Origin of the sequence: Exiguobacterium alkaliphilum (assembly GCF_018138125.1) — a bacterium.
Classification (GTDB): Bacteria; Bacillota; Bacilli; order Exiguobacteriales; family Exiguobacteriaceae; genus Exiguobacterium; species Exiguobacterium alkaliphilum.
Window position 1 is genome coordinate 7,501 of sequence record NZ_CP073101.1, and the last position, 56,358, is coordinate 63,858.

The following is a 56,358-nucleotide window of genomic DNA, read 5'->3' on the forward strand; positions in this document are numbered from 1 at the left end:
GCGGGACAATCCCGGCGACTTTTTCCTCGTAGTCATAATACTGTGAAAAGACTTCTTTCTCATCTTCCGCCTGCTTTTTCTTTTGTGAACGAAGCAACGCTTCTTTCCGGACCCGGGCCCGGAGCGATTGACGAAGTGACGCCGTCTCGCCCCACTCTTCTCCAATAATTGCTTGGGCGAACGGCAGTGCCTCGTCGAGCGGCGTGTCCCCGGCGAGCTGTTGTGCGTCTTTCAACGAATAGGCGGACGGGTTGCGATACCAGTCGGCGAGCGGTTGCAACCCCTTCTCGCGGCCTTGCTCGGCTTTCGTCCGTCGCTTCGGTCGGTACGGCAAATAGATGTCGTCGACTTGTTGCAACGTCGTCGCGGCTTCGAGCGCGCGTGCGAGTTCCGGCGTCGCTTTCTCGAGCTCTTCTAATTTCGCGAGCACGTCGGACTTTCGTTTCTGCAAGCTCTCTTCATATTGAAGGGCGTCAAGAATCGATTTGATTTCGACTTCATCGAGGTTCCCCGTCATCTCCTTACGGTAACGGGCCATGAACGGGATCGTCGCGCCGTCAGCGGCGAGTTGTCTCACCGTCTCGACTTGACTTTCTTTTACTTGTAGCGTTTTCGCGACTTTCGTGATCATCTGAACCACTTCCTTTTCTAGTCTCTAGTTGAAGTGTAGCAAAGAGCAGACAACAAAAAAACGATGACTCCTCAGTCATCGCTAGAAAATACTTCATTGAGCGGCACTTTGATGGCCTCACGTAACTTCTCGAGGGCACGACGCTGCAAGCGTGATACATGCATCTGCGAGATGCCGAGCAATTCGCCCGTCTCTTTTTGGCTCATGTTTTTATAGTAGGCACATTCTAAAATGGCCTGTTCTCGTTCGTTCAATACACTGAACGCCTTTTCGAGAATGAGTCGCTGATCGACCGACTCGTAACCCCGTTCTTGACTACCGACGAGATCGAGTAGCGTGACGGTGCTACCTTCGTTATCCGCTTCAATCGAGCTATCGACCGAGAGCGCTTGATAACTCTTACCCATCTCGAGCGTCTCAAGAATCTCTTCATCAGAGACCCCAAGATGATCGGCAATCTCGTCGATTCGCGGTGAGCGTTGAAGCTCCGTCGTCAACTCTTCGACCGTCTTCTTAATCTTTGGCCCGAGTTCCTTGATGCGACGGGGCACGTGGACGCTCCATGTTTTGTCACGAATGAATCGCTTGATTTCCCCGATGATCGTCGGGACGGCAAACGATTCAAAACTACGTCCGAATTCTGGGTCGAAACGACGGAGCGCTGCGAGCAGTCCAATCATCCCGACTTGGACGAGATCATCATGGATGGCCCGACCACGGGAGAACTTACGAGCGAGCGCCTCGACGAGGTCCGAGTAGCGATTGATCAGGAGCATCTGGACTTCCTCGTTTTGGTCGTCCTGCTGATAGCGTTCAATCCACTCTAATACTTCATCATCACTGTGATGGCGTTGTTGAGATTTTGCTGGCACTCTGATCCACCTCGTCCCTGTTAAGGAGTTTCGTCATCGTCACTTTGACACCACTGTCTTTGTTGATCGAGACGTCATCCATTAACGCTTCAATGAGGAACAGACCGAGTCCTCCTTCGTGAAGCGATTCGATTTCAGTCGTCTCTTCGACTGGAGCCGCTTGGCGTTTCACATCATCGGCAAACGTCTTGCCCGAATCCTCAATCGTCATCTCTAAACGATCCGTGTATACGCCACACGTGAGTTTCACTTCACCTTCTTGGTCATCATATGCATGTTGAACAGCGTTACCACAAGCTTCCGAGACTGCGATTTTAATGTCTTCGATCTCATCGTATGTGTAGCCCATACGATTCGCGATTCCTGACACGACTAAACGGACCACACCGACATACTCTGGTTTGGCCGGGAACGTCATCACCGTCTGTTCGATGTTACTCATTGCGTGCCACCTCTTACATTCGTGTTAATCGAGAGCAATTTGTGAAGGCCAGTCAATTCAAAGAGACGATTGACACGATCGGTTACCCCGACGAGCGACAACCCTTTCTCGTTGCGTGTTGCTATTTTAAGGGCACCGACGAAAACGCCGAGACCTGTTGAGTCCATATAATCCACTTCATCCAAATGAACGACGACGTTTTGCTCCGTGATTGCCGGATGCAAGACTTCTTTCAGTTTGGGAGCGGTATATGTATCCACTTCTCCGGATACGTAAAGGTGTAATTGATCTCCAATGACTTGCTCGCGAATCGCTAAATCCATCGTTATTCCCTCCTAAAGTTGCGCACAGAAAAATCGAGTACGATTAAATATAATTCCCTTGTTTCATAATCTTAAACCTAAATTTTTATTAATTTTTGAAAAAAAACCGATACCCATGTACCGGTTCTGTTCATATGTAAGCTAGAGCGGGATTAATCCCATACTAATCTCTAGCGCTCTGTCCACTTTGTGCATCGTCTCATCGTCAAGATGTGTCACCTTGTCCGTCAGACGACGTTTATCAATCGTTCGAATCTGTTCAAGCAAAATCACCGAGTCTCGTTCGAGCCCGTGTTTGACTTGATATACTTCCACATGAGTCGGCAGTTTTGCTTTTTGGATCTGAGCCGTAATCGCAGCGACAATGACGGTCGGGCTAAAGCGATTGCCGATATCGTTTTGAATGACGAGGACCGGGCGAACTCCACCTTGCTCTGAACCGACTACGGGCGACAGATTCGCATAAAACACGTCACCACGCTTTACGATCACTCCGCTCACACCCCGCTTACTTGACGTAAGAGAGCATGTTCGGCTTCCGTCTCAATCATCAGCATCTCTTCTGCCATATTCAAATTAAACGCGGCCATCTCTTGATAGCCTTTCGCCAATTCTTCACGCAGTGTTTGTTGTCGATCAGCAATTTCTTTGGACAAGTACGTCACTACATCGTTCAATGACAATGATTCACGATCTTTCATCGAAATCGGACCCCCATGCTGCGAGAACCGATCTGGAACGGACGCCAATGCACCCGCTGTTCGCTGTTTCAACATCTTACACCTCCAGAATCGTTTCAATGGACTGGCGGAATGTTTTTCCCGCGTTCTTTATCAATATAACACGCGAGTTTGGGAAAATATAGAGGATTCGAGAAAGAATTCAGATAATTTCACACGTTTTCTGATTCACACATAGTGTCTCGGCAGTCGTCCGGTCAACTGACAGACGACCTCATAGTTAATCGTCTCCAAATGCGCCGCCAATTCGTTAATCGGCACCGGACCGCCGACGAGCGTCACGTCGGTACCGACCGGGAATGCTCGCGGCAGTTTAATCATGAAACGGTCCATGCATACCCGCCCGACAATCGGACACCGGTTGCCATTGACGTCGACTGCGAAGCCGCCCGCCTTTCGAATCCAACCGTCCGCATAACCGACCGGCACCGTACCGATCCACTCATCTTCTGTCGTCGTGTATGTCGCCCCATAACTGATCGTCTGCCCGGCCTCGAGCCGTTTCACTTGCATGAGCTTACTCTTCAGCGTGAACGCCGGCCGCAAAAAGGAGTAGAATGACGCCATCTCGCTTGACGGGTAGAGTCCGTAGATGGCGATGCCAACACGGACAAGGTTATACGGCACGTCTTCACCAGCCATCCGAATCGCCCCGGCCGAGTTCGACGTATGGATGTACTTGAAGCGTGAACCGAGTCCGTCCATTAAACGATCGAAACGGACTTGTTGCTCGTGATAAAGCGCGCTATCCGGTTCATCGGCCGTCGCAAAATGTGTATAGATGCCTTCGATGACGAAACGGTCATCGGCCACCTCAAGGAGCGCGTCAAGTTCTTCTCGCGTCCGAAGACCGAGCCGGCCCATGCCGGTGTCCACTTTCACATGGACGGTGAGCGGTCGTTCACCAAGATGCGCTTTCGCTTCCTCGAACCATTCCGCCGAGAACACCGAGAGGATGACGTCATGTTTCGCCGCGACGCCCGCATATTCCGGGAACTGGGCTTCCATGACGAGGATCGGTGCGTCGATACCGGCCTCACGAAGTTCGATCGCTTCTTCAAGCAAAGCCACCCCGAGCATCGTCGCCCCGTTCTCGAGCGCGATTGTCGCGACCTCGACGGCACCGTGCCCGTACGCGTTCGCTTTGACGACAGCCATCAATTGTTGTGGGATGCGACGCTTAATCTCTTTCACGTTATGCGCAATCGCTGCCCGGTCAATTTCAATTTTACTTGGACGATACATCGGAATCCTCCTCTTCAATGATGACTTGGGCCACGGCGTATTGTTCACTATGGCTAATGCTGACATGAATCCGTCCCGGCGACGGTGCCGTCATGACTGGCCGTCCCGTCTCGTCGGGCAACACTTCAATCTGTTGCCATGACAATCCGCGGGCGATACCCGTTCCGACCGCTTTGGCATATGCCTCTTTCGCGGCGAAGCGACCGGCGACGAACTCGATGCGGCGTTGTTCCGGATAGTTCGACGCGAGTCCACGTTCCGCCTCGGTCAAGAGCCGTTCCATGAACCGCGGCTTCTGTATCGAGCGAGCAATGCGCTCGAGTTCGACGAGGTCGATGCCGATTCCTACAATCACAGGATACTCGCTCCTTTCCTTTTCCACTCGTTTCCTTATACAATTAAGGAAAGAGGTGATGCTATGTTTAGTCGTACTGAGAATGTTCAAACGTTCATCCGAGCATACCCGCTCGTAACGCTGTTCATTGTAATCCAACTAGTCGTGTTTGTCATCGATTCTTTGATGCCGGGACTTCAGATCGTCGCACGGGGCGGATCGTTCCACCTCGCGCTCGCAGATGGGCAGTGGTACCGTCTCCTGACGGCAAACTTTATCCATCTAGGACTTGGCCACTTGCTGTTCAACTCGTTCGCGCTCATCATCTTCGGCCCAGCGATGGAACGCATGGTCGGGCATGTGCGGTTCGCGCTGTTTTATCTCGTCGCTGGCGCGCTCGCCAACCTACTCACGTACTTTACCGTGAGCCAACTGTTCTATCTTCAGGCCGGTGCCTCGGGCGCGATCTTAGCGATCCTCGGTTTCTACGTATTCATCGGACGTTTCCGTCGGACGCTCATCTACAGCCAAGACGCGCGACTCGTCTACATCTTCGTCGCCATCAGTGCCGTCTTCACGTTAATCGGTTCGAACGTCTCGCTCTGGGGGCACGTGTACGGATTCCTCGCCGGATTCCTGCTCGCCTATCCGTTGTCGCGCTATACGGTGCCGTATTCACGGCCGCTCCGTTACGGGAAGTACAAGCCGCGCAAGTACGTACCGCCCATCATTCATACGGGTGAAGGGAAATGGATCTTTTACGTGATTATCGGACTCGCCGTCTTCGGCCTGTTCGCACGATTCTTATGACAAAAGGAGCTTCGCCAGTCGTCGGCGAAGCTCCTTTTCGTTAGGCGAGCAATGTGATCATCAGTGCTTTTTGGGCATGGAGCCGGTTCTCGGCTTGGTCGAAGACGAGCGACTGCGGGCCGTCCATCACGTCCGCCGTCACTTCTTCACCGCGATGAGCCGGCAGACAGTGTAGGAAAATCGCTTCGTCCCGTGCCGACGCCATCAACGTTTCGTCCACTTGGAACGAGGCGAAATGGGCGAGGCGCGTTTCCGCCTCCGCTTCTTGCCCCATGCTGGCGAACACGTCCGTATAGACGACATGTGCACCCACCGTCGCTTCGGCCGGGTCGTCGTAGCGTGTGACGCTGCCGCCGGTCGTCTCGGCTAGCGCGACGGCCTGATTGTAAATCGTCTCGTCGACCGTATAACCGTCCGGCGAGGCGACGCGGATATGCATTCCGCTCAAGGCACCGCCAAGCATGAGCGAGTGGGCCATGTTGTTCCCGTCACCGATGTACGTCAACACTTTCCCTTGGCGCGTCCCGAACGTCTCCTCAATCGTCAAGAGGTCGGCGAGCACTTGGCACGGATGATGCGTGTCCGTCAACCCGTTGATGATTGGAATCGAGCCCGCCGTCGCGAGCGTCTCGACCGTTTCATGGGCGTACGTCCGAATCATGAGTGCGTCGACATAGCGGCTCATCACTCGAATCGTATCCGTGATCGGTTCACCGCGTCCGATTTGAAGGTCGCTCCCGCTCAAGAAGAGCGGGTAGCCGCCAAGCTCGACGACCCCGACCTCGAACGAGATGCGCGTGCGCGTGGACGCCTTCTCAAACAATAAGGCGACCTTCTTGCCGGCAAGCGCCGTCCCATACGCGTCCGGATGTCGTTTCACGTCGATCGCCAAGCGAATGAGTTCATCTAAATCCGTTGGTGTCAATTCCTCGAGCGTCAACATGTGTTTGAACGTCTTTGTCGTCATAACGGTAATTCCTCCTTTGTGTGCGCCTGTAACGGACGGACCGGCACTGGTGTCGTGTCGACCGTCGCTTGATAGTAACGGGCGAGGTGTTGCTCCGAGATGACGTGGACGCCGTTTCGGACGGCCGCCTCCCGTATCACTTGTTCAGCCGGTACGTGCGAGAAGAGGACGGCGACGTGTTGGAAGTCAATCGTCGCGTCGAGCGGTACCTCGCCGAACGTCTCCCACCCTTCCCCATACACGATTTGTGGTCGCGCCATGACCCGGGTCGTCGTCGCATCGTAACAGAACCGTTCGGCAACGACGGGGATTGGACTGAATTGAAGCGTCTCCCCTGTCGAGCGCATGATCGGTCCTGTGAGCGGGTCGACACCTGGCAGCTTCAAACTTGAGAAAATCGGCGTCTTCACCGCATAACCGGTCAGTTGTTTCCGTTCGACCGGTAAGACGCCTTTAAGCGAATGGCCGAGCGCGGCGCGTGTCGCCCATTCGATGAGCGGTTCACCAGTCACTTTGCTGACAATCGGGACGGTCCGTGACGCCCGCGGGTTGATTTCAAGCACGTAAATCGTGTCGTCTTTTAAGACGAACTGGATGTTGAGCGCCCCGCGATATGTGAGTGCCTGACCGATTCGTTTCGTGATCGTGTCAATCTGTCGTTGGTGTGCCTCGGACGTCTCGACCGGCGGCATGACCATCGTCGAGTCCCCGGAATGAACCCCAGCCGCCTCGATTTGTTCCAAGATGGCCGGCACGTAGACGGTCTGCCCGTCCGTCACGCAGTCAACCTCAAGTTCGCGCCCGGCGACGTAGAGGTCGATGAGGAGCGGATAAGCGAGGTCTGGACTGATTCGGGCAAGGTCCGCCTCGGATTGCAAGATGTGCATCCCTTTCCCACCGATGACGTAAGACGGCCGGACGACGCACGGGAAGCCAATCCGGTCGACCGCTTCATAGAGAGCAGCGGTAGTCCCGACTTCTTCTCCCGGGATGTGGGCGACGTCAATCTCGTCAAGAAACGCATAAAAGCGGTCCCGGTCTTCCATTTGGTCGATGACGGCAGCCGAGGCGCCGAGCAAGCGATATCCAGCCGCCTCCAGACCGTGCGCGAGCGCGATGCCCGTCTGACCGCCGAACTGGATTAAGACGTCACGACACCCTTCTGCCTCGAGGACGTGTGTGACGTCTTCTAGCGTGAGCGGCTCGACATACAACCGGTCAGCGACCGTGAAGTCGGTCGAGACCGTCTCCGGGTTGTTGTTGATCATGATGGCCTCGATACCTTGCTGTTGAAGTGCCCAGACGGCATGGACCGAACTGTAGTCGAACTCGATGCCTTGGCCGATGCGTATCGGACCGGCCCCGATGACGGCGACTTTCCGCGTCTGACTCGCCTTCACTTCCGTCTTTCCGTGCCACGTCCCGTAGAAGTAAGGGGTCGTACTCTCGAACTCGGCCGCGCACGTGTCGACCATGTGATAGACCGGTTGGATGCCGAACGTCGCACGCAGCTCCTTGACGTCTTCCATCGTGACGCCTGAGATGGCGGCGATTTGTGCATCGGTGAACCCGAGCCGCTTTGCCTGTGACATGTTCGACTCCGTCAAAAAATCGGTGGATTTTGTCATCGCGACGAGCGTCTCGAGCATCGCCATGAAGTGCGGCGCGATGCCCGTCTTGTCCTCGAGTTCACTGCGCGAGGCGAGACCGCGGTCGATGAGCGCGAGACAGGCGTGCAGGCGACGGTCGGTCGGGGCGAGTACTTCCTGCCACAGTTCATTCGCATCGGCTCGCTTCATCCATGTCGGATAGAGCGGGGCCTGCTCGATCCCGGCACCACGCCACGCTTTTTGAAGCGCCTCTTCAAGTGTTTTCCCCATCGCCATGCTCTCACCCGTCGCTTTCATCTGGGGACCGAGGGCGCGGTCTGCCCCTTTGAACAAGTCGAATGGGAAGCACGGCACTTTCGCCGTCACATAGTCAAGCGTCGGCTCGAAACTAGCCATCGTGCCGTTCGTCACCGGGTTCACGCAATCATCCAACCCTTCGCCGAGCGCGAGACGCGTCGCGATCTTCGCAATCGGATAGCCGGTCGCTTTCGAGGCGAGGGCCGAACTCCGCGACACGCGCGGGTTGACCTCGATGACGTAGTAAGTCGGTTCAGTCGGATGAACGGCAAACTGGATGTTGCAGCCACCGACGACGCCGAGACTCGAGACGATCCGAAGCGCTGCACTCCGTAACGTCTGGTGCATCGTATCCGATAACGTCTGTGCCGGAGCAAAGACGACCGAGTCGCCCGTATGCACCCCGACCGGGTCGATGTTTTCCATGTTGCAGACGATGATGCACGTCCCTTTCTCGTCACGCATCACTTCGTACTCGAACTCTTTGAAGCCGGCGATACTCTTTTCGACGAGACATTGCGAGATCGGGCTCGCCTCAAGTCCGCGCCGCGCCATCTCATAGGCGTCCGAGACGGTCGTCGCGATGCCACCTCCCGTCCCCCCAAGGGTGAACGCCGGACGGACGATGAGCGGGACTCCAGATGTTTGGATGAACGCATCGAGCTCGTCGAGCGTCTCGATCGTCGTACTCACCGGGAGCGGTTCCCCGAGTTCATGCATCTTCTGCTTGAAGCGTTCCCGGTCTTCGCCGTCACGGATCGTCTCGAGCGACGTCCCGAGCAGGGCGATGCCGTGCTTTTCGAGCACCCCGGCCTCATCGAGCGCGAGCGCCAAATTGAGCGCAGTCTGTCCGCCGACGGTCGCGAGTAGATGTGTCGGCTGTTCGGCTTCGATAATCATCTCGGCCTTTTCGAGCGTCATCGCCTCGATATACGTCTTGTCGGCCATACCCGGGTCGGTCATGATCGTCGCCGGGTTCGAGTTGAACAAGACGACCTCGCATCCCGCTTCCCGAAGCGCCTGACACGCTTGCGTACCTGAATAATCGAACTCGGCCGCTTGCCCGATGATAATCGGACCGGAGCCGATGACGAGCACTTTCTTATGCATATACGTTCACCCCTTGTTGAATCATTTCATCGAATTGATCGAATAACGCCTGCGCCTCTTTCGGTCCCGGGCTTGCTTCTGGATGGAACTGCGCCGTCAAGATCGGTGCCGTCGGATGTGTCGTCCCCTCTACGGACAAGTCGTTCACGTTCTCGAACAACAGCTCGAGCGGTGTCCGTTCGAGACTGTCGCGCGTGACGACGTACCCATGGTTTTGTGACGTCATCCACACCTCGCCCGTTTGGACGTTTCGTACCGGATGGTTTGAACCCCGGTGCCCGTATGTCTGCTTCTCAATCGATGCCCCGAACGAGAGTGCGATGAGTTGATGTCCCATACAAATCCCAAGCGTCGGATAGCGAAGCGCCACCTCGCGGATTGTCTCAATCCGGTCCATCAAATCACGCGGGTCGCCCGGTCCGTTCGAGACGAGCACCCCGTCCGGTTTCAAACGATGAATCGCTTCCGCCGGCGTATCGTATGGTACGGTCGTGACGCCATAGCCGCGTGCGAGCATCGCCTCGACCATCGACGACTTCACCCCGAAGTCGAGACAGACGATGTGTCCTTTTTGATTCGTTCCGAGTTGGACCGGCTTCGCGGTCGTGACCGTCTCTGTGATTTGTAAGAAGTCGCCTTCGACGTGCCCGCCCGAATTCGTTGCCAGGAGCCCCCACTGATCCCCTTCCTCGCGGAGCGTATGGACGAGCGTGCGCGTATCAATTCCAGACAAGACGGGAATTCCCGCTTGTTCCAACCAGTCTTTTAATTCGTTTGACTGTCCGTTTCCTGCGAGCGTCTGGACGATGACGCCAGCGACTTGGATGTCCGCACTTTCAGACGCATCGGCCTCGAGACCATATTGTCCGATGAGCGGATACGTGAAGACGATGACTTGTCCGGCGTACGACGGGTCCGTCAACACTTCTTGATACCCGGTCATCCCGGTGAAAAAGACGACTTCCCCTTTACCGAGCCGGGCGCTCGTCTCCCATGTCCCGTGAAACGTCATCCCGTTTTGTAACGTCAATGTCCCGTTCATTGCACCAGCTCCTTTGTGACGACCTGTTCGATGATGGCGAGCGCCTCATCGATTTCTTGTTGACTGACGAGAAGTGACGGCAAGAACCGAATCACATCCGGTCCGGCTGCGACGACGAGGAGCCCTGCATCCCGTAGTCGATTGATCAAATCGGCCACTGGTTTTGTTGCGACGAGTCCGAGCATGAGCCCGAGTCCGCGCACGTCAATGAACGTGTCCCCATCGACGAAACGCTCAAGAGCCGACTTGAAGTATGCGCCCATCGCTTGGACGTGAGCCAGCGCCGCATCCTCGAATAACACATCGAGCGTCGCCTCGGCCGCGGCCATGGCGAGCGGATTGCCGCCAAACGTCGACCCGTGGCTACCGGCTTCAAATACGGCTTCTGCCCCAGGTGCCGTTACGAGCGCACCGACAGGGAAACCGCTCCCGAGCCCTTTCGCGAGCGTCACGACGTCCGGCTTGAGCGGAGTCTGTTCGAACGCGTATCGGGTGCCGGTTCGGGCGATCCCGGTCTGCACCTCATCGATCACCACTTTGACCCCGTGTTCATTTGCTTTCGCTTGCAATGCCGCGAACCATGCGACGTCACCGACGACGACGCCACCTTCCCCTTGGACGACTTCGAGCCAGACGGCCGCCGTCTCGTCATCGATGAAGTCGAGTGCCGCGCTGTCATTAAACGGTGCATGGACGAAGTCCGGCACCATCGGCCCGAAACCGGCCTTCACTTTGTCTTGCCCGGTCGCCCCGAGCATCGCGAACGTCCGGCCGTGAAACGATTTCGTGAACGAGACGATTTTCTTCTTGCCCGTCCATTTCCGAATCAGCTTGAACGCCGCCTCGTTCGCCTCTGTCCCGCTGTTACAGAAGAAGGCGCGCGTCAAATGTGTACCGGCGACGAGTTTCTCCGCCACACGTTCCTGCCCGCTAATCGCATATAGATTGGACGTATGCCAAACGTTGCCAAGTTGTGCCTCGATCTTTTCAAGGACGGCAGGATGGCGATGTCCGGTGTTACAGACGGCGATGCCCATGACGAAATCGAGGTACCGTTTCCCCGTCGTGTCCGTCACGTACGATCCGTTTGCCTGTTTAATCTCAATGGCTCGTTGCCCATATGTGGGAAGTAGTGCGCTCATCATGTCCCTCCTTTAGTTGTGTCCCGGTTGCTGTCGGGTCGTTCCCGTCTCGAATGATGGCAAGCGCCACCCCCCCGTCTAGCGCGGAGCGGAGCGCCTCTGTCTTTGGAATCATGCCCCCGTATATCGCTCCCGACTCAATCGCCTGTTGCATCGCATCGACGGTCAGCGTCTGTTGAACCGTACCGTTGATTCGAATACCCGGCACGTCGGTGATCATCTCGAAGTGATCGGCTTGAAGCGCACAGGCGACGGCGACAGCACAATCGTCCCCGTTACAGTTCAGGGCGCCGTTTGTTCCGAACAGAATCGACGTCACGACCGGCACGTAGTGGTTTTGAACGAGTAGCTCAATCAACGACACATCAACGGTCTCGACTTCACCGACGGCCCCGAGTTCTTTGATTTCACGCCCAGTGAGCATCCGTCCGTCGACACCCGATAATCCGACCGCATTCATATCAGACCGACCGAGCGCCGTCACGATTTCCGTTTGCATCTCCCCCGCGAGGACACGTGTCGCCCCGGTCAACACGTCCTCCGTTGTCACGCGACGTCCGTTTTGAAAGACGGGCTTGATTTGTTGGCTCTCACAGTAAGCCGACAATCTCGGTCCCCCACCGTGAAGTAAGATGAGTTCATTTCCGGCTTCAACCCATTCTTTCCACTCTGTAAAGTAGTCGTGATGAAGCGTGTCCCAGACGCTCCCACCGAGCTTGACGACTTTCCGCTCGCTCATGTCCGATAACTCGCATTGATTTTGACGTAATCGTACGTGAGGTCGCAGCCATAGGCGCTGCCCGTTCCCGTTCCGTCGTTCAAATCGATCCGGATTGCGACGACGTCTTGTCCCATCTCCGCCGAGGCGAGTGTCTCGTCGAACCAGACCGGCACACTTTTCGATAAGACAAGTTGAGAGCCGATCTGGATGTCGACCCGACCGACGTCAATCGGTTCTTTCGTCGCCCCGACGGCCGCGATGATGCGTCCCCAGTTCGCATCTTTGCCATAGACCGCTGTCTTCACAAGCGAGGATCCGACGACCTGTTTCGCGATGATGCGGGCCGTCTCGTCCGTCTTCGCCCCGACGACGTTGACTTCAATTAGCGTCGTCGCACCTTCCCCGTCACGTGCGATTTGTTTGGCGAGGTCCGTGCAAACGTCCGTCAACGCTTTTGTGAATTGATGATACGCGTCCGTTCCCGCCTTGATTTCTTCTGTGTCGGAAGCGCCGCTCGCCATGACGAGCACCATGTCATTCGTCGAACTGTCCCCGTCGACGGTGATGTTATTGAACGAGGCGTCAACGCTTTGTTTCAGTGCGATGTGTAACAATTCTGGCGCGATGACGGCATCGGTTGTCACGAACCCGAGCATCGTCGCCATGTTCGGATGAATCATACCGGAGCCTTTGGCGACCCCGGCGACCGTCACGAACGTATCGCCATCCGCGTAACGGACCCCGGTCGTCTTCACTCCGGTGTCTGTCGTCAAAATTGCTTCAGCGAACGCCTCGGCCTGTGCCGCATCCGACTCAGGCGTCAACAATTCGATTCCGGCTAAAAGCGTGTCCATCGGTAACAGTTGCCCGATGACCCCAGTCGAAGCGATCGCGACTTCATCAGCTTCAATCCCTAAATGCGCGGCTGCTTTCGCTCGCATCGCATAGGCGTCCGTCAATCCTTGGTCGCCGGTGCAGGCGTTCGCGTTCCCGCTGTTGACGAGGACGGCGCGAATCTTTCCGCTTGATGCTTGTAGCGTCTGTTTCGTCACTTGAATCGGTGCCGCTTGAAATTGATTGGTCGTGTAGACGGCCGCCGCGCTCGCTAGTTGTTCACAGACGAGCAGCGCCAAGTCTTTGCGTTTTCGTTTCAATCCGGCATGTACGCCTGTCGCGTGAAACCCTTTCGGTGAGACGAGACTCACCGGTGGACTCATCGTTAAATCGGTCATTCGATCCCTCCTATATGTATTGTGGTTGGGCGCTTAGCCCGAGCGCTTCATTGAATCCGAACCGGACGTTGACGTTTTGAATCGCCTGTCCAGCTGCCCCTTTTTGCATATTGTCAATGACCGAGACGATGGTGAGCCGTCCGGTCCGGTCGTCTTTATACACCCAGAGATCACAATAGTTCGACCCGACGGCCGTCCGAATCTCAGGCTCCCCTTGCTGCACGCGAATGAACGGCTCTTGTCTGTACGCACGACTCAATAGATCAATCCATTCCGTTTCCGTCTGATCAATCGTCGGGACGACATGCATCGTCGCCATGATGCCGCGGTTGATTGGTAAGAGGTGCGTGGAAAGCGAGACGGTCGCCTCAACGCCTGTCATTTGGTGAATCGTCTGTTCGATCTCTGGGATGTGTTGATGCGTGTGAATCTTGTATAGCTGTACGTTCTCATTCGAGCGAGCGTGATGCGTCTTCGTGCTCAAGGCTTTGCCGGCACCGGTGATGCCCGAGCAGGCCGAGACGATCACCTCGTCCGGCTCAATCAATCCGTCTGTCAGAAACGGCAGGAGACCGAGCGACACGGCCGTCGCGTAACAGCCAGGGTTTGAGATCCATCTCGCCGTCCGCACGGATTCACGGTTCCATTCCGTCAACCCGTAAACGGCCTTCGCCTGTGTGTCGGCATGGACAGGCGCTTTGCCGTACCACGTCGCGTACACCTCACCCGTAAGGCGCAAGTCACCGCTCAAGTCGACGACGACGCCTTCGAACGCGTCCAGCTGTTCAATGTATCGAGCCGACACCCCGCTCGGCGTCGCGAGGAACAAGACGTCAAGCTGGTTCAACTTCTCCGGTTTGAACGGTTCGAGCGTCAACGCGCCCGTCTCCATCCACGGATACAAGTCAGAGAGGCGCAGCCCCGCACTCGAGTCGCTCATCACGCACGTCACTTGTAAGCGCGGATGCGCCGAAATCAATTTCAATAGTTCCATGCCGGCGTATCCCGTCACACCGACGATTCCACACGTGATCATCTGTCGTACCTCCTCAAAAGAATAATCCGATTAAACCATACGCATATTTATACTGTCAATTGTATTTTTATGCAAAGTGTACAAAGCGATGTGGAATCGGTCGAATGACGAATAGTTTTTTCACGTTAGGGGAATGGAAAAATTATGCGAAACATAGAGGAGGAATTTGTTGATGAAACGTTTGAAATGGACACTACCGATCACGGCATCACTCTTTTTGATTACAGGATGCGGCTCGTCTGACGAAGTCACGAACCAACCGAGTGACGCACCGGTCGAAGACGAGGCGAATACGGAGAACAACTCCATGTATACGTTCGACAAGTTCGAACTTGAAGTCGACTATGCGGACGTTGATGACGCCATCAAAGTCGATTATGAGGTTGAGAACAACTCGACCGAGGCTTCGTATGAACGGAAAGAGGATGACCAGAACTTGCGCGGGGACGAAGCGATGCAAGAACTCGATCCGGTCTTCGGTCAATTGAACTTCGACCAAGACACACCGGACGAGGAAGTGTTGAATCAAATCAAGGCAGCGTTTAACATCGCGGACGATGCTGAAAAAATCGAGGCGGACGTCACGTTCACGGACGGAACCGAGAAAGAATATAAGCAAGAATAACAAATGGCCAAGCGGAGTCCGCTTGGCCATACGTATTAGAGTTGGTTTTTGTGACGTGCCTCTTGAAGCGCATCCATCAAATCTTTGACGTCTTCGACGAGGTTTTGGATCGTGTCTTGGTTCTCTTCATAGAGCGCCTTCAAATCCATGACGCGGTCTTTCAAGCTACCTTTCGGGGACGCTTGCAAGCCGACCGAATGCGCTTGTGTCGATGTGTCCGCTGACTTCACGCGTGATTTTAAGCCTTTCAACTGACGAACTTGTTGCTCGCGTGTCTCGCGATGGAGAAGTGACGCACCTGCTCCGATGATGGCTCCAGCGGCCATACCCATCCAAAAGTAGTTCTTGTTCATTAAAAATCCTCCCCTAACGTGACGTTATCTTTTATTATAGGTTATCCGCTTCCGTGACGACATAGTGTTTTATAATCGGACCTGCACCTTTTTGTTCGACGGCATCTTTCAGCCATTCTTGAAATAGGACATAGTCTGTCGAGTCACGGAACTTGTTGCCGGCCTCGGCGAATTGGATGAGCACGATGCCGTGATTGTCGTCCGGGTCGACGCCGAGACGATACGCCGTGAAGCCATCGTGCCCGGCCCCAAGACGTGATTTTTCAGTCAACAGACGATGAAACAAGAGCGAGCGTGCATTCGAGTCGACGGGGACGTTCGCATAGACAATATTCCCTTTCGACGCGAATTGTCCTTCCGCTTCTTCGATGCGGAACGTCTTTCCGCTTTGGAACGGAGACTTGTCCCCTTCCGCGAGTAAAATTGTCTCATTGCCGCTCGCGACGAGCACGTCCGGGTTTTCCCGGAACCGGTCGGCGACGCTACCAGAGGCGAACGTCATGTACAGGTTAGACAAGTTCCTCACACCCTTTCGCGAGCATGATGTCTTTCTCCGTGATGCCCCCTTCGTCGTGCGTCGACACGGTGAGCGTGACGTTACGATACTCGATTAAGATGTTCGGATGATGATCGAGCGACTCGGCCAAGTCGGCGACGAGATGCACGAATTGAATCGCCTCCGGGAACGTGTCGAGACGATACGTCTTCTGGAGCTCCCCTTCGACGACTTCCCACCCGTTCAAGCGCGACAATTGTTCCGATAGTTCGGTAGATGACAACAGCATCGGTCCATTCCCCTTTCGCTTACAGTTCTACTTACACCTACTACCCGACACAGGCGAAAAATAATCTTTTTCGCATCATGCAAAATGATTTAGAATAAGAAGGATAGCCAACTATTTTGCACTTGAGAGGAGACCTCCTATGCGCGCATTGATCGTCATTGACTACACGTTCGATTTTATCGCAGACACGGGTCGTTTGACTTGTGGAAAACCCGGGCAAGACATAGAAGAACGAATCGTTCAGTTGATCGAGGCGTTTTCGCCCGAAGATTACGTCGTCATCGCGAACGATGTGCACGACGCCGGTGACACGTATCACCCGGAAACGACACTCTTCCCGCCCCACAATATCCGCGGGACGGAAGGGCGTGACTTGTACGGCGCCGTCAAAAAAGCAGCTGAACAGGCCGACCATTGGATTGATAAGACGCGATACAGCGCCTTCGCCGGGACCGACCTCGACCTTCGTCTACGGGAACGAGGCATCACCGAAATCCATCTCGTCGGTGTGTGTACTGACATTTGCGTCTTGCATACAGCGGTAGACGCCTACAACCTCGGCTACAAGATGGTCATCCACGCGGACGCCGTCCAAAGCTTCAACCCGATCGGCCATGAATGGGCGCTCGAACATTTTGTCACGACACTCGGAGCGACCGTTACCGGGAAGTGACACGAAATCAGAAAGGAATTCACTATGTTACATCGGAATTTAGCGCTTCACACGGACCTGTACCTCCCACGTTGGATGTACATCTACTGGAAACAAGGACGTCACAATGAAAAAGTCGTCTTCGATTTATACTATCGCTCGAACCCGTTCAGCGGCGGCTACGTCGTCTTTGCCGGGTTACAAAACATCGTCCACTACTTGGAGAACGTCTCGTTCACCGAGGAAGACATCACTTATTTGAAAGAGCAGCTCGACTTCGAGGAGGAGTTCGCGGACGTACTGCGTAACTTCAAATTCACGGGCTCACTCTACAGCGTCCGTGAAGGGGAGATTATCTTCCCGCACGAACAAGTCGTTCGAATCGAGTCGACCATCTTTGAGGCGAAACTGTTCCAGACGGCGTTCTTGAACATCGCCAACCATGAATCGCTCATCGCGACGAAATACGCCCGGATTCGCCAAGCGGCACCGAACGAGACGTTGCTCGAAGGCGGCGCTCGCCGTGCCCAAGGAGTCGACGCCGCGTATTATGGCACACGGGCCGCATATATCGCCGGGTTTGACGTGACGAGTCTCGTTTCGGCCGGCCGTGATTTCGATGTACCGACCGGCGGGACGATGGAACATGCCGATATCCAATTCCACGACGATGAATTGACGGCGTTCCGCTCGTTCGCCTCGATGTACCCGGACAACACGAGCCTGTTGATTGACACGTACGACACGCTCAAGTCGGGACTCCCGAACGCGATTACCGTCGCGAAAGAACTCGAGGCAAACGGATACCGCTTGAAATCGGTCCGCCTCGACTCCGGTGACTTGGCCTACTTGTCGAAACGGGCCCGGAAGGCACTCAACGAAGCGGGTCTTGACTACGTCAAAATCGTCGTCTCCGGCGACCTGGACGAATACGTCATCCAAGACTTACGGATGCAAGGGGCCGAGGCCGACACGTTTCTCGTCGGGACGCGTGGCATCACCGCCTACGAGCAACCGGCCCTCGGCATGGTGTATAAACTCGTCGCCCGCGAAGACAAAGACGGCACGTTGAAGCCGGTCATCAAAGTGTCCTCTTCGAAAGTGAAGACGACGACCCCACACAAGAAAGAACTGTATCGCATCATCGACAACGAAACGAAGAAATTCAAAGGTGACTATATCGCCTTGTCGGATGAGCCGGTCGAGACGTATTCCGAGATCGACCTCATCGACGTGCGCGACCCGGCGTTCAAAATCAAGACACGCAACTTCAGCGTCAAGCGCTTGCTCGAACCGATCTTCTTAGACGGCGAGCGCGTCTATACGCTCCCGAGCGCGAAAGAGATTCGTGACTATCACCGTGAGCAGATGAACGGCTTATGGGAAGAGTACAAGCGACTCCGTCTGCCGGAAGTGTATTCGGTGACGTTCAGCAAACCGTTATGGGACTTGAAACTCGAGATGATTCGCCAGACGCGGATCCCGAAATAAAAGAAGGCTGTGGGCACGCCCACAGCCTTCTTTTCACGCGGTCGTCATCTCGCGCGCATGGTGTTGATCTTCTTTTCTCCGAAAGTAAAGCGCCACAGAAAGAGAAATCAAAATCAAGATGAAATAGACGGTCCGTTGCCAAAACGTCGCCTCCGTATCCCCTTGGAACAAAGCGATAATATAGTCACTTCCGCTCAACAGGAACAGCCCTGCTAGCAAGAGGAAGATGCGATAGCCGGCCCGACTACGTTGTTGTTTTACTTTGAAGAAAAGGACACCATAATAGACGATGGCCAGTATCGCGAAATATCCGATAATCCCTACAACCCAACTCATTCTGATGCCTCCTCCTTTACTCACGAACCTTGTTACTCCCACGTTATCATAACACATCTTCACAGGCGGACTATGTTAAGATGTTCTAAAGAAACCGTGGAAGGGATTGATTCGATGAAAACGTTTCGCCTCGTCCAAGTCCGCCTCGTCCAAGACGAATACGGCAACGAGTTGAACCTCCCGGTTGAGCTCGTCGACGGACTGATCATCTCGAAAGAACACGATAACGAATGGTTGCTCGAGATGCTCGTCCCGACCGAGTTCGCCGTGACGCTCCATCACTATTTAAACAAGCGGATGTTGCTCCTCGCCGAGGCAGTCATCACATCCCCTGCGAACCGCCCGGCGGCCATCGCGTTGACGTTCACAAGTGAACGCTCGCTCTCGAACCACCATACGTTCGTCGCGGAAGGCTTGATGTTACTACCGAAACAAGACCCGACGAAGCAAGTGCTCGATTCGCTCATCGCCGACGGGGTGACAGGCAGCGACTTGAAGCCTTCTTTCTTCGAGAAACAAGTCGAGCATCAGCAAACATTCAGCCGCTCCGCCTTCAATCAGCTCGTCAAGACAGGGTCGTTCGAATAATCGGACGGTCCTGCTTTTCTTTCCCCGTTTTATTTACATCCTCAACCCAAAAAGACGAAGAAAATCTCTTCGTCTTCAAATGTAGATGAAAAACAAGATGACCATCATCGTCATCCCGACGACTTTCAAAAGCGTACTGCCTAAAAAGGCGAGGACGGTCCCGACGCCGATGCTCCAAGCTTCCCGCGTCGACTTGCCAAGCGTGAGTTCGGCCAGGAACGCGAAGATGAACGGGAAGATAAGTACACCGACGAGCGGAAAGATGAACGGGCCGGCAATCAGCCCGATCGTCGCCCCCCATTTCGCCCGCTCGGAACCGCCCCGTTTATCGACTGTCGCTCGCGTGACGATATAATCGACGGCGAACAAGAAGACGAGGAAGACGATTTGCCATAGCCAAAACGTCCATGTGAGCGGCTCGAACGAGAACCCGAACCCGTAAATCAAGTATCCGATGAACAAGAACAATACGCTCGGGATGACCGGATAAATCAGCCCTATGAACGCAACGACGAATGATGCGATGATGAATATCCAGAGCAGTGTCGACATATGCCTCTCCTCACTTCACAGCGATTTCGTTGGAAATATGGTCGGCCACGTTCACCGCTTTGACGATGAAGCGTCCGTCCTTGTGTTCGATATAGTTCGAGCAAGCGTTACGCATCGCATGACGGAACGTATACGTCTCGTCGATGGCCGACAGCGCCGCCTTGATGGCATGGGAATGACAGACGACGATGACACGTTTCCCTTCATACGTCTTGACGAGATGTTCCATCCCCTCAAGCACACGGGTCCGCATCTCATCTTCTGATTCAAGACCGGGCACACGCGTCTGGTCGTCCGCTTGTACCGCTTCATAGATACCCGGTACCGGTTGCCCCGAAGCCGCTCCGAATTCACGTTCGATGAATCGTGCGTCCGTGATGATTTCGGCCGGGTCAAAGCCGCACGCCTCGGCGATATATTGGGCCGTGTCGACGGCGCGGACTAATGGACTCGCGACGATGACGTCCCATGCTTCTTGACTTAAAAAGGCCGCGCTCTCTTCGGCTTGCCGATGCCCGAGCGCGTTGAGCGGGATATCTTCCCGTCCTTGAATGATTTCATTAAAATTCCAATCGGTCTGACCATGTCGGACCAAACAAAGCTCTGTCACGCCAGTCACTCCTTTTTGTTCTCTAAAACCATGTCCCATCGTACCATCTTTTCAGAAAAGTGCAACGTCACGTGAGCGCGTCGTCGATGAAGCGATCGATGCGGTTCATCAGTTTCTCTTCTTTGATCGGATTGTCGGATTGGAGAAAGCTCGCTAAGGAGTGGGTACCGTTCGGGAATGAGATGAGCTGGACGTTCGCGCCGACTTCGCTCGCATGTTCGACGAAATGAAGCGCTTGTCCGAACGGGACGATTGGGTCTTTTTTGCCGTGCAACAGTAAAATCGGTGGCGCGTCATCGTAAAGATGTGTCACCGGGGAACATTTCACCATCAACTCGCGCCACTCTTCTCGGCTACCTTCATAGAACTTCAGGTGGGCGATCCACGTCTGGATGAACTTGAACAACAGGAAGTTCGTCGGCGGATAGAGCGCGATCACGCCTTTGACCGGCGGGACGTCGGCGCCGAGGTCCCCGATAAACTGCTTCTCCCGATCGAGTGCCGTCACAAGCATCAATGCGGCCCCGGCCGAGTCGCCCCAGACAATCAATTTGTCGACATCGAGGTTGAGAAGGCTATCGTGTTGCTTCAAATAATTGAGCGCGTCCGACACGTCGACGATGTTGTCCGGAAAATACACCCCGTCTTCAAACAGACGATAATCGATACTGACGACAGCGAAGCCTTTCGTTAAAAAATGATCGAGCAACGGATGGAACAACGTCACCATCCCACGGTTGCCACGAACGAACGCCCCTCCGTGTGCGTAGACGGCGACAGGGAACGGACCATCCCCCGTCGGATAATATACGTCAAATTGGAGCGGGCGGTCATCGATGATTTTATACGTGTGTGTTCGCCGCTTGCGGGTCGAGGCCCGAACTGGAAGTTCGGGTTCTTGCCAACGCACGAGGGAACCGTACTGATTCCACACGGTGGCACCGGCCGCAGTCGCCGCCGCGAGGGCGGCCCCGCCGACGAACCAGGCGGTCTCCTTTCTCATATACATCCACTCCTCGTTCTTTTTTTAATCATATTCCCTTTTTATCAAAAATCCATCCATCGGAAGTCGGACTTGACGTGCATGAATCTGCCACCTATAATATAAGGCGCAATCACAGAACGTAACCGTTACGGTTTAATGGTTCAATAGAGAGGACAGGTGGAGAATCACATGAATAAAAAGTTACTTAGTGTCGCCGCTGCCGGGACACTGTTTTTAGGCGGATGTGCCAATAATGGAGACAGCAACGCAGCGGAGGAAGCGAACGATCAGTTGACCGTTTACGCATCGACGTTCGCCTTGAAGTCGATCGCAGAAGAAATCGGTGGCGACCGTGTCCGTGTCGAGATGGTCATCCCGCCTGGCGCAGACCCACACACGTACGAACCGACGTCACGTCAAATGACACAAATCGCCGAAGCGGACTTGTTCTTGACGGTCGGACACGACCTCGAGCCTTACGTCGAGTCGATGGAGAAGAGCCTCGCGAACGAGAACGTCACGTTCGTCAAAACAGCCGAAGACGTCTCGTTACTTGATGCTGACAAGACGGTCCACGTTCACGGCGAAGACGAACATGCTCATGAAGAGGATGAGCACGGCCACGAGGAAGATGAACATGCGCATGAAGAGGACGAGCACGGCCACGAGGAAGATGAGCATGGACATGAAGCAGAAGATGCACACGGGCATAGCCACGGTCAATACGACCCACACGTCTGGCTCGACCCGATGAACGCCGTCTCGATGGCAGAAGCGGTCGAGGCTTCATTCGCCGATCAGGCACCAGACTATAAGGACGAGTTCGCCGACCGGTTGAGCGCCTTCAAAGCAGAAGCAGAGACGCTCGATGCCGAGTTACAAGCAGCCGTCGACGCCGGATCGAAGAAGCAACTTCTCGTCACACATGCGGCCTACGGCTATCTTGCGGAGCGTTATGGCTTCGAGCAACTCCCGATCGCCGGATTGACCCCGTCTGAAGAGCCGTCTCAACAAGCGTTGAAGCGCGTCATCGAAGAAGCGCGTGCCCACGACTTGACGCATATCGCCTTCGAAGACACGGTGACGCCGAAAGTCGCGGAAGTCGTGAAAAACGAGATCGGCGCCGAAACAGTGACGATTTACAACTTGGAGTCTGTCACGAAAGAACAGATGGAACAAAGCTATTTCGACTTGATGCGTGAAAACGTCAAAGCGCTCGAAATCGCGTTGAAGTAACATGAAAGAACGCTCGGTGCCTGAGGCTCCGAGCGTTCTTTTATGCTTCTGGCTGTTGATCGAGTTGTTTTAGATGAAGCAACAACACCCCGGTCACGAACAGTGTCACGGTCGGAACGGTTGCTCCGATTATCGTTTCCCACCATTCCCCATGTAAATCGAAATAATAAGCGGTCAATAGGCATCCGAGAAAGATCACGCTGACCGTACCGACTACTTTGACGACCGAGGCGCGCGGATGCCGGTCGTGGATGAACATCGAACTGTTGATGATAGCGAATAACAAGTTTAGAAAGAATAAGCCGAACATGGCCGCGACCAACCACGTATTGTACATAACGAACCCATGCACGGATAAAAAGCTGACCACGAACACTAGCAACGTCAACATGTTGACGCGACCGAGCCATTTCTGTCCCGTCCGATAGGCAAAAATCGGGCTAATCAATGAAAAAAAGAACGCTGTCGTGATGAAGAAGTCCCCCACCGTGTATCACCATCCATTTTTTCAATATTATACCACCTGATCGACTTCATTCATAGTAAATCAAGACGAGTTCGTCCCGCTCGGCTGCGGCCTCACAATACCGTCGAAGCGACGTCCACTTCAACCAAATCTCGTCGAGTCCGTCATGGTCGACGAACGCCATGTCGGCGACGTCTTCTTTTGTGAACGCACCGAGTGCGTCTTTGACGATGTGCAGCAATTGCGGCGTCAAGATGCCGACGACGACCGCCTGCTCCTCGTTGACGATCAACTCCTCACCGATGACGGCCATCTCTAAATTGTACGTATCGTCTCCATCGAGATACACCTCGATTTGACCGAGCACTTTTTGGAAGCGCCCGATGTTTGGGAGCGTCAACGTGTCATACGTCTCGCGACCTTGCGCGTGGACGTGGAGAAGCCAATCCATAATCATGTCCGGGTCTTGTGCGAACGAGACCCAGACTTCTGGGGAAATGCGTATATAATGTGTCGTCTCCATGAATGAACGCCCCCCTTTTCTATCGTTTTCCCCTCTTTCCAGAGCAAAAAAACCGTCTACGCACGTTCGTAGACGGTTCTTTCGTTATGAGCGGATCGTACCGGTTTTGACTTCTTCCGATTCCGTTTCCCACGCTTCGAGGTACTCACGACCTGGAAGGTCTTCAATCGAATCGGCATAGAATACCGGGTCTTCGCCTTGGCGGCGTTGCTCCAAATAATCGTCAAGCACGAGGCGCGCCACTTTCGCAAGGCGGAAGATGGCATACAAGTTGACGAGCGCCATGAGACCCATGAACACATCGGCAATCGACCAGACGAGACCGGCCGAACGGATTGCCCCGAAGAGGACCATACCAACGACACCGATGCGGTAGAGCGTCACATAAATCTTCTTCTCCGAGATGAACTGGATGTTCGTCTCTCCGTAGTAGTAGTTTCCGAGAATCGAGCTGAACGCGAACAAGAAGATCGCGACCGTCAAGAACGATGTCGCAATCGGACCGACTTCGGCCGTGAGCGCGGCTTGTGTCAACTCGACACCAGCAAACGATTCCGAACCAGCTACGCCAGACAACAAGATAATCATCGCTGTCGACGTACAGATGATGAGCGTATCGACGAAGACGCTAAACGATTGAATCAAGCCTTGCTTGACCGGGTGCGATACTTCTGCTGTCGCGGCCGCGTTCGGGGCCGAACCCATCCCAGCCTCGTTTGAGAAGAGCCCACGACGGATTCCTTGAAGCACCATTGCTCCAATCGCTCCGCCGAACAGTTGCTGAATCCCGAGCACACCTTCTGAGAAGATGAGGCCAAAGACGCTTGGCAATAATGAAGCGTTCGAAATCATAATCCACATCGCGAGCAAGATGTATCCACCTGCCATGACCGGGACGATGATACTCGATAAGATGGCGATCGATTGAACCCCACCGAAGATGACCGCAGCTGTCACGATTGCCAAGATGACCCCGACCGTCGTCGTGCTGACGCCGAACTGGTTACTCATCGAGAGCGAGATCGTGTTCGACTGAACCGAGTTAAACGCGAAGCCGAACGAGAACGTGATGAGGATGGCGAACAAAATCCCGAGCCAACGCTGGCCGAGGGCGCGTTCCATATAGTAAGCCGGTCCCCCGCGCCATGTGCGTCCGTCGCGGATTTTATATACTTGCGCGAGCGTGCTCTCTACGAAAGCCGACGCCGAACCGATGAGGGCGATGAGCCACATCCAGAAGACGGCTCCTGGACCACCGAGGGCAATCGCCGTCGCGACACCCGCGATGTTCCCTGTACCGACACGTGCTGCCGTACCGATGGCGAATGCCTGGAACGACGAGACTTGGCCTTTCTCACGTTTCATCCCTTCTTTGAACAAGAGACGGAACATCTCCGGAAGCATCCGGAACTGGACGAAGCCCATCCGGACCGTAAAGTAAAGGCCTAAGGCGACAAGGACGACGATGAGCACCGACGACCAGAGCAGGTCGTTCGCTTGCCCAACAAACTTTTCAATCATATTCTCCATTGCTTAATCCTCCATAAGTATGAATAGTCATAAGTGAAAGTTATGTCAACTTTCTTAACATGTTTAGAATTATAGGAAAAATATTTGAAAATTGCAATCCTTTTCAACAATCTCATCGTTTGACGCGGCCGTAAAAAAGGACGACCGGTCACGTGACCGGTCGTCCTTACGATTCGATGCGATTAGATAAAGAGGTTCAAGTTGCCGCCTTCAGCTGCCCCGAGGTATGCTGCCACACCGCCGAGGTCGATACCATCGATTAACTCTTCTTCCTTGATGCCCATGACGTCCATCGACATCGTGCAAGCGACCATTTTGACGCCTGCCTCTTGGGCTGACTTAATCATTTCGTCGAGTGATGGGACGTTCTTGTCACTCATGACTTTCTTCATCATCTTCTGTCCGACGCCACCGAAGTTCATGTTCGAGAGCGGGAGTTCGCCTGCGTGTGACGGCATCATCATGCCGAACATCTTCTCGAGACCTTGTTTCTTCACTTCCGGTGCGTCCGGTTTACGGATGACATTGAGACCCCAGAACGTGAAGAACATCGTCACGTCTTTACCCATCGCCGCCGCACCTTGGGCGATGATGAATGAAGCGAGGGCACGGTCAAGGTCACCGCTGAAGACGACCATCGATGCGCCGTCAGCTGCTGGTGCACCTGCTTGGACGGCCGCAGGGCCATTTCCTTTTTGAAGAATCGCTTCAACTCGACCGTTGACGAACTGTTTCGAAACGAGTTTGTTGCCCGTCTTTTTCGCCCACGCCTCGATGTCAGCGAAGAAGCCTGGATCGCTTGCGAGGACACGAAGTGTCTCGCCTTCGCCTAGTTCAGCGACTTTTTTGTTTACTTCTAAGATCGGTCCCGGGCATTGCAGACCGCACGTATCTAGGAAAATCGGTTCCCCGATTGGTTGATTCATCATTGCTTGTGGTGCCTCCTTCGTAGCTGTCGCGGCTGTTTCGTCCGCCGCAGTCTTCGTGCCTTCCTCAATCGCATCGAAATCACGCTTCACTTGTGACCATGTTTTGTAGCCACCGCTCAAGTTCTTCACTTTGAAGCCGTTTTGACGCAAGATGCGAGCAGCAAGGTATCCGCGAAGACCGACTTGGCATGTCACGTAAATCGTTTCGTCTTTGCTGTAGTTGTCCAAGTTGTCACGAAGCGAGTTGACCGGGACGTTAATCGATCCCGGGATTTTCCCAAGTTCATGTTCCGACTCGTCACGGACGTCGAGCAATGTCGCGCCGTTTTTGACCAAGCCTTCAATCTCATCCCAGTGGACGACTTCGTTGTCGCCGAGGACGACGTTCGAGGCGACGTAGCCGATCATGTTGACCGGGTCTTTCGCCGAACTGAACGGCGGTGCGTAGCTGAGTTCAAGGTCTGGGAGGTCGAGGACCGTCAATCCGCCTTTCATCGCTGTCGCAATCACGTCGATTCGTTTTTCGACACCGTTCATGCCGACACCTTGCGCACCGTAAATCTCACCGGTTGTCGGGTGGAATAAGAGCTTGAGTGACACCGGTGTCGATCCCGGGTAATAACCTGCGTGCGAACCCGGGTGTACGTGGACGGCTTCGAACGCTTTACCGGCCGCTTTCAAACGCTTCTCATTCCAACCTGTCGACGCGACGGTCATATCGAAGACTTTAGCGATCCCCGTTCCCATCGTCCCGTTGTATTTCACATCGCGACCGTTAATGATATCCGCGACGAGGCGGCCCTGACGGTTGGCCGGCCATGCAAGTGGAACGACCGTCGGCTCTTTGAAGACATAGTCGAGCACCTCGACGGCGTCCCCGATCGCGTAGATGTTCGGGTCTGACGTGAGCATCTTCTCGTTGACGCGGATGGCGCCGCGCATGCCTGTTTCAAGGCCTGCTTCCGTCGCAATCGACGATTCTGGCACGACACCGATTGACAAGACGACCATATCGGTATCGATGACGCGACCACTCTTCAAGTGGACACGTTTCCCTTTCTCAGAGAAGGAATCGACACCGTCAGACAGCTGAAGATCGACGCCATGGAGACGCATGTGTTCGTGAACCGGTGAGACCATCTCACGGTCGAGCGGTGTCATGACTTGGTCGGCCATCTCGACGAGCGTGACATCGACGCCACGTTCCCGTAAGTTTTCAGCCATCTCGATGCCGATGAACCCGCCACCGATGACCGTCGCATGTTTCGGCGCTTTCTCATCGACATAGCTGCGGATTTGATCCGTATCTGGGATGTTGCGGAGCGTGAAGATGTCTTCCGCTTCTTCAATCCCCGGGATGTTCGGGCGAATCGGTTTCGCACCCGGCGACAAGATGAGCACATCGTAAGACTCGTCATACGTCTCGCCCGTTTGAACGTGTTTGACCGTGACCGTTTTCTCAGCACGGTTGATTTTCGTCACTTCCGTCAAATTGCGGATATCGAGCTGGAACCGCTTGTTCATTCCCTCGACCGTTTGGACGAGCAGCTTTTGACGGTCTTGAATGACGTCACCGATATAATATGGAAGACCACAGTTCGCGAATGAGATATACTCCCCCCGGTCGAACATGACGATTTGGTTCTCTTCATTTAAGCGACGAAGGCGTGCGGCTGCTGAAGCGCCACCGGCGACCCCACCGACGATTACGATTTTTTTACTCATTGCTCATTTCCTCCTTTGACGACTTCACCTGGCCAACTCATCAAGCCATCTTCTATATTGACCACTTTATAGCCTTTCGCCTCCATTTGCCAAGTCGCCTGCGTGCTGCGTGCGCCTGAACGACAGAGAACGATATATTCTTGATCCGGGTCGAGCGTGTCAATCCAATCCGCCATCTCTGAAAGCGGATAGTTGTTCGCACCGGCAATATGCGCTTCTTGAAACTCGTCGCGTTCACGGACGTCAACGATGTTCACAGGTACTTCAAAATCCATTTGTCGTTTCAAAGCTGATGCTTTCATCGGTTATAACTCCATCCTTTTCTTGTGTAATGAGGTGTTCTTACTCTTCATTTGGTTGCGGGCGTCCAACTCGAGTTTGTGATTTGTTGCACAATTAACTTCCACGTCATTAATATACCCCCTGCGGTATTTAATTGCAAGGAATATGTTTGACGAAATGGTAAACGTTCAAAAATTCTTCCCATCAAACGTTGTCACTCGACACATACTCCCCTACGTATTAAGATGAGACTACACAAGAAATAGTTGGGTTACTGAACGATTTTTATATAGAGGTGAATCGAATGGAACAGTATCAATACGATGCGAAAGTGTTGAATCGGATGAAGCGTGTCGAAGGTCAAATCCGGGCCATTATTCGCATGATGGAAGAAGGGAAAGAGTGTCGTGACGTCGTCACCCAGTTGAGCGCGGCCCGTTCGGCGCTCGACCGCGCCTCGACGATTATCGTCGCGAAGAATTTAGAGCAATGCATCATCACGGCGCAACAAGATGGCGAAGATACGTCGGAAACGGTCGAAGAGGCCATCAAAATGTTGATGAAACGCTAGTTCCCCTTGCTTTCCCTAGCCAAATGGGCGAAAGTTAGAGTAACGACTTTTAAGGGGGACTTCTTTGTGAACTTCGAAGAAAAAGTGGAATCATTCAAAGCGCTCGTCGCTGAACGCAACATGACGTTCAAAGAGAGCGAGACAGATACGCACGTAACGTTTTTGACGCGTGAAACGACTAAATCTGGGGCTCAGCCCGTTATGATTATCGCCTTCAACAAAAAGACGACGGACGCCGAGCTCTACGCCGCGACCGTGACGCACGTACCGGATTACGTCGAAGACTTGCCGATTTTGAACGCCTTGAACGAGTTCAACCAAGAGTTCAAATACTTCCGTTGCGTCCTCGACAGCGATCGTGACGTCACACTCGCATCGACGCTCGACCTCGACCTCGGCTTCTCGCCAGAGATCATCTTGCAACACTCGTTCATGATGTTCCAAGCAGCCGATGAAGTGAACGAGTATATGCAGAAGCTCTACACACAAGTCCAATGACGACAAACCGCCACGGAAAAATCCCGTGGCGGTTTTTTGAATCATTTTTCGTGGTGGTCCGTATACGTATAAAAAGGGGGAATGTACAATGACGACGCGTTACACCCGTTACGTTGAGACACTCGATGCAATCAAACAAGCCACCAAATGGTCGCTCACCGATGACTTCCGGCGGTTGATGGCCATCCATTATGCCATTCACGATGCCCCGTTCGACCCATCCAGGTTTGAACAAGCGCAGGCCGCCTTAAAACAAAGGACAGGCATGTTCTCAAAGTTCCGCGGAACGAACAGTCTCGTCTGGCTCTCATTCCTTGACGCCAAATATGAAGACGTCGCCCCGGCAATCGACGAGGCACTACGCCTCGATCAGTTACTCGACCGGAAACATTTCCGTTACAGCACGTTGCGTCCGTTCATCGCGAGTCAGCTGCTGAACGTCGACGACCCGGAACGCCGACTCGACGAGGCGACGTCCCTCTATCAAACGTTCAAACAACATCATCCGTGGCTGACGAGCGAAGAAGATTTATTGTCCGCCCTCGTCCTCGTCCAAGCGTTTGACGACCATAGCACTTTGAATGAACGCATCGAGGCGTACTACGAGGCATTGAAGGTCCACGTGTCCCGCTCGAACGAACTCCAGCTCGTTTCGCACTTGCTCACCTTCAGTGAACTCGACCCGACCGATGCCGTCACACGCTTCCTCGATTGGCGGGAGCGGCTCCAACGGCAAAAGATCACCGTCCGAAACGAACATCTGCCACCGCTCGCCCTGCTCACAATCGTCACCGAACCGACCGACGAAACGGTCCAGGCCGTGGTCGACATCGTCGTAGCTGAAACCGAGAAGCAGCGTTGGTTCAACACGCATGCGTTAACCATCGCCTTGCAGCTCGTCGCCGCCGACACCATTACCGAAGAGGCGAGCGAACTGCTACTTCATGGAACGTTCGCCCATCTGCTCGCGATGCAACAAGCGGCCACGGCCGCCGCGACAGTGGCCGTCATCTCGAGTACGTCGTCGAGCGACTAAAAAAGAAGGGTCTCCCCTTCTATACATATAAATAGGCGCTCAGACAGATTAGGACGAACACAGAATTCGCGATTTCAATGATGCCAATGCGCATAATCGGGACTTGTTTCCCGTAAAAACCAATCGCTCGGATGAGACTCGGCGCATAGGCCAACGCAAGTAACGGATTACCGAGCACGATAAAAGCCATGACGAGCAAGACGTGGTAGCCCCACGAAACGTTTCGATACGTTTGGCTCTTTTTCTCTCGAATCATCGTCTTCACGTAAAAGATGCTGCCAAGAAAGTAGAAGTACGGTAAGACGAATAGCCATACCATCGTCCCGTCCACGACGCGCGCCCCGAGGTAATAGCTGGCCACCCCGCCGATACAAAACGAGGTGACGGCACTGACGTCGTTCCAAACGTTGCGCTCGTCCTTCATTTTAGCGAAATAAGCGTTGACGAGACCGAACGGGAGCATCGCAAAAACGAACCATATGAGACGCCATTCGGTCAGGAAGACAGGGAGCGCGGCGATGGTTGCAATTAACAGATAGAGGGTGACTGTACGAAGCAGTTCTTGCGACTTTTTCCGTTGCTTCACGTATTGGAACAAGAAAAACGTACCCATGTAGACGAACAGCCAGGCGATGGCGAACGGGATGTGTGCGAGCGTCCAGCCGCCGACGATGCCACCAAGTAAAAACGGTAAAATCAGCATCGACCAGGCGCCGTGCTGTTTTGGAATCATCCATTTCATTGTGCTTCACTCCTTCTATGTCGAGTGTAAAGCACGTTGCGATGAAAAAGCTGTGACATTCGTTACTGAGGAACGCAGATTCAATCAATTGTTCAAAAGGAGTAGCTTTGTATGTTTCCATCAAATGAACGAAGAAAAAATAGACGTGTCTTTCTTTATCTGTTCGGATTCGCCTTCATACTGCTACTCATCGGTCGCAGTTCAGTCCCTCTTCCTATCGCTTTCACGACCGCTTTTATTCCGTTTGAAGTTTCGGAGCCGACCTATCTCCCTCTAAAATCGACGGATACATATGGCAACGTGATTCAATTAAATCAGGCTCGTCTCGTCTATAAAAACGACACGGAACAGTTGACCGTCTGGGCGACGACAGACCTCGGTTGGAACCATGTCGCGACGTGGGACGAACCTGTCACATTAGGGGATGGGTCAAACGCTTATTTCAATGACGTGGACGACACTCAAATGGTGAGCTGGCAAGATGGAGGCGTCGAATATGCGATTGATTACAAGGGGCATCGCCTGTCTAAAGACGATTTATTACGAATCGCAAGTTCAATTCAATGATTTCAAACAAAAAACGATCTCACGCGAGATCGTTTTTTGGTGCAAGCTTCGGTTTCATGACTGCCGGCGCAGGCTGTTCAATCACATCGTCCGTCATCATCTTCGTGACGACACGTCCCGCGATCGAGACGGCGACGAGCGTATACAGTGCATTCGACAGCGGCAAATAGATGAGCGAAATCGCCAAGACGATCACATCAAAGGCGATGAGGATCGTTCCGACCGAAATTCCGGTCCACTTCGACAAGCCGAGGGCGAACAAATCGTCCCCTCCCGTCGCTCCGCCTGACTTTAAGACGAGCCCGAGACCGTAACCGGTCACGATACCGCTCGCGATGGCGGCAAAGAGCGTTGCCGGCCACACTTGTACGTCAAACGTGAGCAAGTCGAGCCGATCCCACATCGCATAGCTGAGCGAAAGTGACGACGCCGCAAGCACGGCTTGCCCGACGAAACGCCAGCCTTTCCACCACAATGCGACTAAAAAGAACGGGATGTCGAGTACGATCATCGAGATTGCCGGATCGATATCAAATAAATAGCGGCCGAGTAACGATAACCCGACGAAGCCCCCTTCTGCCAAACCAAACTGTTCATTCAAATAATAATAACCGAACGCCATAATCAGCGTTCCGAGCACTATGGTAGCAACTCGTTTCATTCCGATTGTCCTCCCCGTTTTCAACGGAGAGGAGGATCCTCAGTCGTAGCTGCGGTTCCATCTGTTCCATCTCCGATCTTCCGTTTGTTGATTTTTACATGAATTCAGCTGTAAAAACTCAACGCTAGAAGTCCGGCAGTTGGAACAGAGGCCACGTCCTCTCGGTATCCATAAAACCCTTCCTTTCTAAAATTGCGCGTAATAATAGAATCAGTTTACCACAATTTCAGTATTCTTTCATTAACTGTACATTTAGTGTAAGTTACGTTTCGGTAAATTCTTCTTGCCGAACCACCACCAGTTCCAGTCCCCGAACAGCTTCATCAAGGATGGGACAAGCAATATCCGGATGATTGTCGCATCAATAAAGATAGCGAGCGCAATCCCGACCCCGAGTTGCTTGATCGGACTGACACCGGTGAAGGCGAACGCGCCGGTGACGACGATCATGATGATTGCAGCGGACGTGATGATTTTACTCGTCTTCGCGAGTCCCATCTCCGTCGCGTAATCGTTGTCCCCGGTCTCCCGGTAATATTCTTCAATCCGTGAGACGAGGAACACCTCGTAATCCATCGACAGGCCGAACACGAGCGAGAAGATGAACACCGGCGTCAAAATACTGATCGTCTCGGCGTCATAGACGTAACCCGATTCGAAGATGATGACGAGGAGTCCAAACGTCGCGCCGAGACCGAGCACGTTCATGATGATCGCTTTAATTGGAATCAAGATGGAACGGAACGCCCACATGAGGATGACGAACGTCGCCAAGATGACGGTGATGACGGCATACGGGATGCTGTCATAGATTTCCTCGTAAATCTCTTCGTTGAACGCAGCCGGGCCCCCGACCTCGAACCCCTTCTCGCGCCAATCGCGGACGAACGCCTGCGCTTCTTTATCGCTCGGCGGCACGTCGAAGCTGACGTTGACGAGGGCGAGGTCCGTATTGCCGTCAAGCGTGACGAGCCGGTCGAACGCCTCAAGTTGTTCCGGAGCAACTTCGGCGAGCTGTTGGAACGCTTCCGGTTCGAGCCCGGATGCCGTCAAGAACGTCGTCACGTTATCGACGATCGGTTCTTCGTTCAATTCGTCGGTCAACGCGACCAGCTCGTCCAAAATCATCGAGTCGGTCAAATCGTTCGTCTCGAACAAGAGGACTGCATCCGTCGCGGTCGCGCCAAACACATCATCCCAGCGTTCTAAGGCGGCACGTGACTCATACGATGTCGGCAACGCATCGGCGGCCGGAATGTTCAGCTCTAAATCGCGAACGAACCAAAGGCTTGGCAACAAGAGGAGAAGCGCAACGAGCGTCATCACGACCGGACGTTTCATCACGAAACGGGCGAGCTGTTGCCAGCGCACTTCAGAACGGACCTCGTTCGTCTTGATGAGACGTCCTTTGTTGATCGCATCGCCGACGATGTAAAGTGCTGACGGCAACAGTGTGAGCGCCGATAGGACGGCACCGGCGACGGCGATGAGCGCGCCGAGCGCGATGGCTTGGAAGACGTCCACTTGAATGAACAACAACCCGGCCAAACCGACGAACACACAAAGCCCTGAGAAAAGAATCGAACGTCCCGCCGTTGCGACCGTCCGAACGATTGCCGCTTCCCGCGACTTCCCTTTTGCCAACTCTTCACGATAACGGTTGACGAGCAGGAGCGAGAAATCGATACCGAGCGCGATGGCAATCATGGCGACCGCGTTCAATACGAAAATCGAAAGCTCCATCGATTGGGCGAAGAAAAAGAGCGCCCCGGCGGCCACGATGAACGTGATCACCCCGACAAAGAGTGGCATGAACGCCGCGAGCGGTGTCCCGAAAACGAGCAAGAGAACGACGAGCGCGACCGGAATCCCAATCAGCTCGGCCCGAATCAAGTCGTTCTTCGATGCCTCGTTCAAGTCATCGGCAAACACCGGCTCACCGGTCAAGCGTACGTCTGTATCCGTATTGGTGATCAACGCGTCCCGGACGGCCTCGATTGACGCCTCGGCCGTCTCGTAGTCGTCAAACTCGAGGAGCAAATACGCGACGTCTCCGGACCGCGCGTCCGGATTCTCATTCGGTGTGATGACACCTTCGACACCGTTCACCGTTTCGAGTTGATCGCGCTGTGCGTCGAGCACCGCGTCGAGGTCCCCGCCTTCAAGTAAGACGATCATCGACGCCCCGGCCCGGTCGAACCGGTCATTCAATTGATCTTCCACTTGGGCGAAGCGACCGTCTTGAATCGCAAACCCGTTCCCCCTCAACTCACCAGGGAGCTGTAGCCCGAAATAAACCGATACCGCCAATAGTAGGGTCCAAATCGCGACAACTATGTAGCGCCAGCGGACCAAATGCTGTCCTAATCGTTCCATTCTTGTCCTCTCCTCTCCATCTCACAAGACTCTTCCCGTTTTGACGGTCTTTCATCAGAGTCTTCACAAAAAATTCCTGAACCTTGAATGAGGTTCAGGAACGTCAACGCTCGAACACTTGAATCCAGCTGTGACAAAACCGGCGTGGCGTTGACAAGACGACGAGCCGGTCACCCAACTCGTCTAACAACATGACTTTCAATAAGGCGTTCTCGGCACACACGTCAGAAGAGAAGCGTTCGTGCTCGCGGTCAAACAACTGGAACGACGTCGTCGACGTGATGGCGGTCGTCGTTCCGATTTGGTCGACGATGACCGTATCTCGCTCCCCGCCGTACGGGATGACCCACCGTTCCTTCGCCGCGACATCTTCGACGAGAAAACGTCGATTCAATTCATCATACAACGTGACAAGCCCCGGTGCCGTGAAACGTTCAAAATCATAGTCCGGTTGATACGCCAAGTCGATGACGGCACCGAACGTAGGGACTTCCTCGTAACGACTGTAGCGGAACGTCTTGTCGCGCACGTTCAAGGCGACGAGATCGGACTCTGCCGAGTACAAGTATAAATCGTCCCCGTCCCAATGCGATAAGTTACTGAACCAATCCTCGTGAAACGCGCGTGGTATCGGATGAGACTCCATCGTCCCTGTTTTGAGGTCGAGGACTCCGTATGTTTGCAAGTCGCGGAACATCGCGACCGCTTTCTTTCCATGTGGCTCTATATAAAGTGCGCACGGCGTCCATTCCCACGCGAGTTTCCATTGGATTTGAAACGTCTCGTCAAAAAATAGAAAACCGGTTTGCGCCAAATACAACATCCATCCTCCACCGACACGCTCTAACCATTCGACTGTCTGATGAAATTGATAGTCTGCGACTTGTTTGTACATTTGATCACTTCCTAGCTTAAGCTTAGCAACGACCGAACCGTTTGACGATTTTCAATGTGTTCCGCGAACACATTCTCATTCCATCCCGTTTTACTGTATACTGACGGTAATGAATGAATGGAACGAAAGGAGGGAGCGAATGCGCCCACTTCAACTATCACCCGAGACCGCGGTCGAACTTGCCAAGAAATTAAACGTACCACTTGAGGAACTGATGCATATGCCAAGACACATCCTCGTTCAAAAAATGATGCAACTTGAAGCAAGCGAAGCCGAGGCACCAGACGAAAAGGAGACGGAATGACGTCTCCTTTTCTTGTGCTCACTTTTGCTTGTTCTTGCGTTTTTTCGTGACGTACCAGAGACCGAGGAGCGCGAGCGCGGCCCCACCGGCGACAGCGTACTTGCTGTAATCCGGACGACGTTCCGTCACGACGAGCGTCGATAATGGCGTAATCGTCATATGACGGTCTTCGATGAGACGCGGTGCCGTCAAATTGACCGTATGATCTTCGACGTTCACTTCAAACTTCCCGGACGGCAACTTCACGTCGACCGCCTCTTCAAGGCCGTTATGGTAAACGAGATGACGTTCCACGTATCCTTCGACGTGGCGATGTAGCTCATACGCAATCACGCCTTCCTCCTCGTCGAAGAAACGTAAGTGTTTCCGAATCTGCTCCGCATTCTCGAGACGGAACAACGGATACTGCTTGCGTAAACTAATCAATCCTTTGACATACTCGACGCTCGGCGTCTCAAGCTCGGCCCGGCTCCAGTCCAAGCGGTTGATCACTTCACCAGAGTTGAAACTGTTCTCGTCTCCGTCTTTTGTCCGGAAGAACTCTTGGCCGCTATGGAGGAACGGAATCCCTTGCCCGAGCAACACGATGGACGTCGCGAGTCGATGGCGACGACGGCGCGTCGTCTCGTCATCGTCCGGATTCGTCACGGCGAGCTTGTCCCAAAGCGTCAAGTTGTCATGGCACTCCACGTAGTTGACGACTTGGTTTGGCTCATCGGCAAAGCTTTGACTCGTGACCGCACCGGCGATGCCACGTTTCACGTCGGCCGTCATGTCGAGATTGCCGCTCACCCAGCCCGGCAAGTCTTCGATGAACACGTCACCGCGCACACCGTCGCGGATGGCGTCATTGAATTGGGCGATGCGCGGCATCTTGCGGGCGTTATGTTGGTTCGCTTTCTTGCGTACCGATAGCGGCGTGTCGAGATCCCAGCCTTCCCCGATGACGAGGATGGACGGGTCGACCCGGTCGAGCGCTTTGCGGACTTGGTTCATCGTCTTGACGTCATGCAGCCCCATCAAATCGAAACGGAAGCCGTCAATCATGAACTCTTTCGCCCAGTATGTCACACATTCGACGATCAGCTTACGCATCATCGCTCGCTCCGACGCCGTATCGTTGCCGCACTTAGACCCGTCAGCGAGCGTACCGTCCTCGTTCAACCGATAATAATAGTCCGGCACGAACTGACCGAGCGGCGTCGTCAACGCATCATACGTGTGATTGAAGACGACGTCCATGATGACACGGATCCCGCGGTCATGGAGCGCTTGAATCAATGCCTTCAACTCGATGATACGGGCGGCCGGATCGTCCGCTGACGAGGCGTACGAGCCTTCGACCGCAAAATAGTGGACCGGATCATAACCCCAGTTGTAATTGTCTTCACTTTCTTTCGCCTCGTTGACCGAGCCGTAGTCAAAGAACGGCATGAGTTGCAAATGCGTGATGCCGAGCGAGGTGATGTAGTCGAGTCCGGTCGGATAGCCGGTCGGCGTCTTCGTGCCGACCTCGGTCATGCCGAGGAATTTACCACGATGCATGACGCCGCTGTCCGGATGGCTCGTCAAGTCGCGGACGTGTGCCTCATAGATGACCGCTTCTTGCGAAGAGTGGAAGAGCGGTCGTTCTTTCACCCAATGGTCCGGTTGTAGCGACGACGGGTCGAGCAGACAGCCCCGTTTGCCGTTGACACCGACGACTTTCGCATACGGGTCGAGCGATTCGACACGTTTGCCGGCGACGACCGCCTCGAACACGTAAAACTGTCCTTCGAACGTTTCCCGGTCGAGTTCGATGACCCAAGTCCCTTTCTCGGCGCGCTCAAGCTCCATCCGCTCGAACTTACGGGCTTTTGCCGTCCGGAAAAGCTTGACGGTCATGCCGTCGGCGACGGGCGACCAAACACGCAACCGGATGATGTTGTCTTTAAACGTCACCCCGAGGTCTTTCCCGTGATATGCCATATGGTCTAAATCTACATTTGTCTGTTGATCGATAGTACGTTCCATTCTTTCACTCCTTCACTACTTCAAATCTGCTATCATTATAACAAAACCCTCATAAAGGATGGATGAAACATGGCAAAAGACAATTCTTTTGATATCGTGTCAGAAATGAACCTCGAAGAAGTGAAAAACGCGATTCAAATTGCGGAGAAAGAAATTTTGAACCGCTACGACTTCAAAGGGTCAAAAAGTGAGATGTCACTTGAAAACGGTGACCTCGTCCTCGTCTCCGATGATGACTACAAACTCGAGCAATTAAAAGACGTCCTCATCACGAAGATGATTAAACGTGGCGTCCCGACGAAAAACCTCGACTACCAAAAAGTTGAACGCGCCCTCGGTGGTACGGTCCGTCAACGCGTCAAGTTGAAGAGCGGCATCGACAAGGATGACGCGAAGAAAATCAACAACGCCATCAAAGAATCGAAACTGAAAGTGAAGTCACAAATTCAAGACGACCAAATCCGCGTCACAGGCAAGTCGCGCGATGACCTCCAAGCCGTCATGCAACTCGTTCGAGACCTCGAGTTGTCGGTCGACGCCCAGTTCACGAATTACAGATGAAACTCGCCATCATCAGTGACCCACACGGTTCGTTCGCTGATTTGAAAGCCGTCCTCGAATCCGTCCGGCGCGAGACGGAACATATCCTTTGCCTCGGCGACTTGTACGAGTGCCATATCGGCAAAAAGCGGCGCAATGAACGGTTCCATGACGTGACAGACGTCGTCACGTACGACCCGGACTATGAGGCACTCCTCACGTTCCCGAGCCTGCGCGGCAATCAAGAGGAGCGAATCGACGAGGTGCTTGTCGTGTCTCACCCAATCAAGACGCGCATCGCGCTCTTGCCGGAACAGACGACGCTCGATGAGGCATTGTTTTTGCATGGCCATCAAGTGAAGTGGAACGAGGACTGGGAGCCAATCGTCGACAAAGGCAAGTACCCGCTCGTCTTTATCGGGCACAGTCATATCCCCGGCATTTACCGAAAAGGTCGCTCGTTGCCTTGGGAGATTGGGACGCCGTTTAAATTGAAAAAGAAACGCTACGTGATCAACGTCGGCGCGATCATTTTCGATCGGGAATGGTGTTTGTACGATACCGAAGCACGGACCGTGACACGGATGAAGGCATAAGAAAAGGGACCTTAAAAAAACAGGTCCCTTTTGTCGTGCTTACATTTCCTCTGGAGCTTGAACACCAATCAAACGGAGTCCTTCGGTCAAGACGATCGTCACCGCTTTGACGAGGGCGAGACGCGACTGTTTGCCGGCGTCTTCTTCCAAGACACGGACGTGGCCGTAATACTTGTTGAACGCTTGGGCCAAGTCAAGGACGTAACGGCTGATGATTGACGGCTCACGACGCTCGTGGGCACGTGTGATCACGTGTGGGAACGCGTTGAGCATCGTCACGACACCCCATGTGTAATCGTCGTCCGCACCGGTGAAAGCCGATCCGTCGTAATTCCCTTTACGAAGAAGTGAGTTCGCGCGTGCGTTTGTGTACTGCACGTACGGACCTGTCTCCCCTTCAAACTTGAGCATGCTGTCGAGGTCGAACTCGATGTTGTTGATGCGCTCGTTCTTCAAGTCATGGAAGATGACCGCGCCGACACCGACCATGCGTGCCACGTCGTCCGCGTTCGCAAGTTCCGGGTTCTTCTGGGCGATGTTCGCTTGCGCTTTCTCGATCGCTTCTTTCAACACTTCCTCGAGGAGGACGATGCGGCCTTTACGCGTCGACATCTTCTTCCCTTCTTGCAAAATCAAGCCGAACGGCACGTGGTGCATCCCATCGACGAAGTCGTAACCGAGTTTACGAAGAACAGAGAACAGTTGCTTGAAGTGAAGCGCCTGCTCGCCGCCGACGACGTAGTTCGCCTGGACGAAGTTGTACGTCTCATGACGATATACGGCTGCCGCGAGGTCACGCGTCGCATAAAGCGTCGCACCGTCTTTTTTCTTGATTAAGCACGGTGGCAAGTTCTCGTCTTCGAGTGAGACGACCATCGCCCCTTCACTCTCGACAAGAAGATTCTTCTCTTCGAGCATGCCGACGATGCGGTCCATCTTGTCATTGTAGAACGCTTCCCCGTTAAAGCTGTCGAACTCGACACCAAGAAGGTCGTACACTTTTTGGAACTCTTTCAGTGACTCGTCACGGAACCATTGCCAAAGCTCGGTCGCTTCTTCGTTTCCGTCCTCGAGCTTCTTGAACCAAGCGCGACCTTCGTCTTCGAGCTCCGGTTGCGTCTTCGCTTCCTCATGGAAGTGGACGTACAACTTTAAAAGCTCTGCAATCGGGTTGGCGCGCACGGCTGCCTCGTCGCCCCATTTCTTATACGCGACCATGAGCTTTCCGAACTGGGTGCCCCAGTCGCCGAGGTGGTTGATGCCGACGACGTCGTAGCCGTTCTTACGCGCGATTTGGTTGATCGCATTTCCGATCACGGTCGAGCGCAAATGGCCCATCGAGAACGGCTTGGCGATGTTCGGTGACGAGAAGTCGGTCACGATCGTCTCGTTACGCGTCGCGTGCGTCGCGTAGTCCGTCTTTTCGTCGAGCACCGTGTTGATGATTTCTTGCGAGACGACGTCACGGCTCAAGAAGACGTTGACGTATGGGCCGGCCGCCTCGACTTTCGTGAACAAGTCGTCGTTCAAGTCGTTCGCGATATCTGTCGCGATCATGACCGGGGCCTTGCGATACGCTTTCGCGAGTTGGAAACACGGGAAGGCGAGATCCCCGTGTGCTTCATGTTTTGGTTTTTCGATCAAGTCCTCAATCTGGTCGACCGTCAGTTCGTCGCCGATGACACGGGACAGTGCTTCTGCATACTTGCGTTCATAACTCATTTCATTTCCTCCTTGTCCTCATTCACAACATAAAAAAAACGCCCTTTGCACAGATGCAAAGAGACGGGATGGCCCGCGGTACCACTCTTCTTGCCTGCATGACGCAGACCGCTTTATCGGTGATAACGGGGGTCCCCCGGCTACGCCTACTCAAGGTTCGGGTAGCATCTCAAAAGTGCGTTTCGCGACGTCTGTCAGCCTAGGCTCTCACCAATCCCTAGGTCGCTTTGTTGACTCGACAATCGTTACTCTCTTTTTCATCGACTTTCGTCTATGTGGTTGAAAAGCAATTTCATTATAGAGGATAATTCCTGTAGACTCAATGCTAGAATTCCGCCATCATGAGGATTAGGCAGGACTGTCGCCGCATCATGCCGAATTTTACGATACACCATCGATTTCCCACAGTAGGAGGGGCCATGAACCATTTCCGCAAGATGTCTGCCCTCGGTTGGGGTGTTTGGAGTTTATTTCTTCTGCTGACCGTCACCTTGTTCGCGACAGGCGTATTGAACGCACCGGCGATCGAGCCGCTGCCGTTCATCTTGATCGCGTTACTCGTCATCATCTTCCAAATGGACTCAATCGAGCGTAAAGGCGTTTATTTCACATTTTCAGAAAGCATCGTCCTCATCATCTTTTTATTCTTCGATTTTGAGACAGCGTTATTCGTCAACCAAATCGGATTGCTCGTCTTCCAATTCGTCAACTTGAAGCCGCGCGTCGCGCTCAGGCGTTTCCGCTTCACGTACCCGTGGAATGCGATCACGTCTTTCTTAGAACTCGCCATCCCGGCAAGCGTCTATTTGGCGCTCGGCGGACAGACCGGTCTTGGGTTTTATACGCAAGACTCGTTCCTCCCGCTCGCCGGACTGATTCTCGCCATCATCGTGAACACCGTCATTCAAAAGTATCAAGTCGGTTGGTGGTTCCGTGTCGATGTGCCCGTCCGTGATTTTTTAAGCATCGCGTTTTACACGTATATCGTCAGCCTCGTCTTTATTTTGGCCGCTTCCTTTTTCCGCGAGACGAACTTGCTCGTCGTCAGCAGCATCGCCGCCGCGCTCACGTTTTTCATCAAGCGGCTGTTAATTCAAAAAGGACGGCAAGACGCGTTCAAATCGCTCATCGAGCAGTATGACGAGGCAAAAGAAGCTGTCTCCTTGTCGCAAAGCGAGGCCCAAGCGATTGAAGTATTTTTAAACCAGTGTGAACGGCTGAATCAATATGACGCCGGCTTCGTCGAGTTCGCCTTGTTCGACCGCTCGCTCTACTTCGACTTGAAGACGCGTCAACCAGTCGAAAGGCCCCGCGTGTTCGACTTACTCGAAACGTCGCATCCTTTCGAAACGTCGGTCGAGTATGAGATGCGGTTTGAATGGGACGGTCCATTATCCGAAGAGTTCCATGACGACTATCATAGTTTTATCTCGGTCCGGTCCGAGGAGATCGAAGGCATTCGCACATGGCTCATCATGACAGGCGAACACGCTTACGGTTACCCGCTCATCATTCAGCGCGAAATCGTCAAGCTGCTCAAATCGTTCAATCGGACGATTAGCCGCTGCCATGAGCGAGACCGCTTGTATACCGAGAGCCGGACGGATAGTCTGACGCTCCTCGCCAACGCGCGGGCGTTTTACGAATATGGAATTCAACAAATTTCAGACGGATCGATGTACCCCATCTCCGTCGCCATGCTCGATATCGATTTCTTCAAGAAAATCAATGACACGCATGGTCACCAAGTCGGGGATGGCGTTCTCCAAGAGTTCGGCCGACGGATTCGCCAGGCGCTTCGGACCGAGGACTTTGCGGCGCGCTACGGAGGCGAGGAGTTCATTCTGCTCTTGAACCATTGCGACACCGACCAGGCCGTCGAAATCGCCGAGCGTATCCGGCAAAAAATCGAAGCGACGCCGTTCCGTGTCGACGGCATCGACATCCAAGTGACCGCCTCAATCGGGGTCGATACGATTCAAGCGTTCGGTGATCAACGACTCGACGACACGATTCGAAACGCCGACCGGGCGCTTTACGTCGGCGGCAAATACGCCGGGCGCAACCGGGTCGCCCATTTTCAATATTTGACGACCTGACTCATCCCTATGCGAAGCGCATAGGGATTTTCTATTGACAAACCGGTTCGAAACAGATAGGTTAGGGAACGTGTCTTATAACTAAATCATCCGACTTTTTTATCAAGAGAGACCGAGGGACTGGCCCTGCGACGTCTCGGCAGCGGGGAACCTGTGCCAAATCCAGCAAGCACGTGCTTGAAAGATGAAAAAGGCGCTTCTTACATGGAGAGAGCCTTTTTCGAAGGGCTCTCTTTTTTATTTCTATGAATGAGGTGAAACGATTGGAACAACCAACTGCAAACAAATGGGCACTCTTGCCTTTACTCGTCTTCCTTGCCTTCTTTATCGGGGCCGGGGTTTACTATGGTGACTTTTATAAATTCCCGGTACTCATCGCGGCACTCATCGCCTTGATCGTCGCGGCTACGATGACGAAAGGCAGCGTCACCCAAACGGTGGAACGGATTGCCCAAGGTGCCGGCAATCCGGGCATTTTGATTATGATTTTCATCTTTCTCCTCGCCGGTGCGTTCTCGAACGTCGCGGGCGAGATTGGGGCGATTGACGCGACCGTCAACGCGGCGCTCACGTTGCTCCCGCCTTCGCTCCTGTTAAGTGGACTGTTCGTCATCGCCGCCTTCATCTCGATGGCGATGGGGACATCGACCGGTACGATTGCCGCCCTCGCCCCAATCGCGCTCGGTATCCACGAAGAGAGCGGCGTCAATATCGCCATCGCCGCGGCAGCCGTCGTCGGTGGCGCCATGTTCGGAGACAACTTGTCGTTCATCTCTGACACGACGATTGCCGCCGTGCGAACGCAGCGGACGAACATGCGTGACAAATTCCGGACGAACTTTTGGATTGTCTTGCCGGCCGCGATTATCACGACGGTTCTCCTTGCCGTCCTATCGAGCGGCACGGTCTCTTCTGTCGAGATTGCTTCGTTTGAATGGTACAAGCTCATCCCGTACCTCGCCGTCATCGTCCTCGCCTTGACCGGGTTGAACGTCATCCTCGTTCTGCTCGGTGGCATCGTGTTGACCGGAATCATCGGTCTACTTGACGGGACCTTGTCAGTGACCGCGTTCGTTACGGCGGTCGCGGACGGGATGATTGGAATGGCAGAGATTTCGATTTTGACGCTCTTCATGGGCGGACTCGTCGGACTCATCTCCCATAACGGCGGCCTTACCTACTTGCGTGACGCCCTCACCTCGCGGATTCAGCGACGGGCCGGCGCCGAATGGAGCATCGCCGGACTCGTCAGTGCGACGAACGTCGCCACGGCCAACAACACGATTTCCATTCTCGTGGCAGGTCCGCTCGCAGCGAACATCGCTGACACGTATGAGATTGAGCGGAAAAAATCAGCCAGCGTGCTCGACATCTTCTCGTGCGGTGTCCAAGGACTATTGCCTTACGGTGCACAGCTCCTCATCGCTGCCGAATTGACGAACACCGCGTCCCCCGCGCTCGTCCCGTTCATGTTTTATCCGTTCCTCTTGTTCATCTGCGGTGGACTTGCCATCGCATTCAACTTCCCGCGCTTCAAGAAAAAAGCCTGACAAAAACGACCCTTTGAATCTAATCCGTTCAAAGGGTCGTTCGTTTTGCGTCGAGCTCACGTTTAAGTTGTTCGTTCCGTTTTTTGAACGCGCGCCGCTTGAGCAGTTCCTCGAGGCCACGGCTAATCGCCCATAGGACGAACAGTAATAATCCGAGCATCGACAAACGGAACGGGCTTTGGATGAACTCTTCCCACTGGTCGCCGATGACCGAGAAAATCAACACGACGAGCAATTTACCAAATCCGGCCGCCATAATGAACGTGCGGAGCGGCATTTGAATCAGGGCGAGTAAGTACGTGATCAAACTGACGGGGATGAACGGAAGTGAATAGAGAAACCCGAGCGAGATTGGACTCATATGATTAATCCGTTCAAGCCAATAGACCCCTTGTTTATGTTTCTCGAGCCAACGCGTCATCGGTTTTCGGAAGACGTAGCGGACGGCCGTGAAGACGAGGATTGTGCCGAGCAAACTGCCGACCCAAGACAGTAACGTCCCGAGTAGGAACCCATATGTTGCCGCGTTCGCCGAAATGATGAGGACGAGCGGGAGAAACGGAAAAATCGCTTCTAAGAACGGGGCCCCGAGTCCGGCCCACGGACCGCCTGGAAGCTCTTGTAGCCATTCAATCAATTGGATGATCCACTGTTCAAGTGATGTGAGCATATCGATTTCCACCTTTGGCTTTCATTACTATTTTGTACCCGAATTCGCGTCTGAGGACACGTCCCCCTGCTCGGCTTAAAAAAAATTAAAAAGTATTTGCGAAAATTAGCTGTGATATCTATCATATAATAATGGACTTGTGGTTGCAGGCAAGCCCATTCGTCGAACGACACAACCCAACGTTCGTTTTCCTGCAAAAAACTGAACACAGGGGAGTAACACAAATGGAAACAAAACCAATGCGCGTGTTGTTGTACTATAAGTACGTCAACATCGAAGACCCAGAAGCGCTCACACAAGAGCACTTGAAGTACTGTAAAGACCTCGGCATCAAAGGACGCATCTTGATTTCTTCCGAAGGAATCAACGGGACGTGCTCTGGTACGTGGGAACAGACCGAGCAGTACATGAACGACTTGAAAGCGAACCCGTACTTCAGCGACATCGAGTTCAAAATCGATGAAGTCGAGGAGCACGCGTTCTCGAAAATTTTTGTCCGTCACAAAAAGGAACTCGTGACGTGGCGCTTTGATGGCGAGTTTGACGTGCCGAAACAGCACGGTGCATACCTCGAACCTGCAGAATGGAAAGAGATGATGCATCGCGATGATGTCGTCATCCTCGACGTTCGTAACAACTACGAGTACGACCTTGGTCACTTTAAAAATGCGATCAAGATCGACGTAGAGGCTTCTCGTTACATGCCAGAATGGCTCGAAGAGAACAAGGACCTCTACGAAGGGAAAACGCTTCTCACGTATTGCACCGGCGGCGTCCGTTGCGAGAAATTTACCGCATATATGCGTGACCAAGGTCACGACAACATTTTCCACTTAAAAGGTGGCGTCGTCATGTACGGAAAAGACGAGGCGACAAAAGGCGAGGATTGGGAAGGTGAGCTGTACGTCTTTGACGAGCGCATCAACGTCCCGGTCAACACGGTCAACCCGTCCATCGTCTCTGCGTGCATGCACTGCGGCACGAAGACGGTCCGGTACGTTAATTGTGCCAACCCGGTGTGTAATGCCCAGCACTTCTGTTGTGAAGAATGTGAGCCGAAACAGATGCGCTCATGTTCAAAAGAGTGCCAAGAGCATCCACGCAACCGCTATATCATCGAGAATATCGCGGACAAACTTCAGGAAACTGAAGGCGTCATCGGGTAACAAAAATCGACCAGAAAGCGTCAGCTGGCTTCCGCCACTGGCGCTTTTTTTGACGAAATCTTTACGTCTACGGTGGCGTCATATCGGGTATAGTGAAGATACCATTGTCAGACAGGAAGTGAATCGATTGCTGTTTAACGAACCCTTACTCGCCGCCCTCCTCGCATGGTTTATCGCGCAGGCGGCCAAACTTGTGACAGAACTCATTAAAACGAGAGACTTCGAACTGCAAATCATGTTCGCCTCAGGCGGCATGCCGAGCTCCCACTCTTCGACCGTCGTCGCCCTCGCGACCGTGATCGGACGGATGGAGGGACTCGACTCTAGCATGTTTGCCCTCGCCTTGATTTTCGCGACGATCGTCATGTACGATGCGACCGGCGTCCGCCAAGCGGTCGGATTCCAGGCGCGGCTTTTGAACGATTATTTCAAAGGAATCAAGCACGAGACGCCAATTTTGAACGAACTCGTCGGCCATACACCGTTCCAAGTCATCGTCGGTGCCTTGCTCGGTCTCGTCGTCGGTCTCTTCTTCCCAATTTAATCGAATCGGGCATGTCCATTCCCACTCCCCCATCTTTTTGTGAAGTTTCACAAGAGAGACGGTATACTCAAAGGAGAGGAGGAATCGACATGCCTTTTTTGCAGAAGTCCTATGAATCACTCGACACGCTCGCCGAGGCGATTGGCCAAGCGATTCGCGCACCGATCACGATCGAGAACCGCCATCATCAACTGCTCGCCTACAGCACCCATCCCGACTCGACCGATCCGGCTCGCATCGCCACGATTATCGGTCGCCGTGTCCCGGAGACGGTCATTGAGGACTTATGGGAAAGTGGGATGTTACAGCACGTCATCGATAGCGACGATCCCGTCGTCATCCCGGCGCGGCTCGCCGTCGGACTCGGCGAACGGGCGGCCGTCGTCATCAAACAGCATGATGATGTGCTCGGGTATATTTGGAGCTTGGCCCGCCCGACCCCTTTCTCGGAACAAGAGCTGACCGTCTTAAAAGAAGGGGCTTCCATCGCCAAGAAATTGCTCATGACGATCGCGATGCACGAACGCCGCATCGATGCCGAGCTCGAACGGTTCTTCTTAGATGTGTTAGCGACCCCGGCTCTCAGCCCGACCAACCAGCAGCGCTTGAACGAACTCGCGCCGATTGCCGTGGCGAGTCGATTGACGGTCATCGACTGTCTGCAACCGATCACCCCGCAGTTCGCCGAGCGACTCTTTTATGTACTGGCGACCCAACAGTCGATTGAGGTCGTCCTCCAAGCGATTGACGGACAACAATTACTCGTCTGGCATTACATGAAAACGGAATTGGCCGAAGAAGAGACGATGCTACTTGACTGGGCTGAGCGGTTCGAGACGCTTCTTCAGGATAAGTTCCCCGAGGCGAATCCGACGCTTGGCATCAGCCGTCGCTTTTTCGAGAGCGAGACGCTCTATCATGCCGCGGAGGAAGCGCGCCGTGTCACTTCGCTACGGCGAAAGTTCCCGCTTGAATTGGTGAACGCCCGCACGTTCGAACAAATCGGGATCTATCAACTCGTGCCCGACCTCGCCCGTCGCATCAACCTCCGCCTCGAGACACACCCGACGCTCGAACGGCTGAAAGCGTACGACCAGACCCATCAAACCGAACTCGTGACGACGCTCGAGTGGTACTTTTACTTCGATGGCAACGTGAAACAAGTTGCCGCCCATCTCCATATCCATCCGAACACGGTATTGTATCGGGTGCGACGGATTGAAGAATTGACCCAAATCACGCGGGCCTCGCTCCCAGAACGGGCCACGATTTACTTGGCGATTAAAGCCGACCAATACCGTTGAGACACCAGACCTTCACCTTGTGATTTTTCACAAAGTGAGGGTCTTCATTTTTAGAATGTGGGATAAAGACAGCTTTTTCGGAAGGGTCTATACTAGAAGTGTGAACAAATTGTGTCAAGGAATTGAAAGGGGAACGGATCATGAAAATCGGGGTATTGAAAGAGATTAAAAACAACGAAAACCGTGTCGCACTGACGCCGATGGGGGCAGCCGTATTGACAGAGCTCGGGCATGACGTGCTCGTTGAAACGGAAGCAGGCGTAGGGAGCGGCTTCACGAACATGGAATATGTTGACGCTGGTGCGACAATCGTCGACACGGCAGCAGACGTATGGAACCACGTCGAGCTCGCGCTCAAAGTAAAAGAGCCACAACCGTCGGAATATCGCTACTTCCGTCGCGATTTGACGCTCTTCACGTACCTTCACTTGGCGGCCGAGCCGGAACTGACGAAAGCACTCGTCGATTCGGGCATGACCGCAATCGCTTACGAGACCGTGGAAATCGATCGGACGCTCCCGCTCCTCACACCGATGAGTGAAGTCGCAGGACGCATGGCAGCTCAAATCGGGGCACAGATTTTAGAGAAGCCGCACGGCGGAAAAGGGATCCTCTTATCCGGTCTCCCAGGCGTCCCACGTGCGAACGTGACCGTCATCGGCGGCGGGGTCGTCGGGACGAATGCGGCCCGCATCGCCATCGGCCTCGGTGCGAACGTGACGCTCATGGACATCAGTCCAGCCCGTCTTCGTCAAATCGACGACCAGTTCGGCAACACGATCAACACGCTCATCTCAAACAGCTATAACATCGCCAAACAAGTCGCCGAAAGCGACCTCGTCATCGGCGCGGTGTTGATCCCTGGTGCGAAAGCTCCGAAGCTCGTGACGAAAGATATGGTGCAACAGATGTCACCGGGCTCGGTCATCGTCGACGTCGCCATCGACCAAGGCGGGATTTGTGAGACGATTGATCACATCACGACACACGACGCACCGACGTACGAGCGCTTCGGCGTTCAACATTACGCGGTTGCGAACATGCCAGGCGCCGTCCCACGCACGTCGACGCTCGGCCTGACGAATGCGACGATGCCGTATATTATCGAGTGCGCGCAAAAAGGCATCTTCACAGCGCTTCGCGAGAATGCCGCCCTCCTCAAAGGATTGAACGTCATCGACGGTACGGTCACGTATGAGGCTGTCGCCCGTGACCTCGACTATCCGTTCATCCCGGCGTCAGAAGCCATCACGAAACAGCTCCAAGCCTAAACGAAAGACGCTTGAACGAATTGTCGTTCAAGCGTCTTTTTTATGCGTTTTCGACGGCGATATCTTCCCCGATGATTTTCACTTCTGGCTCCAAGTCGATTTCGAACTTCTCTTTCACCGTCGCTTGGACGTGACGGATGAGCGAGATGTACTCGGTCGCTGTCGCGTCGGCGATGTTGACGATGAAGCCGGCGTGCTTCAATGACACTTCGGCGCCGCCGATGCGTTTCCCTTGCAGGCCGCAGTCTTGAATCAACTTGCCGGCGAAGTAGCCCGGTGGTCGTTTGAAGACGCTGCCACATGACGGGTACTCGAGCGGTTGCTTCGACTCGCGCTTGTACGTCAAGTCATCCATCACTTCTTTGATGGCCTCGTACGCGAGCGGCTCGAGTGCGAACGTCGCTTCAAGCACGATGAGCCCCTCTTTGGCGATTCGGCTCGTCCGATAGTCGAGGTCGAGCTCGTCTTTCGTGAGCGTGAGCAGTTCGCCTTCGGGCGTCAAGACGACCGCGCTGACGATCACATCCTTCGTCTCACCGCCGTAGGCACCGGCGTTCATGTAGACGGCACCGCCGACCGTTCCCGGGATACCGCAGGCAAACTCGAGGCCTGACAGCTCTTCTGTGAGCGCTTGGCGCGACACGTCGATGATGGCAGCCCCTGCTTGCGCGATGACGTGATTGCCTTCACGACGAATCGTCTTCAGTTCGTTCAAGTTCAAGACGATGCCGCGGAGTCCCCCGTCCCGGACGATCAAGTTCGAACCGAACCCGAGAATCATGAACGGCATGCTCTCGCGGTGTGCGAGTTCAAGCACGGCCTGAACTTCTTCATACGTATGCGGTGCCACGAAATAGTCCGCGTTCCCGCCAAGCTTTGTATACGTGTGCGCCGACAAAGGCTCGTCTTGTTTGACGCGATCGGCTGGGAGTATCGTTAATAATTGATTTAAAAAGCTCATGCGTTCACTCAATCCTTTACGTTCTATTTTTATCTGATGAATGCATCGAATGGCTTCGACGCACGTCGCTGAATGGTTTCAGTACGAATCACAGTATACAAATGTTTGCCGGGAGTGACAAGCAACGTTTTCTTTACAATCGAGCAAATGATTTACAACAATAACGATGTGGCGACAGCCACTACAATCGGAATTGTAAAGTTATCCCAATCTCGATACGAAATCGCTTCTGTCAGCGTCGCGACAACGGAAATGATGAACCCATATGTTACCACTTGCCAAAGGGGAACATCATCCCACAAAAACAATAAAAAGAGAACGGCATATGAACTGAGGAACATGGCCATACTGCCTTGGAACGAACGCTTTTGACCGTATAAGTCGTACGTCACCGTGCCATACTTGCGACCGATGAGTGCGGCCAAGCCGTCCCCCCAGGCCAACACGAGCGAACCGGCCAAGAAGGCGAGCGGCTCGGATTCAAAGAAGAAATATAAGATGACGAGCAGTGCGATTGGGTAATAGACGGTGCCGAATGATTTCCGTTCGGTTTGATGCACCGGCGACGGACTTTTATAAAGAAGGAACGCGTTCGCGAACGTGAAGAACACGAGTGGGATTGCCGCGACGTACCATGTCTCCATGAGCCAGACGGCGAGGAGCGACCAATGTCCGACCGCGATATGTACACTTTTACGAATTGTTTCGTCCGTCCAACCTAGACGCTTGCCGACTTGTTCGAGTCCGACGAGGAATACGAGGACGAGGACGATCGATAAGATAGAGCTGACCCATTCATTCATCGATAGACCACCTTTAGCTACAGTTTTTCTACGTTTACATTATACCTTAATCGGGTCTGAACCTAGCTTCCTTTTCAAACATTTGGTAGAATGAGGTCAAATGACTGTATAGACGGCGAACGAAGCCGGCTATAGAAAGGGTGGCTTTATGCGCGACGCAACTTCAATTCAAACTTTGGCGGACTGCCTTCACTATATGCAAGTTGGCGACGTCGATCGGGCCATCGCCTTATTCCCGGAAGAAGTCCGTGACCACTTTCCGAAAGAGCTCCGTAAAATCCATTTGTTTCATATTGAAAAGAACGGACTGTCCATCAATCAAATCGTCGCTCTCGCCAACACGTTGACCGGCGAGCATTTATCGGCGACGACGATTCAAAACTGGACGAAGCGCGAGGTGCGTAAAATTATCGGCGTCCCGCGCGTCGGAAAGAAATATTCCTTGCAACAGGCGGCAATCATCTATTTGCTCGACGACTTGAAGCACTTGTTCTCGCTTGAAGAGACGAGCTCGCTGCTTGCGCTCATCTTTAACAACCCGGACCGTGATGAGGACGACTTCATCTCGCCAATCGATTTTTATCGGTTATATGCCGAATATGCCAAGTCGACGAGTCCAATCGACTTGCTCGACACCCGGGCAAAACGCTCGGTCGAGAAAATGGGACACTCCCATCCGAACATCATCCACGTCTTGAAGCTCTGTTTGTACGCCCACCGCGTCACGACACTCGAGCTCGAGGCAAAACAATACTTGGGCCGCTTCATGTGATGAAGCGGTTTTTTGCATACAGAAAAGCACCAACCCGAAGGCTGGTGCTTGTCGTTACGTTCAGACAGAAACCGCAAGCGGCATCCGTGATTTGACGCTCAGCGTCTTCAAGACCGACAATAGTTCAAACATCGAGAGCTGGTCGGCTTCTTTCGTCAGACAGAAGCTGTCGTCCTCGTGCTTGCGAAGCTCGGCGACTAACTTGCCCGCCTTGTCGCGTACACTGAACTTGTAGCGCTCGACGTCGTATTGAATCGTATAGAGCCCGCGTTCATAGACGTTGTACTCACACTTTTTCCCGAATAACGAGAATTTGTCTTTCAATTGACCAATCGCTTGCCCGTCGTGGTTCATCACGACCCATTTCTGACAGTTCGGGATATATTTCCCGAGAGCGATTTGTCGGCCAGACAAATTGTGCACTTGGACACTGCCTTCCGCGTCGCGGTGAACAGATCCGATCGCATCATTTGTCTCGTCATAAATGGTTGCCTCGCCTTGCGTAAAGACGCAACCTTTTACATAAATTAATTTGCGCACCGCTTTTCCTCCTAATACGTTCCAACCACGAATTTTCTATTTGTCCGGTTGGTCATTCTGTGAAACCCCAATGTTGTTTCGTGTAGCCGAATCTCTCTGTTCAACTACTACATATTTCATATGACGAAGATGATTATTGCACCGTTTGAACAAAAAGACAACCCCTTTTTCTTCGACACAATCCGTCATCTTGACAAACATGTGAAAACCGCCTGCCCTAGCGCTTAAACCCTGCTTCTTTCAACAGTTGCTCGAGCTCTGATCTTGCAATCAGACGAACTTGATTTGGTGCCGCCAATTCATAGGCACTTTCCGTATAAGACGAGTTCGTCACGACCCATCCCTCATCCACCCCATAGTATGGAACGGCCGCCGCCACTTGTTGGACCGCCTCGAGCCCGACGACTTTCTCGTAGCGCTTTGCCTGGACGGCGATCGACCAGCCGTCCGGTGTCTCGAGCAACAAGTCGGCGCCAAAGTCACGAGACGCCGGTGTGACGGTCACCTTGTAGCCGAGCGCGTGGAACACGTCCTCTAAAAACAACTCGAACTCACGTCCGTCCATGCGGTCGATTCGGTCAATCGTCGATAGGCGCTTCCGCCAGATGAACCAAACGAGACCAAGTATGATTACCGTGACGATCGCCCAAACCGGGGCGTCCATCCACCAAAGCACAAGTCCGAGTATGAGACTCAAGCCCATTCCTTTCACGTTCATCGTCCTCTCCATCGTTCGTTCACTATTACTTTACCGTCTCTAGGCAGGAAAACAAAGGCACAGGTGTCGAATGGTATGAGGATGTACCCGTTTGATTTATAGAAGGAGGGATTACCCGTTGATGGAGAAAAGAGTGCATCTCCAGAACGACCTGTTGCATGCTTTGCCTTACGGTGTCGCCTTAATTCAAACAGACGGCACGATCGTGCAAGCGAACCGACCGTTCTTAAAACAATTTCCTGAAGATTTACAGACGCGTTCAAACATCTTTCATATGGTCAATCAATCCCCGATTACGATGGAGCTGTCGCGCCGGATGGAACAAGGACTCCCTTGGATGTACGAGATGCCGACCATCCGCATCCACGCCATCCCGAACGGAGACGTCTATATTCTCTCAATCGAACCGCTCCCGCTCGATACGCGGGTGACGGTCCAACATAACGCCTTCGAAGCGATGATGCATACGGAGCTCGACATGGCGATGATCATGACCGATGCGAACTTGCTCATCAACCGATTCAATAAAGGGGCGACCGAGCTGTTCGGCTATGCCCCCCATGAAGTCTTATACGAGATGACCCCATTCGCCCTCTTCGAGTCCCGCGAATTGAGCGAGAAACGGACGCATTACCAGGACGAGACCGAACGCTTGCTATCGTTCGAACAGATGCTCCGCGTCGCACTCGATCGTGGCGACCGCGAATGGAAGTTTCAACGGAAAGACCGGACCCACTTCGTCGGGAAGCTGTTCATGCATCCCGTCTACGAGCAAGCCCGCGTCATCGGCTTCTTCTTCTTCGTCTTCGACGTCAGCCCGGAGATTGCGTTAAAAGGCGAGTTGCTCCATAAAGAACAGCGCTATCGGATGTTCGCTGAGTCGGTCATCGAAGCCGTTTTGTTCCATGAGGACGGGACGATTCTCGACGCCAACAAGGCGGCCGAGACGATTTTCCGCATCCCCGCTGAAGACATGGTCGGTCGCCAGACTATCGAGTTCATCGCCGAAGGCTACCGGGCCGACGTCTTGCGACGTATCCGCAACCATATCCAGACGCCGTACGAAGTCATCGGTCGACGCGAGGACGGCACGTTCCTCGAGATGGAAGTGTACCCGAAAGAGGTGACGTATCAAGGCCAGACGCTCCGCGTCGCCGTCATGCGTGACATTAGCGACCGTAAGAAAGTCGAACGGATGCTCGAGCGCGAGAAGAACGCCATCGCCCGCCAGCGCGATATCATCCAGTCGATTTTACAAGCGTCGAACGAGGCGTTCGTCTTGACCGAATCGAACGGCAGCGTCCTGTTCATGAACGTGCACGCCCGCCGTCTGCTCGATTTGCCCGGCATCGCCCCGAATAAGATGCAAGAGCGCATCCCGCTCTTGACGACGTTCCGACAACGAGACCGGACGGAGATGTTGAAAAAAGTCGACCTCCTGCTCGACGGCTCGGCCCACGAGGTATCGATGCGCTTCTCGATTCCGCAACTGAACGACCGGGATGAACAGTACTACGAGATGTACGCGACCGGTATGGACGCGAAGCGTCAAGTCGGCGTCGACAGTGGTTTCTTGTTCGTCTTCCGAAATCGAACCGAGGAAGAGCGGATGGACCAAATCAAGAACGAGCTCGTCAGCACGGTCTCCCATGAACTGCGGACTCCGCTCTCTTCCTTATCCGGCTATATCGAGCTCATGCAAAGTCGAGAGCTGACGCCGGAGAAACGAGAGCGTTTCTTGAAGACGATGGCTAAAGAAGCGAAACGGTTGACGGACTTGTTGAACGACTTCCTCGACATTCAGCGCATGGAGGACGGCAATCAGGAGTATAAAAAGGACCGTTTCATCTTGAACGAGCTCGTTCGTGACGTCGTCGAACGGTTCCGTGAGACGAGCAACCATTCCATCCATTTTGACGACGCCGATGAAGCACTGCCTCTCATCGCCGATCAAGCGCGTATCGAGCAAGTGCTCATCAATCTGTTGTCGAACGCAATCAAGTATTCGCCGCAACACCACGAAGTTGAGGTCCGAATCCGAGCCGAGCATGGACAAGCGTTCGTCTCGATTCAAGATTTCGGCATCGGCATCCCCGAGCACGCGTTCGAAGAGCTATTCAAGAAATTCTATCGCGTCGACAACTCCGATACGCGCCAAATCGGGGGGACGGGGCTCGGGTTGTCCATCTGTAAGGAAATCATCGAGTCGCACGGCGGTAGCATCGAAGTCGAATCGACGGTCGGCGTCGGCTCGACGTTCACGTTCACGCTCGACTTAGCGGAGGAGACACTATGAACCATTACGCCTTTACGGGGTTCCCTGGTTTTTTGGCCGGGAAGCTGATCACCCATCTCGCGTCGGTACCGAACCAAATCGGCACGATTTATGCGCTCCATTTGCCCCATCAAAAAGAAGAAGCCATCGTCTTGAAAGACGAGCTGCTCGAGGCGACGACGTTAGAGGAAACACAACTCGTTCTCGTCGAAGCCGACATCACGCTCCCCGAAGTGATTCTTGACCCAATCACGCGTTCGGTCATCGAACGGGACGTCCATTACGTGTTCCACCTCGCTGCTGCTTACGACTTGAGTATCCCGTATGACGTTGGCTATCGGATCAATATGCTCGGGACGAAACATATGACCGCGTTCGCGAAGCGTGCCGCTCATCTCAAACGATACGTCTACTTCAGCACCGCTTACGTCTCCGGTCGGCGCCAAGGCACCGTATATGAGAATGAATTATGGCACCGCCTGCCGTTCAAAAATCATTATGAGGCGACGAAGTATGAGGCGGAAGCAATCGTCTCGCGCGAGTTCGGTTCGATGCCGATCACGATTATCCGCCCCGGCATCGTCATCGGCCATAGCGTGACCGGGGAGACGAAGAAGTTCGATGGCGTCTATTTCGTCTTGAAACTGATGGACCAGTTGCGCCAGGCGGCCCCGCTTCCTTACATCGGACGTCAAAATGTCGAAGTGAACCTCGTCCCGTACGACTATGTCGTCGAGGCGACAGCCTATCTCGCGCATGCCCCGGCCGGACTTGGCCGGACGTTCCATTTGACGGATCCGTTCCCGCACGGCGTCCGTGAAGTGTACCGGATGATTCACGAGACGATGTTTGCACGTGCCCCGCGCGGCACCATCCCCCATATCGCCGCCGAGGCTGGGTTTTCCGCACTCAAGCTTCAAGAGCGGTACGGCGTCCCGCGCG

60 protein-coding genes, 1 riboswitch and 1 other annotated feature (2 of these 62 cut by a window edge) are annotated in these 56,358 nt (G+C 53.8%); of the genes, 22 read left to right on the forward strand and 38 right to left on the reverse strand.

Translation table 11 applies throughout. The annotated features are described in order from the left end of the window. From KB235_RS00070 to acpS, 8 genes are all read right to left on the reverse strand, one after another. Nucleotides 1–631 carry the 5' portion of a Tex family protein gene (locus KB235_RS00070; protein ID WP_211780049.1) on the reverse strand. The gene continues 1,499 nt to the left of window position 1, outside the view, so 631 of the gene's 2,130 nt are visible here — the first part of the coding sequence; the start codon lies at nucleotides 629–631; the stop codon falls past the left edge of the window. Between the two features lie 71 nt (nucleotides 632–702). Beyond that, nucleotides 703–1,503, reverse strand: a complete 801-nt coding sequence (gene sigB, locus KB235_RS00075) for an RNA polymerase sigma factor SigB (protein WP_034808700.1) — start codon at nucleotides 1,501–1,503, stop codon at nucleotides 703–705. After that, complete coding sequence (gene rsbW, locus KB235_RS00080; RefSeq protein WP_211780050.1) at nucleotides 1,469–1,945, reverse strand: anti-sigma B factor RsbW; 477 nt, start codon at nucleotides 1,943–1,945, stop codon at nucleotides 1,469–1,471. Before rsbW ends, sigB begins: the two co-directional genes overlap by 35 nt. Next, nucleotides 1,942–2,268 carry an STAS domain-containing protein gene (locus KB235_RS00085; protein WP_211780051.1) on the reverse strand — a complete coding sequence of 109 codons (327 nt, stop codon included), beginning with the start codon at nucleotides 2,266–2,268 and terminating at the stop codon, nucleotides 1,942–1,944. The genes rsbW and KB235_RS00085 overlap by 4 nt, the downstream gene beginning before the upstream one ends. A gap of 141 nt (nucleotides 2,269–2,409) precedes the next feature. Continuing rightward, nucleotides 2,410–2,760, reverse strand: a complete 351-nt coding sequence (locus KB235_RS00090) for a type II toxin-antitoxin system PemK/MazF family toxin (RefSeq protein ID WP_016510516.1) — start codon at nucleotides 2,758–2,760, stop codon at nucleotides 2,410–2,412. Between the two features lie 5 nt (nucleotides 2,761–2,765). Then, entirely contained in the window at nucleotides 2,766–3,044 is a 279-nt protein-coding gene (locus KB235_RS00095) for a hypothetical protein (protein ID WP_034808706.1), read from the reverse strand. Between the two features lie 132 nt (nucleotides 3,045–3,176). Further along, nucleotides 3,177–4,253: an alanine racemase gene (alr, locus tag KB235_RS00100; RefSeq protein ID WP_211780052.1), complete on the reverse strand. Its 1,077-nt coding sequence runs from the start codon at nucleotides 4,251–4,253 to the stop codon at nucleotides 3,177–3,179. Next, entirely contained in the window at nucleotides 4,237–4,608 is a 372-nt protein-coding gene (gene acpS / locus KB235_RS00105; RefSeq protein WP_034808711.1) for a holo-ACP synthase, read from the reverse strand. The genes alr and acpS overlap by 17 nt, the downstream gene beginning before the upstream one ends. A 63-nt stretch (nucleotides 4,609–4,671) precedes the next feature. Here acpS and KB235_RS00110 point away from each other — a divergent pair, with 63 nt between their 5' ends. Then, nucleotides 4,672–5,397, forward strand: coding sequence for a rhomboid family intramembrane serine protease (locus KB235_RS00110; RefSeq protein WP_034808713.1), 726 nt, complete (start codon nucleotides 4,672–4,674; stop codon nucleotides 5,395–5,397). A gap of 40 nt (nucleotides 5,398–5,437) precedes the next feature. Here KB235_RS00110 and argF read toward each other — a convergent pair whose 3' ends face one another. From argF to argC, 7 genes are read right to left on the reverse strand one after another with little or no spacing between them, the layout of a single operon-like run. Then, entirely contained in the window at nucleotides 5,438–6,364 is a 927-nt protein-coding gene (gene argF, locus KB235_RS00115; protein WP_034808715.1) for an ornithine carbamoyltransferase, read from the reverse strand. Beyond that, nucleotides 6,361–9,381, reverse strand: a complete 3,021-nt coding sequence (gene carB, locus KB235_RS00120) for a carbamoyl-phosphate synthase (glutamine-hydrolyzing) large subunit (RefSeq protein WP_211780053.1) — start codon at nucleotides 9,379–9,381, stop codon at nucleotides 6,361–6,363. Before carB ends, argF begins: the two co-directional genes overlap by 4 nt. After that, nucleotides 9,374–10,423 carry a carbamoyl phosphate synthase small subunit gene (locus KB235_RS00125; RefSeq protein ID WP_211780054.1) on the reverse strand — a complete coding sequence of 350 codons (1,050 nt, stop codon included), beginning with the start codon at nucleotides 10,421–10,423 and terminating at the stop codon, nucleotides 9,374–9,376. The genes carB and KB235_RS00125 overlap by 8 nt, the downstream gene beginning before the upstream one ends. Next, on the reverse strand, nucleotides 10,420–11,565 hold the full coding sequence (locus KB235_RS00130; protein WP_211780055.1) for an acetylornithine transaminase: 1,146 nt from the start codon (nucleotides 11,563–11,565) through the stop codon (nucleotides 10,420–10,422). Before KB235_RS00130 ends, KB235_RS00125 begins: the two co-directional genes overlap by 4 nt. After that, the gene (argB, locus tag KB235_RS00135; RefSeq protein WP_211780056.1) at nucleotides 11,525–12,304 is read right to left on the reverse strand and encodes an acetylglutamate kinase; all 780 of its coding nucleotides are present in this window, start codon (nucleotides 12,302–12,304) and stop codon (nucleotides 11,525–11,527) included. The genes KB235_RS00130 and argB overlap by 41 nt, the downstream gene beginning before the upstream one ends. Beyond that, a complete protein-coding gene (gene argJ, locus KB235_RS00140) occupies nucleotides 12,301–13,518 on the reverse strand; it encodes a bifunctional glutamate N-acetyltransferase/amino-acid acetyltransferase ArgJ (RefSeq protein WP_211780057.1) in 1,218 nt (405 codons plus the stop codon). The genes argB and argJ overlap by 4 nt, the downstream gene beginning before the upstream one ends. 10 nt (nucleotides 13,519–13,528) lie before the next feature. Next, nucleotides 13,529–14,554 (reverse strand): N-acetyl-gamma-glutamyl-phosphate reductase, encoded by a 1,026-nt coding sequence (argC, locus tag KB235_RS00145; protein WP_211780058.1) that lies wholly within the window; start codon nucleotides 14,552–14,554, stop codon nucleotides 13,529–13,531. Nucleotides 14,555–14,726: 172 nt separating this feature from the next. On the opposite strand from argC, the gene KB235_RS00150 reads away from it, so the two are divergent. Continuing rightward, nucleotides 14,727–15,179: a YusW family protein gene (locus KB235_RS00150; RefSeq protein WP_051690219.1), complete on the forward strand. Its 453-nt coding sequence runs from the start codon at nucleotides 14,727–14,729 to the stop codon at nucleotides 15,177–15,179. A 35-nt stretch (nucleotides 15,180–15,214) separates the two neighbouring features. Here the strand turns inward: KB235_RS00150 and KB235_RS00155 are convergent, their stop codons facing one another. Genes KB235_RS00155 through KB235_RS00165 form a run of 3 tightly spaced genes read right to left on the reverse strand, consistent with a single transcriptional unit; the run spans nucleotide 15,215 to nucleotide 16,317 of the window. Further along, entirely contained in the window at nucleotides 15,215–15,532 is a 318-nt protein-coding gene (locus KB235_RS00155) for a hypothetical protein (RefSeq protein WP_034809073.1), read from the reverse strand. 34 nt (nucleotides 15,533–15,566) lie between these two features. Further along, a complete protein-coding gene (locus KB235_RS00160; protein WP_245175433.1) occupies nucleotides 15,567–16,049 on the reverse strand; it encodes a hypothetical protein in 483 nt (160 codons plus the stop codon). Beyond that, the gene (locus tag KB235_RS00165) at nucleotides 16,042–16,317 is read right to left on the reverse strand and encodes a 4a-hydroxytetrahydrobiopterin dehydratase (RefSeq protein ID WP_034809067.1); all 276 of its coding nucleotides are present in this window, start codon (nucleotides 16,315–16,317) and stop codon (nucleotides 16,042–16,044) included. The genes KB235_RS00160 and KB235_RS00165 overlap by 8 nt, the downstream gene beginning before the upstream one ends. Before the next feature lie 139 nt (nucleotides 16,318–16,456). On the opposite strand from KB235_RS00165, the gene KB235_RS00170 reads away from it, so the two are divergent. Next, nucleotides 16,457–16,990: a cysteine hydrolase family protein gene (locus KB235_RS00170; RefSeq protein WP_034814295.1), complete on the forward strand. Its 534-nt coding sequence runs from the start codon at nucleotides 16,457–16,459 to the stop codon at nucleotides 16,988–16,990. 24 nt (nucleotides 16,991–17,014) lie between these two features. Then, complete coding sequence (locus tag KB235_RS00175; RefSeq protein WP_211780059.1) at nucleotides 17,015–18,460, forward strand: nicotinate phosphoribosyltransferase; 1,446 nt, start codon at nucleotides 17,015–17,017, stop codon at nucleotides 18,458–18,460. A 33-nt stretch (nucleotides 18,461–18,493) separates the two neighbouring features. Here KB235_RS00175 and KB235_RS00180 read toward each other — a convergent pair whose 3' ends face one another. Next, nucleotides 18,494–18,796 (reverse strand): hypothetical protein, encoded by a 303-nt coding sequence (locus KB235_RS00180; RefSeq protein ID WP_211780060.1) that lies wholly within the window; start codon nucleotides 18,794–18,796, stop codon nucleotides 18,494–18,496. Between the two features lie 114 nt (nucleotides 18,797–18,910). On the opposite strand from KB235_RS00180, the gene KB235_RS00185 reads away from it, so the two are divergent. After that, a complete protein-coding gene (locus KB235_RS00185; protein WP_211780061.1) occupies nucleotides 18,911–19,384 on the forward strand; it encodes a YwpF family protein in 474 nt (157 codons plus the stop codon). Nucleotides 19,385–19,459: 75 nt separating this feature from the next. Here the strand turns inward: KB235_RS00185 and KB235_RS00190 are convergent, their stop codons facing one another. The 3 genes from KB235_RS00190 to KB235_RS00200 form a co-directional block, all read right to left on the reverse strand. Next, the gene (locus KB235_RS00190; RefSeq protein WP_034809057.1) at nucleotides 19,460–19,936 is read right to left on the reverse strand and encodes a DUF456 domain-containing protein; all 477 of its coding nucleotides are present in this window, start codon (nucleotides 19,934–19,936) and stop codon (nucleotides 19,460–19,462) included. 10 nt (nucleotides 19,937–19,946) lie between these two features. Continuing rightward, entirely contained in the window at nucleotides 19,947–20,546 is a 600-nt protein-coding gene (locus KB235_RS00195) for a histidine phosphatase family protein (protein ID WP_034809056.1), read from the reverse strand. Nucleotides 20,547–20,613: 67 nt separating this feature from the next. Continuing rightward, nucleotides 20,614–21,549, reverse strand: coding sequence for an alpha/beta hydrolase (locus tag KB235_RS00200; RefSeq protein WP_211780062.1), 936 nt, complete (start codon nucleotides 21,547–21,549; stop codon nucleotides 20,614–20,616). A gap of 171 nt (nucleotides 21,550–21,720) precedes the next feature. Here KB235_RS00200 and KB235_RS00205 point away from each other — a divergent pair, with 171 nt between their 5' ends. Further along, complete coding sequence (locus KB235_RS00205) at nucleotides 21,721–22,767, forward strand: metal ABC transporter solute-binding protein, Zn/Mn family (RefSeq protein WP_211780063.1); 1,047 nt, start codon at nucleotides 21,721–21,723, stop codon at nucleotides 22,765–22,767. Nucleotides 22,768–22,807: 40 nt separating this feature from the next. Here KB235_RS00205 and KB235_RS00210 read toward each other — a convergent pair whose 3' ends face one another. The 5 genes from KB235_RS00210 to KB235_RS00230 form a co-directional block, all read right to left on the reverse strand. Then, nucleotides 22,808–23,254: a hypothetical protein gene (locus KB235_RS00210; RefSeq protein ID WP_034807528.1), complete on the reverse strand. Its 447-nt coding sequence runs from the start codon at nucleotides 23,252–23,254 to the stop codon at nucleotides 22,808–22,810. 46 nt (nucleotides 23,255–23,300) lie between these two features. Next, nucleotides 23,301–23,756 carry a DUF1877 family protein gene (locus KB235_RS00215; protein WP_211780064.1) on the reverse strand — a complete coding sequence of 152 codons (456 nt, stop codon included), beginning with the start codon at nucleotides 23,754–23,756 and terminating at the stop codon, nucleotides 23,301–23,303. A gap of 84 nt (nucleotides 23,757–23,840) precedes the next feature. Beyond that, nucleotides 23,841–25,286 (reverse strand): alanine/glycine:cation symporter family protein, encoded by a 1,446-nt coding sequence (locus tag KB235_RS00220; RefSeq protein WP_211780065.1) that lies wholly within the window; start codon nucleotides 25,284–25,286, stop codon nucleotides 23,841–23,843. A gap of 182 nt (nucleotides 25,287–25,468) precedes the next feature. Continuing rightward, complete coding sequence (locus KB235_RS00225; protein ID WP_211780066.1) at nucleotides 25,469–27,940, reverse strand: CoA-disulfide reductase; 2,472 nt, start codon at nucleotides 27,938–27,940, stop codon at nucleotides 25,469–25,471. Continuing rightward, nucleotides 27,937–28,242: a rhodanese-like domain-containing protein gene (locus KB235_RS00230; RefSeq protein ID WP_034807533.1), complete on the reverse strand. Its 306-nt coding sequence runs from the start codon at nucleotides 28,240–28,242 to the stop codon at nucleotides 27,937–27,939. The genes KB235_RS00225 and KB235_RS00230 overlap by 4 nt, the downstream gene beginning before the upstream one ends. A 284-nt stretch (nucleotides 28,243–28,526) precedes the next feature. Between KB235_RS00230 and KB235_RS00235 the strand changes: the two genes are divergently transcribed. The 3 genes from KB235_RS00235 to KB235_RS00245 all read left to right on the forward strand — a co-directional run bounded on the left by KB235_RS00235 (nucleotide 28,527) and on the right by KB235_RS00245 (nucleotide 30,327). Next, nucleotides 28,527–28,793: a metal-sensitive transcriptional regulator gene (locus KB235_RS00235; RefSeq protein WP_021068154.1), complete on the forward strand. Its 267-nt coding sequence runs from the start codon at nucleotides 28,527–28,529 to the stop codon at nucleotides 28,791–28,793. A gap of 66 nt (nucleotides 28,794–28,859) precedes the next feature. Next, a complete protein-coding gene (locus tag KB235_RS00240; RefSeq protein WP_034807535.1) occupies nucleotides 28,860–29,291 on the forward strand; it encodes a type III secretion system chaperone family protein in 432 nt (143 codons plus the stop codon). An 88-nt stretch (nucleotides 29,292–29,379) separates the two neighbouring features. Continuing rightward, nucleotides 29,380–30,327, forward strand: a complete 948-nt coding sequence (locus KB235_RS00245) for a DUF4003 family protein (RefSeq protein ID WP_211780067.1) — start codon at nucleotides 29,380–29,382, stop codon at nucleotides 30,325–30,327. A 19-nt stretch (nucleotides 30,328–30,346) separates the two neighbouring features. On the opposite strand, the gene KB235_RS00250 is transcribed toward KB235_RS00245, so the two are convergent. Then, the gene (locus tag KB235_RS00250; protein WP_211780068.1) at nucleotides 30,347–31,069 is read right to left on the reverse strand and encodes a YwiC-like family protein; all 723 of its coding nucleotides are present in this window, start codon (nucleotides 31,067–31,069) and stop codon (nucleotides 30,347–30,349) included. Between the two features lie 300 nt (nucleotides 31,070–31,369). On the opposite strand from KB235_RS00250, the gene KB235_RS00255 reads away from it, so the two are divergent. After that, a complete protein-coding gene (locus KB235_RS00255) occupies nucleotides 31,370–31,636 on the forward strand; it encodes a hypothetical protein (protein WP_156028800.1) in 267 nt (88 codons plus the stop codon). A gap of 19 nt (nucleotides 31,637–31,655) precedes the next feature. On the opposite strand, the gene KB235_RS00260 is transcribed toward KB235_RS00255, so the two are convergent. The 3 genes from KB235_RS00260 to KB235_RS00270 all read right to left on the reverse strand — a co-directional run bounded on the left by KB235_RS00260 (nucleotide 31,656) and on the right by KB235_RS00270 (nucleotide 35,568). Continuing rightward, nucleotides 31,656–32,297 carry a YitT family protein gene (locus tag KB235_RS00260; RefSeq protein ID WP_034804289.1) on the reverse strand — a complete coding sequence of 214 codons (642 nt, stop codon included), beginning with the start codon at nucleotides 32,295–32,297 and terminating at the stop codon, nucleotides 31,656–31,658. A 252-nt stretch (nucleotides 32,298–32,549) separates the two neighbouring features. After that, nucleotides 32,550–34,673, reverse strand: coding sequence for an MMPL family transporter (locus tag KB235_RS00265; RefSeq protein ID WP_211780069.1), 2,124 nt, complete (start codon nucleotides 34,671–34,673; stop codon nucleotides 32,550–32,552). A gap of 103 nt (nucleotides 34,674–34,776) precedes the next feature. Beyond that, a complete protein-coding gene (locus KB235_RS00270; protein WP_034804293.1) occupies nucleotides 34,777–35,568 on the reverse strand; it encodes a hypothetical protein in 792 nt (263 codons plus the stop codon). Between the two features lie 139 nt (nucleotides 35,569–35,707). Here KB235_RS00270 and KB235_RS00275 point away from each other — a divergent pair, with 139 nt between their 5' ends. After that, complete coding sequence (locus KB235_RS00275; protein WP_081825796.1) at nucleotides 35,708–35,872, forward strand: YycC family protein; 165 nt, start codon at nucleotides 35,708–35,710, stop codon at nucleotides 35,870–35,872. Between the two features lie 18 nt (nucleotides 35,873–35,890). On the opposite strand, the gene pulA is transcribed toward KB235_RS00275, so the two are convergent. Continuing rightward, on the reverse strand, nucleotides 35,891–37,885 hold the full coding sequence (gene pulA, locus KB235_RS00280) for a type I pullulanase (RefSeq protein ID WP_211780070.1): 1,995 nt from the start codon (nucleotides 37,883–37,885) through the stop codon (nucleotides 35,891–35,893). 69 nt (nucleotides 37,886–37,954) lie between these two features. Here pulA and KB235_RS00285 point away from each other — a divergent pair, with 69 nt between their 5' ends. Further along, complete coding sequence (locus KB235_RS00285) at nucleotides 37,955–38,446, forward strand: YajQ family cyclic di-GMP-binding protein (RefSeq protein ID WP_034804297.1); 492 nt, start codon at nucleotides 37,955–37,957, stop codon at nucleotides 38,444–38,446. Further along, on the forward strand, nucleotides 38,443–39,021 hold the full coding sequence (locus KB235_RS00290) for a metallophosphoesterase family protein (RefSeq protein ID WP_211780071.1): 579 nt from the start codon (nucleotides 38,443–38,445) through the stop codon (nucleotides 39,019–39,021). The genes KB235_RS00285 and KB235_RS00290 overlap by 4 nt, the downstream gene beginning before the upstream one ends. Before the next feature lie 39 nt (nucleotides 39,022–39,060). Here the strand turns inward: KB235_RS00290 and argS are convergent, their stop codons facing one another. After that, a complete protein-coding gene (gene argS, locus KB235_RS00295) occupies nucleotides 39,061–40,743 on the reverse strand; it encodes an arginine--tRNA ligase (protein ID WP_211780072.1) in 1,683 nt (560 codons plus the stop codon). 56 nt (nucleotides 40,744–40,799) lie between these two features. Then, nucleotides 40,800–41,013 (reverse strand) — a binding site (T-box leader). 149 nt (nucleotides 41,014–41,162) lie between these two features. Between argS and KB235_RS00300 the strand changes: the two genes are divergently transcribed. Continuing rightward, a complete protein-coding gene (locus tag KB235_RS00300) occupies nucleotides 41,163–42,842 on the forward strand; it encodes a GGDEF domain-containing protein (RefSeq protein ID WP_246514269.1) in 1,680 nt (559 codons plus the stop codon). A 96-nt stretch (nucleotides 42,843–42,938) separates the two neighbouring features. After that, nucleotides 42,939–43,033: riboswitch (SAM riboswitch) on the forward strand. A gap of 72 nt (nucleotides 43,034–43,105) precedes the next feature. Beyond that, on the forward strand, nucleotides 43,106–44,392 hold the full coding sequence (locus KB235_RS00305) for a Na+/H+ antiporter NhaC family protein (protein WP_251137451.1): 1,287 nt from the start codon (nucleotides 43,106–43,108) through the stop codon (nucleotides 44,390–44,392). A 28-nt stretch (nucleotides 44,393–44,420) separates the two neighbouring features. Here KB235_RS00305 and KB235_RS00310 read toward each other — a convergent pair whose 3' ends face one another. Continuing rightward, nucleotides 44,421–45,062 (reverse strand): TVP38/TMEM64 family protein, encoded by a 642-nt coding sequence (locus tag KB235_RS00310; protein ID WP_034816727.1) that lies wholly within the window; start codon nucleotides 45,060–45,062, stop codon nucleotides 44,421–44,423. Nucleotides 45,063–45,286: 224 nt separating this feature from the next. On the opposite strand from KB235_RS00310, the gene trhO reads away from it, so the two are divergent. The 4 genes from trhO (at nucleotide 45,287) to ald (ending at nucleotide 49,347) form a co-directional block, all read left to right on the forward strand. Beyond that, nucleotides 45,287–46,228, forward strand: coding sequence for an oxygen-dependent tRNA uridine(34) hydroxylase TrhO (trhO, locus tag KB235_RS00315; protein WP_211780074.1), 942 nt, complete (start codon nucleotides 45,287–45,289; stop codon nucleotides 46,226–46,228). A gap of 118 nt (nucleotides 46,229–46,346) precedes the next feature. After that, a complete protein-coding gene (locus tag KB235_RS00320; RefSeq protein WP_029333791.1) occupies nucleotides 46,347–46,772 on the forward strand; it encodes a divergent PAP2 family protein in 426 nt (141 codons plus the stop codon). Nucleotides 46,773–46,861: 89 nt separating this feature from the next. Further along, complete coding sequence (locus KB235_RS00325) at nucleotides 46,862–48,076, forward strand: PucR family transcriptional regulator (protein ID WP_211780075.1); 1,215 nt, start codon at nucleotides 46,862–46,864, stop codon at nucleotides 48,074–48,076. 140 nt (nucleotides 48,077–48,216) lie between these two features. Further along, entirely contained in the window at nucleotides 48,217–49,347 is a 1,131-nt protein-coding gene (gene ald, locus KB235_RS00330) for an alanine dehydrogenase (RefSeq protein WP_034816734.1), read from the forward strand. A 40-nt stretch (nucleotides 49,348–49,387) separates the two neighbouring features. Here the strand turns inward: ald and murB are convergent, their stop codons facing one another. Continuing rightward, nucleotides 49,388–50,308, reverse strand: a complete 921-nt coding sequence (gene murB, locus KB235_RS00335; RefSeq protein ID WP_211780878.1) for a UDP-N-acetylmuramate dehydrogenase — start codon at nucleotides 50,306–50,308, stop codon at nucleotides 49,388–49,390. Between the two features lie 152 nt (nucleotides 50,309–50,460). Next, a complete protein-coding gene (locus KB235_RS00340; protein WP_211780076.1) occupies nucleotides 50,461–51,111 on the reverse strand; it encodes a diacylglycerol/polyprenol kinase family protein in 651 nt (216 codons plus the stop codon). 148 nt (nucleotides 51,112–51,259) lie between these two features. Here KB235_RS00340 and KB235_RS00345 point away from each other — a divergent pair, with 148 nt between their 5' ends. Next, nucleotides 51,260–51,883 carry a DUF1836 domain-containing protein gene (locus KB235_RS00345; RefSeq protein ID WP_034816742.1) on the forward strand — a complete coding sequence of 208 codons (624 nt, stop codon included), beginning with the start codon at nucleotides 51,260–51,262 and terminating at the stop codon, nucleotides 51,881–51,883. Nucleotides 51,884–51,943: 60 nt separating this feature from the next. Here KB235_RS00345 and KB235_RS00350 read toward each other — a convergent pair whose 3' ends face one another. Next, the gene (locus tag KB235_RS00350; protein WP_034816745.1) at nucleotides 51,944–52,423 is read right to left on the reverse strand and encodes an LURP-one-related family protein; all 480 of its coding nucleotides are present in this window, start codon (nucleotides 52,421–52,423) and stop codon (nucleotides 51,944–51,946) included. A 217-nt stretch (nucleotides 52,424–52,640) separates the two neighbouring features. Continuing rightward, on the reverse strand, nucleotides 52,641–53,141 hold the full coding sequence (locus tag KB235_RS00355) for a restriction endonuclease (protein ID WP_246514271.1): 501 nt from the start codon (nucleotides 53,139–53,141) through the stop codon (nucleotides 52,641–52,643). A 121-nt stretch (nucleotides 53,142–53,262) separates the two neighbouring features. On the opposite strand from KB235_RS00355, the gene KB235_RS00360 reads away from it, so the two are divergent. Beyond that, nucleotides 53,263–55,437, forward strand: coding sequence for a PAS domain-containing sensor histidine kinase (locus KB235_RS00360; protein WP_246514388.1), 2,175 nt, complete (start codon nucleotides 53,263–53,265; stop codon nucleotides 55,435–55,437). Continuing rightward, nucleotides 55,434–56,358 carry the 5' portion of an SDR family oxidoreductase gene (locus tag KB235_RS00365; RefSeq protein WP_211780078.1) on the forward strand. Its footprint extends 146 nt past the window's final position, so only the first 925 of its 1,071 coding nucleotides appear in the window; its start codon is at nucleotides 55,434–55,436; its stop codon lies off the right edge, out of view. Before KB235_RS00360 ends, KB235_RS00365 begins: the two co-directional genes overlap by 4 nt.

Excerpts from the sequence above, each read along its gene's own strand:
- KB235_RS00325 (WP_211780075.1), top strand. The coding sequence starts at position 46,862 with ATGCCTTTTTTGCAGAAGTCCTATGAATCACTCGACACGCTCGCCGAG.
- KB235_RS00110 (WP_034808713.1), top strand. The coding sequence starts at position 4,672 with ATGTTTAGTCGTACTGAGAATGTTCAAACGTTCATCCGAGCATACCCG.
- KB235_RS00180 (WP_211780060.1), bottom strand. The coding sequence starts at position 18,796 with ATGAGTTGGGTTGTAGGGATTATCGGATATTTCGCGATACTGGCCATC.
- KB235_RS00095 (WP_034808706.1), bottom strand. The coding sequence starts at position 3,044 with ATGTTGAAACAGCGAACAGCGGGTGCATTGGCGTCCGTTCCAGATCGG.
- KB235_RS00360 (WP_246514388.1), top strand. The coding sequence starts at position 53,263 with ATGGAGAAAAGAGTGCATCTCCAGAACGACCTGTTGCATGCTTTGCCT.
- argC (WP_211780058.1), bottom strand. The coding sequence starts at position 14,554 with ATGATCACGTGTGGAATCGTCGGTGTGACGGGATACGCCGGCATGGAA.
- KB235_RS00185 (WP_211780061.1), top strand. The coding sequence starts at position 18,911 with ATGAAAACGTTTCGCCTCGTCCAAGTCCGCCTCGTCCAAGACGAATAC.
- KB235_RS00130 (WP_211780055.1), bottom strand. The coding sequence starts at position 11,565 with ATGAGCGCACTACTTCCCACATATGGGCAACGAGCCATTGAGATTAAA.
- KB235_RS00165 (WP_034809067.1), bottom strand. The coding sequence starts at position 16,317 with ATGCTGTTGTCATCTACCGAACTATCGGAACAATTGTCGCGCTTGAAC.
- KB235_RS00285 (WP_034804297.1), top strand. The coding sequence starts at position 37,955 with ATGGCAAAAGACAATTCTTTTGATATCGTGTCAGAAATGAACCTCGAA.
- KB235_RS00215 (WP_211780064.1), bottom strand. The coding sequence starts at position 23,756 with ATGGAGACGACACATTATATACGCATTTCCCCAGAAGTCTGGGTCTCG.
- KB235_RS00250 (WP_211780068.1), bottom strand. The coding sequence starts at position 31,069 with ATGAAATGGATGATTCCAAAACAGCACGGCGCCTGGTCGATGCTGATT.
- argS (WP_211780072.1), bottom strand. The coding sequence starts at position 40,743 with ATGAGTTATGAACGCAAGTATGCAGAAGCACTGTCCCGTGTCATCGGC.
- KB235_RS00085 (WP_211780051.1), bottom strand. The coding sequence starts at position 2,268 with ATGGATTTAGCGATTCGCGAGCAAGTCATTGGAGATCAATTACACCTT.
- KB235_RS00220 (WP_211780065.1), bottom strand. The coding sequence starts at position 25,286 with ATGGAGAATATGATTGAAAAGTTTGTTGGGCAAGCGAACGACCTGCTC.
- KB235_RS00235 (WP_021068154.1), top strand. The coding sequence starts at position 28,527 with ATGGAACAGTATCAATACGATGCGAAAGTGTTGAATCGGATGAAGCGT.
- KB235_RS00345 (WP_034816742.1), top strand. The coding sequence starts at position 51,260 with ATGCGCGACGCAACTTCAATTCAAACTTTGGCGGACTGCCTTCACTAT.
- alr (WP_211780052.1), bottom strand. The coding sequence starts at position 4,253 with ATGTATCGTCCAAGTAAAATTGAAATTGACCGGGCAGCGATTGCGCAT.
- KB235_RS00150 (WP_051690219.1), top strand. The coding sequence starts at position 14,727 with ATGAAACGTTTGAAATGGACACTACCGATCACGGCATCACTCTTTTTG.
- KB235_RS00260 (WP_034804289.1), bottom strand. The coding sequence starts at position 32,297 with ATGAAACGAGTTGCTACCATAGTGCTCGGAACGCTGATTATGGCGTTC.
- trhO (WP_211780074.1), top strand. The coding sequence starts at position 45,287 with ATGGAAACAAAACCAATGCGCGTGTTGTTGTACTATAAGTACGTCAAC.
- argF (WP_034808715.1), bottom strand. The coding sequence starts at position 6,364 with ATGACGACAAAGACGTTCAAACACATGTTGACGCTCGAGGAATTGACA.
- rsbW (WP_211780050.1), bottom strand. The coding sequence starts at position 1,945 with ATGAGTAACATCGAACAGACGGTGATGACGTTCCCGGCCAAACCAGAG.
- KB235_RS00230 (WP_034807533.1), bottom strand. The coding sequence starts at position 28,242 with ATGAAAGCATCAGCTTTGAAACGACAAATGGATTTTGAAGTACCTGTG.
- murB (WP_211780878.1), bottom strand. The coding sequence starts at position 50,308 with ATGAGCTTTTTAAATCAATTATTAACGATACTCCCAGCCGATCGCGTC.
- KB235_RS00270 (WP_034804293.1), bottom strand. The coding sequence starts at position 35,568 with ATGTACAAACAAGTCGCAGACTATCAATTTCATCAGACAGTCGAATGG.
- KB235_RS00355 (WP_246514271.1), bottom strand. The coding sequence starts at position 53,141 with ATGAACGTGAAAGGAATGGGCTTGAGTCTCATACTCGGACTTGTGCTT.
- pulA (WP_211780070.1), bottom strand. The coding sequence starts at position 37,885 with ATGGAACGTACTATCGATCAACAGACAAATGTAGATTTAGACCATATG.
- ald (WP_034816734.1), top strand. The coding sequence starts at position 48,217 with ATGAAAATCGGGGTATTGAAAGAGATTAAAAACAACGAAAACCGTGTC.
- KB235_RS00265 (WP_211780069.1), bottom strand. The coding sequence starts at position 34,673 with ATGGAACGATTAGGACAGCATTTGGTCCGCTGGCGCTACATAGTTGTC.
- KB235_RS00125 (WP_211780054.1), bottom strand. The coding sequence starts at position 10,423 with ATGAACGGGACATTGACGTTACAAAACGGGATGACGTTTCACGGGACA.
- KB235_RS00155 (WP_034809073.1), bottom strand. The coding sequence starts at position 15,532 with ATGAACAAGAACTACTTTTGGATGGGTATGGCCGCTGGAGCCATCATC.
- argB (WP_211780056.1), bottom strand. The coding sequence starts at position 12,304 with ATGAGCGAGCGGAAAGTCGTCAAGCTCGGTGGGAGCGTCTGGGACACG.
- KB235_RS00200 (WP_211780062.1), bottom strand. The coding sequence starts at position 21,549 with ATGAGAAAGGAGACCGCCTGGTTCGTCGGCGGGGCCGCCCTCGCGGCG.
- KB235_RS00245 (WP_211780067.1), top strand. The coding sequence starts at position 29,380 with ATGACGACGCGTTACACCCGTTACGTTGAGACACTCGATGCAATCAAA.
- argJ (WP_211780057.1), bottom strand. The coding sequence starts at position 13,518 with ATGACCGATTTAACGATGAGTCCACCGGTGAGTCTCGTCTCACCGAAA.
- KB235_RS00275 (WP_081825796.1), top strand. The coding sequence starts at position 35,708 with ATGCGCCCACTTCAACTATCACCCGAGACCGCGGTCGAACTTGCCAAG.
- KB235_RS00310 (WP_034816727.1), bottom strand. The coding sequence starts at position 45,062 with ATGCTCACATCACTTGAACAGTGGATCATCCAATTGATTGAATGGCTA.
- KB235_RS00300 (WP_246514269.1), top strand. The coding sequence starts at position 41,163 with ATGAACCATTTCCGCAAGATGTCTGCCCTCGGTTGGGGTGTTTGGAGT.
- KB235_RS00290 (WP_211780071.1), top strand. The coding sequence starts at position 38,443 with ATGAAACTCGCCATCATCAGTGACCCACACGGTTCGTTCGCTGATTTG.
- KB235_RS00340 (WP_211780076.1), bottom strand. The coding sequence starts at position 51,111 with ATGAATGAATGGGTCAGCTCTATCTTATCGATCGTCCTCGTCCTCGTA.
- KB235_RS00225 (WP_211780066.1), bottom strand. The coding sequence starts at position 27,940 with ATGAGTAAAAAAATCGTAATCGTCGGTGGGGTCGCCGGTGGCGCTTCA.
- KB235_RS00170 (WP_034814295.1), top strand. The coding sequence starts at position 16,457 with ATGCGCGCATTGATCGTCATTGACTACACGTTCGATTTTATCGCAGAC.
- KB235_RS00190 (WP_034809057.1), bottom strand. The coding sequence starts at position 19,936 with ATGTCGACACTGCTCTGGATATTCATCATCGCATCATTCGTCGTTGCG.
- KB235_RS00175 (WP_211780059.1), top strand. The coding sequence starts at position 17,015 with ATGTTACATCGGAATTTAGCGCTTCACACGGACCTGTACCTCCCACGT.
- KB235_RS00205 (WP_211780063.1), top strand. The coding sequence starts at position 21,721 with ATGAATAAAAAGTTACTTAGTGTCGCCGCTGCCGGGACACTGTTTTTA.
- carB (WP_211780053.1), bottom strand. The coding sequence starts at position 9,381 with ATGCATAAGAAAGTGCTCGTCATCGGCTCCGGTCCGATTATCATCGGG.